A 55,643-nucleotide genomic window follows, 5' to 3' on the forward strand; every position below is an offset into this window, starting at 1 on the left:
AGCAGCCTGACGGCTGCTTTTTTGTGTCCGCAATTTATCAGCATCAAAACACTCCTGCCCGTAGCCGTGTTTAACCGCAATCAAGCCTCTATACCCTGTAGTCATCCACAGTTATATCTGCCACTTTTTGAAAGTAAGCACGAATGCTAGCGCTTTATCAACAAAATGCAGCTTGCCAGTTGATAAAAAGTGTTCTAGTTTAACTGCTTAGCTGTATAAAAAACGACAAAACAAGAATAGCTCCCCGACAAAACAAGCCAGCTCGTTTTGCCGGTTTGATATCTGGAACTCATTTTACACAAAGTTATAAGTAACAATTGCTTATATAGATTTGTACCGAATATATAAAATGAGCTTTCGAGCTGGCGCATGAATATAATGTTAGGTGCTGCTCATGGCTCAGTGGATACCCGTTGCAGGCATCGCGTGCCTATCGGCACTGCTCGCTGGTTGCCCCAGCCCTGACTATCCAACTTGTAAGGCATCGCCAGTCAGTTATGCCGGCGGCAAGTGCAGCGCCTACTACTACCAAACGGACTATGGATCTGGTGGCGTGACTACTCAAGCCATGACGGACTGCTTAGTTGACTCGCAGCGCTTGGGCGGGAACGTCGTTGCATTTCATACTGTAGAACATGGCATTGGGCTCCGTTGGCTGGATGCGAACACTCTGGAGGTTGCGGTGCCAGATGGCATTACGCTTGAAAGCCAGCGGACCAAAGCCATTTATCTCGGCTATCCGCTGACCTACAAGTATCGTAGTCTGCAGCCAGGGGAGCCCGAGTTCTCGGGGTGCAGTCCCCGGCGTTCCAAGGGCAGCACCTAACAATTCATTCAAGCCGACGCCGCTTCGCGGCGCGGCTTAATTCAGGCGTTAGCTAACCTAAAAATGAGAAATGTATGAATACTGAAAAATTACTAAAAACAATGCTTGTATCAAATATTGTTATCGCCATCATTGCTCTTAGCTCTGCCTATTTTGCGTATCAAGCTATGGAAAATGCTGATTGGGCATACTCTGAAGCATCGCGCGCATCATCATATGCATCTGACGCAGCAGATACAGCTTCAGACATCAAACGTTGGGGAGTTGAATGCAACTGACTTCGTTAGGCCAATTTGACATACCATCAATGTTTGAACAATCTCGCTCACTCATCTCAGGAGCAAAGATAATTATTGATAGTGAAGGTATCAATGATTCCGGGGAGACTAAGTGGCCGACGACTCCGGTCATACTGAGTTGCTCTCTCGCTATTGAGATCTGTATAAAAATTCTACTGATAAACGAAACCAGAAAGGCCGTTGTAGGACATAATATTCACGACTTATTCCAGAAAATAGGAATGGCAACCAAGGAATCTGTAACGTCACATTTTTTGACTCAAAATCCGGCCTATAGGGAGAGTGAGCTACTCCACCAATTGAGTGAGCACGAGAGTATTTTTGTTAACTGGCGCTATGCCTATGAAAGCCAGTCTGATATTTCTTGCTCCCCATCATTTTTGTTTGCTTTTGCGTATTGTTTGAACACCTATATTGAGAGTAAATTTAAATTTGAAAGGAATCAGAATGGCTGGCTTAAGTCGCCGATTAGCTAACAAGGCCATTAAATTCGCTCCCTACGTTCGCCGGACGCTCGAAAACTCGCGCCGTTTATGGCGGCGTTATCTCCGATTTGGCGTTGTGCTCTTTCTAGGATAATCTTTAAGCATGCCAACAGTATTAAGAATAGGGCCTTATCGTTTCTTTTTTTACAGTAATGAGAACGCGGAGCCCGCCCACATACATATTCAACGTGAGAAGATGCTTGCTAAGTTCTGGTTACAACCAGTAGCCCTGGCAAGCTCTACAAGGTTTGCGTCTAAAGAGTTGAGAAAACTCGAGCAACTCGTTGTCGAAAATAGAGATACGTTTTTGGAGGCTTGGAATGGCTACTTTAGCAGTTGAACATCATCCCCTTGCACAGTCAGTCAGTTTCGACTTGGACTCGCTTATTATAGAGCTCGTAGACGGACGTACCATTTCAGTTCCACTGACGTGGTTCCCTTCATTATCCCGCGCCACTGAATCTCAGCTAAAAGACTGGGAAATACTTGGTGACGGAGAGGGAATTCATTGGCCGCAGTTGGATGAGGACCTGAGCGTAAACGGTATTCTTCTCGGTAATCATGGAAGAAGATAACACATATCGGTGCTCTCTTATCTCATGCTCAATGAGGGCCTGCTGCTTTCAGCATCCTTGCTGACGGCAGGGGCACCAGATATTTATCGGTTAACCTGCAGCCTTTGGCATTGTGCTTCATCTGCACCAGCTGTCTGCTGAGCGGCTTGGATGGTTTGCTGGCTGCTCAACAAAATGCTATCAGTAGGTGCTATCTGCAATGCTTGCTCAATCAAGCTGCTTGCTTGATTGTGACAGCCAAGCTCGCTCAGTAGCACCGCATAATTGTTCAGATAGGGCACTTGTTGCTGCGCAAACGCCAAACCTTGCTCAAACCAGTTGGCAGCTTGTAAAGGCTGACTTGAAAAGTAATGATTGCCCAGTAAAAAATAGGGCAGCCAGTAATCTGGCCATTGCTTCGTTGCGCTGACAAGCGCGGCTATACCTGCCTCGGTTTGCCCGGTGTTCATTAAATCCTGACACGCTTTGGTATAAATAAATGGGTCAAGCTGCTCGCTGGTTTTGTCGGCAGGAAGCATGGCCAATAACCAATAGTTAGCGCGCCGCCAGGTGCGCTCGAAGGTCGAAAAATTAAGGTGATGCGATTCAGTGACTCCGGTATGGAGGATCACTTGTTTGGCATTCATGTCATACCCCACCACCACGGCATAATGCCACTGCGGCAGCCAGCCGATGGAGTTATTCTGTAGCACGATCACCGGAATATCCTCGGCGACCAGACTTAATAGCTGGCTCATATCAGCACGATGCTGGGTATAAGCCACCATGCCAAGCTGCCGCGTCGCCGCTGCCATTTCAATTTGTAGCGTACCTTCCAACGCTGGCGTAAAAGTGGCCGGGGCAATATCGTCCGGGCTTTTGCTCAGGCCGTGAAAGCCAGCAACTTCAGCTAAAGTTGTAGGACCACAGAAAAATTCCTGTTGCGGATAAAAGGGCACCTGGTCAATTTGGTAAGCACTGGCAATGGCTGGGGGCGTTGCCAATAATTGTTTGGTTTGAGGTGGGGTCTGGCAGGCAGTCAGAGCCAGCAGTATAAAAGCGAACAGACCAGCATACTGGCTGGTCTGTTGTAATTCTGGCTTCAAGAATTAAGAGCCGATTGGCCGGATAAAAGGATAAACGTTGGTAATACCCATCAGGTCAAGCACTGCCACAACCACCAGCACTGTGATGATGGTACCGACAACGCCACCAGCAGGCATTTCGTTAAGCTGGCTGTTAAAAGCTTCCAGCTCGGCATTGGTCATGTTGGCGATACGCAATTTGGCATCAGCCGGGCTGACACCCAGCGCAATCAGTTGAGTCTGCACCTGAGCATCGTCGACAAACGCCAGCACCTGCTGCTTGTTGAATTGATGTTGTTGGTCGGCGATAACCTGATCAGAGGTGTATATCCCTGCGGTTGCCTGACTTGCAGTAAAAATTAGCGTACCAAAAACTAGTATTGCACCGACGACACTGGACTTTATTAATTTATTCATCATGTATAGATCCTTGAACTTATTGTTTTTCGGACAAACTTTGCTTTTTGTTGAAATACCTTTGCATCATGCACGATTTACCAGGTGAACACTATCAAGAGTAGTTGGTTTAGCTGTGCTATGCAACCAAGGGTATAGAGTCACCACTTTAGTTTGCAGCAAAGCTATAGGCTACTGACTTAAAAACCAAAGATTTTCTCCACCAACAGGTAACAAAAGGCGCTGATCACCACAATTGACATTATATTGAGCGCAAAGCCTGCTTTAACCATATCAATGATCTTTAGCTTACCGGAGGCAAACACAATGGCATTGGGCGGTGTGGCGACGGGCATCATAAAGGCGCAGCTGGCGGCGAGGGCGGCTGGTACGACTAACATAGCAACACTGGTGTCGAGCGCCAATGCCACCGGGCCAAGCAAGGGTAGGAAACCTGCTGCTGTAGCTGTGTTGCTGGTGACCTCGGTTAAAAAGATAATAATGCTGGTCACCAGCACGACCAATAAAATCACCGACAAACCATCCAGACCACCGACTTGCAAAGCGATAAAATCGGCCAGCCCTGATTTTTGAATTTGGCCGGCTAAGGCCAAACCACCACCGAACAGCAATAAAATGCCCCAGGGTAACTTTTTGGTATCCTCCCAGTTCAGAATGCGCTGACCACTTTTCCAGTTAATCGGTACAATAAACAGCAGGCTGGCGGCCATTAAAGCAATGATGGTATCGTCCAACGGCCAGCCAGTTAGTTGTTGCACGGTGGAGCGGCTGATCCAACCGATGGCGGCAAACAAAAAAATCGCCAGTACGCGCTTTTCCGCTGCAGTGATCGGCCCCAGTTGCTGCAACTCGCCTTGAAACAGGCCCCGGGTATCCTGCAGGCTGACTTGATCCAGCTGAAAGGCCCAGCGTGTTAGCCAAAACCAACACAATACTAATAAAGTCATGGCGATAGGCACTCCAAGCAGCATCCACTGAGCAAAGCCAATCTGAATATCATAATTGCTTTGCAGGTAAGCGGCTAACAGGGCATTGGGTGGCGTGCCAATTAAAGTGGCAACACCGCCGATGCTGGCTGAGTAGGCGATAGCAAGCATCATCGGCTTAGCAATAGTATTCTGTTCGCTCTGATGCGACTCCTGCAAAGCGATGATGGAAAGAGCAATCGGCAGCATCATCACCGAAGTAGCGGTATTAGACATCCACATGGATAGAAAGGCGGTCACCGCCATTAAACCAGCGATTTGCTGAGCTGGCTTACTGCCGACAATCAGCATGACATGCAAGGCAATACGACGGTGCAGCTCCCAGCGCTCCATGGCAATGGACAATAAGAACCCACCGAGAAATAAGAAAATTAACGGATGGGCATAAGGGGCTGTGACGGCACCTAACGAATCCAGGCCAAGCAATGGGATGAGAATAATCGGCAGGAGTGAGGTCACCGGGATAGGCACGGCTTCACTGATCCACCATATGGCCATCCATAGGGTTAATGCTGCAATCAGCCAGGCATGGTGACTCATGCCAGCAAAGGGCACTTCTATACTGCTGAGCAGAAGAAAACTAAGGGGCCCTGCCAGCAAGGGCAGCAGATAGGATTTTAAGGCAGAAGAGGGCATAGTACTTCCAGCTGGCTTGCATACGAATGCTAAAGATTGTTCAAGTGTATGTGTATGTCGGGGTGCAAGCAATAATGTTATAGTCGAACTACATCTATGTTGATTAGGATCATTCTGCTTTATGACTTTTCCACTTCGTCAATCATTGCCTACGGTGAGTCGTCTGGTTTATGGCTGCATGCATTTAGGCGGGAGCTGGGATCAGAGCCCAATCAGTTCAGTAGCCAGGCATAAAGCCTTTGCTGCACTTGAAACTGCGCTAGAGCAAGGCATCAACTGTTTTGATCATGCCGATATCTATACCCATGGAAAGTCGGAGCAGGTGTTTGGTGATTTTTTGCGCCAGCACCAACTGGATCGGCAGCAGTTGGTGCTCCAAAGCAAATGCGGTATTCGCTTTGCAGATGGGCAGCATGTTGGGCGCTATGACTTTTCGGCTGATTATATTCGCTCCAGCGTCGAGGCATCGCTGCGCCGCTTGCAGACCGACTATCTGGATCTGCTGTTGCTGCACCGGCCGGACCCACTGATGCAACCAGAGATGGTGGCGGATGTGTTCCACCGGTTGCAGCAGGAAGGTAAAGTCAGAGCCTTTGGCGTATCCAACATGGCTTGGCCACAGTTGCAGTTATTGCAGCGTTCTGTCGCCGAACCATTGCAAGTCAATCAATTGCAAATGAGTCTGGCCGATCATCATTGGGTTGAGGAAGGCGTGTTAACTGGTATGCCAAGTGGAGCCAATGTTCACTTTGCCGCAGGTACGGTGGAGTTTTGCCAACTGCATGCGATTCAGCTGCAAGCCTGGGGGAGCCTGGCTCAGGGCTTATACAGTGGTGGTCGTGCACCAGAAACAGCAGCAGAGCAAGCAACTGCAGAGGTGGTTCAGCAGTTGGCTGCAGACTACCAGATATCGGCTGAAGCTATCGTGTTGGCATGGCTACTGCGTCATCCCGCGGCGATCCAGCCAGTGATTGGGACCTTATCGCCAGAGCGGATTAAGGCTTGTCCGCAGGCGCTCGCTGTTGAGTTAAGCCGGGAGCATTGGTATCAGTTGTATGTAGCAGCACGGGGTCAGGCGTTGCCATAAGAGCAACTCGCCTCAGCAGCTGTTGCTGCTGAGGCTGTTTCGGTTAGTCCGTGGTTTTGCTTTTACTGCTTTTGGCAGGGGGAGTGGTTTCATTATTCAATGAAATAACACGGGTTTTGCTGATTTTGTGACGGTAAATTTCTCGCAGGTATTTAATCGCTTTTTTGACATTGTCCCGGGTTAAGCGAATGTCATTGATCGAGATAAACTTATCTTTATTGTTGATCAACTCACGGTATTTTTTCTCGTACATGGGTTTAATGGCATACCAGTTGGTATCCAGAATTTTGGCTGGATTTTCAAACTCATGCAGCATGCTATCCACTAAGTCCTCATCAAAGTCTTCGTTACGGATGAAATCGAGCATGGCTTCATCCAACTGCTCATCGAAACGGTAGCCGTCTTTGGCAAAGCAGCGTTTGATGTAAGCGACAATCAACGTCAAAAAGTCATCGCTTAAACAGGGGCTTTTTACGATCAAAGTGGTGAGCGAGATATTGGCTGAAGCACCAATGACCAGCGCATAGCGTTTCAGAGTGGTATTCGGGAATAAGCTATTCAGGTGAGATTTCAGCTTATTCAGATCCATGTAGGATAACTTGTAATCTTTTGGCAGCGAAACAATCGACACCACCGATGAGCAATTCTTAAAGAAATGCAGATCTTTTAATTCTGAAGCGTTGTAGCCGTTTTTCTTGTAGTCAGCCAGAGTTTGCCGATAACGCTCTGATTCAATCGGCAACAAGCTAATGCCTTCAATTGCTTGTGTGACCTTATTAAAATGTGGCAGGTCAATAGAGCGGAAAAATAAATCATCAATGTCCAGACCGGATTGCTGCTTATCGAACAATTTCACCTTTTCTGCATTGGCTGCGCCCGCTGGGATCACGGATTCGGCATAGGCGACTGCAACAGGGCCTGCCAGACTCATAAAGAGATCGTTGGCGTCTAAACGTATGGTTTCACCAATATCAATGCCTGCCCGGCGGAAGTAGTTCTCATCATAATCAGTAGTGACAGCCTGCGCCGTTAAAATGTTGAAAATCTGCTGCGAAATGTATTGATTGGCATACTTCTCCATGGCATTGACGTCGATGTGCTGAATATCACCATCGTCGGTTTCTTCGGCATAGCGCATAATGTCATTGGAAATAAGCATCATTGCATTCCAGGGGCGGATGCGATGCATGACACTGGATTCGCTGCTGTCTTCGTTGTCAAAGTTGTAGGAAAAATCCCATTCTTCGGCTAAGTATTTGCACAGCAGCCGGCCTGCGTTGATATGCAGTGCCTCTGACATCTCAACGCCATGGTCGGAAATATTCGGCAAAATACAGATACCACTGGTGAAAATAGGCTCAAAGACAAAGGAGTGACCACGATTTTCTTCATTTTCCGGCAGGGTGCGGGTATCGAAGGTTTTGCTCATGTAGGCATATTGTTGTGCCAGGCCAAACTCAGAAGCCATGCCTGAGCCGGTACCACCGCCTGCACTGAAAATGTAAAAATACAAACGTGATTGGTTGGCTTTAATACCGCAAGAATCAATCAGGTAGGAGTGAATAAACTTCCAATCAGCATTTGAGAAACGTTGAGTATCTTTATTTAAGATGATTTTCGCCAGATACTGGCCCAAAATTGGCGCATTACCGGCACCACCGGCATGTACCTCGGATAAATCCATGATTTTCATTTTAGTGTAGTCATGCAGAAAACCACTGGTTTCGCCTTTATTGGAAAAGCGAATGCGTCCTTCAATGTCTTTATCCAGATCGCCCAGCATCACCAGCGGCTCGATCAAAAATACTGGTTTCAATGCATTGGATGGCTTTAGATGCAAGCTGCGCTTAATCCAGCGCATCGGGCGGTATTCCTGCTCCCGATTTTGCTTTTCTTCGTTATTAAATTCATTGAGATAAAAATTACGAGCGTTGTACACCAGTGATGCAACATCGAGGGCGATATTGGAGCCGCAGCGGCCGAGGCCTATTAAGCAAACCGACGGGAAGTGCTGTCGTTTAGGTGCACTGATCTCATGTTCTAAGCCACTATTCGGGAAAACCGTTTCTCGAAGTGCATCCAGATTGGCCAGAATCCGGTTTAAATCCCGCTCGGTGAAATACATGTAGCGTTCACCAGCAAAAGACGGTGATTCAGTATCAGATTGCTTATGAGCAGGAACAGAGCGAACCGCAATAACCTCATCAGTCACTGTTTCATTCGTCTCTGTTGGTTCAATGGTTGGTGTTTTCGTTGCCATACTTCATTTATCCCGCTCTGAGTGATTTTTTCGGACTATCGGTTAAAAATAGACGTATTTTCACGTGAATACAATACAAAACAGCGGCTGATTTTGTCAGTCTCACTTTGATTACACACAAAAAAAGGAGCCCGGAGGCTCCTTCATGATTTACATATTCGGGTAGTTAGGGCCTCCCGGGCCTTCTGGGGTCACCCAGGTAATATTTTGCGCCGGATCTTTAATGTCGCAGGTTTTGCAATGAATGCAATTTTGCGCATTAATTTGAAATTGTGCTTCACCTGCATCGTTCTCGATGATTTCATATACACCCGCCGGGCAGTAGCGCTGTGCAGGCTCGGCAAACTGAGGCAAGTTGTCACGGATCGGGATGCTGGCATCTTTCAGTTTCAAATGACAAGGCTGTTTTTCTTCGTGGTTGGTGTTGGACAAATAGACAGAGGATAAGCGATCAAAGCTCAGTTGATTGTCTGGTTTTGGATAGTGAATAGCAGGTGCAGCACTGGCGCTTTGCAACTGGGCATGATCCAAACTGTTGTCTTTTAATGTCCATGGCAGTTTGCCACCAAACCAGTTTTGCTCGATGGTATTGTACGCACCACCCCAGAAGGTACCAAACTTGTGCATGGCGGGGCCAAAGTTGCGCGAACAATACAATTCATTGTATAGCCAACTTTGCTCAAAGCGTTGTTGATGATCGGTCAGATCTTTGCCGCCAGCATCCTCCGCTGACAAGGCAGCAAAAATAGTCTCTGCCGCCAGCATGCCGGATTTCATGGCAGTATGGTTGCCTTTAATTTTGGCAAAGTTCAGTGTGCCTGCTTCACAGCCTGCCAGTAAGCCACCAGGGAAGCTCATTTTAGGTAAGCTGTTTAGCCCGCCTTTGGTAATGGCTCTTGCACCATAGCTGACCCGTTTGCCGCCAGCCAGGTATTGTTTGATAACCGGGTGTTGTTTGTAGCGTTGGAATTCCTCAAACGGGCTCAGGTGCGGGTTGGAATAGTTTAAATCGATAATCAACCCGACTAAGATTTGCTGGTTTTCTGCATGATACAAATAGCCACCACCCGAGGTATCTTTTGCCAGTGGCCAGCCCGCACTGTGAACGACTAAACCCGGATGATGGTGGCTGGCATCGACGTCCCAGATTTCTTTGAATCCAATGGCATAATGTTGTGGGGAACAGGCTTTATCCAGTTGGTACTGTTGCAGTAATTGCTTACCGAGGTGACCACGGCAGCCTTCTGCAAAAATAGTGTATTTGGCTCTTAACTCCATACCTGGTTCAAAGCTGCTTTTGGGGCTACCATCAACATCGAGCCCCATATCGCCGGTAATCACACCTTTAACGACATTGTCTTCAACAATCAACCCGGCCGCCGGGAAGCCCGGAAAGATCTCAACACCGAGTTGTTCGGCCTGCTCAGCCAACCAGCGACAGACATTGCCCATCGAGACAATGTAATTGCCGCTATTGTGCATGGTTTTTGGCACGGCCATCGCAGGTAGCTTTTTGGCATTTTGTTCGGACTGAAACAGATAAATATCGTCATGGACAACAGGCGTATTCAGCGGTGCGCCCATACTTTTCCAGTCGGGGAATAGCTCTTGCAACGCTCGGGGTTCAAATACGGCACCAGATAGAATGTGGGCACCGACTTCGGAGCCTTTCTCCACCACACAGACCATCAGCTCCTTGTCGGCTGCTTTTGCCTGTTGCATCAGCTTAATCGCGGCTGAAAGGCCCGCCGGTCCTGCACCGACAATAACTACGTCAAATTCCATTGCTTCTCTTTGTACGTCCACGTTTGACCTCGTTCGTTGTGGTTATGGTTCTGCAGGGAAACTAAAGAAATACCGTATTGCACGCATTGCTACCCTGATTTTTATCAAATTAACGCTGTCTCTGAAGTGCTTGCTACTCGTCTGCACGGCTAGTGGATGTTATTATTTACAGCGAATTCAGTCCAGAACTGCCTGTTAAGCCTATTGTAGGTTGACGTTAACGTCAACAGTAAGTAGATTGTCAGCATGCTTATCAAGTGAGTTTACCTTCACGTCAACCTTGCTGTAAATAGCAATGAGTTGTCTCCCTACCAATGTGAGGATGTTATGAAAATACTAGTGCCGGTAAAACGGGTCATCGACTACAACGTTAAAGTCCGGGTTAAAGCTGATCAAAGCGGTGTGGATTTAGCCAACGTTAAGATGGCACTGAACCCCTTCTGCGAAATTGCAGTGGAAGAAGCTGTGCGTTTAAAAGAAGCCGGTAAAGCCACTGAAGTAGTGGTGGTGTCTATTGGCCCCAAAGCGGTGCAGGAGCAGCTGCGTACAGCTTTAGCACTGGGCGCTGATCGCGCGATTCAGATTGATACCGAAGCTCAGCTTGACTCATTGCAGGTGGCAAAACTATTGCACAAGCTGGTTGAGCAAGAGCAGCCTCAGTTGGTGATTATTGGCAAGCAAGCGATTGATTCAGATAATAACCAAACCGGCCAGATGCTGGCTGCACTCGCCAACATGGGGCAGGGTACTTTTGCCTCCAAAGTGGAGCTGACTGACGACAATAAAGTTCAGGTCACGCGTGAAATTGATGGTGGCTTGCAAACCGTCGAGTTGTCGCTGCCGGCAGTCGTGAGTACTGATTTACGTTTAAATGAACCGCGCTATGCCTCATTACCTAATATTATGAAAGCCAAGCGGAAGCCATTGGATGTCATGGCAGCGACTGATTTTGGTGTGGCACTGGAGTCGAAAGTCACTTACTTGAACGTCGCGGCACCTGCAGGCAGAACTGGCGGTGTGGTGGTTGAGTCGGTTGAAGAACTGGTGGATAAATTAAAGAATGAAGCGAAGGTGATCCAATGACAACTTTGGTAATTGCAGAACATGCGAATCAGCAGTTAAAGCCTGAAACACACAAAACCGTGCTTGCAGCCAGCCAAATGGGCGGCGATATTCATGTGCTGGTAGCCGGTGAAGGATGCAAGGCGGTGGCGGAACAAGCAGCCAAGCTGACTGGAGTAAGCAAAGTTTTAGTGGCTGATCACGCAGCCTATGGCCATCAGTTGGCAGAGAATGTAGCTGCTCTGGTGACGGAGCTGGCGACTGATTACAGCCATGTGGTGGCCTCGGCAACCACAACGGGTAAAAACTTTTTACCACGTGTTGCTGCTTTGCTGGATGTAGCACAGATTTCCGATATTATCGCAGTACAATCGGCAGATACTTTTGTTCGCCCGATCTATGCCGGTAATGCGATTGCCACGGTGCAGTCTGCTGACACTATCAAGGTGATTACCGTGCGAAGCTCAGCCTTTGATGCCGTTACTGAAGAAGGGCAAGCCAGTATTGAATCCATCGATATTGTTAAAGATACCGGTTTATCTGCTTTTGTGCATGAAGAGCTGACGGTATCTGAACGCCCAGAGTTGACGGCTGCTAAGGTGGTTATTTCAGGTGGTCGCGGCATGCAAAATGGTGAGAACTTTAGTTTGCTGGAGGGTATCGCAGATAAGCTTGGTGCAGCGATAGGAGCATCACGTGCTGCGGTTGATGCCGGCTTTGTTCCGAATGATATGCAGGTAGGCCAAACAGGTAAAATAGTCGCTCCTGATCTGTACATAGCTGTGGGTATTTCCGGAGCTATTCAGCATCTGGCGGGGATGAAAGATTCTAAAATCATCGTGGCCATCAATAAAGATGCAGAAGCACCTATCTTCCAGGTGGCTGATTATGGCTTGGTAGCTGACCTCTTTACTGTCCTTCCTGAGCTCGAAGCTCAACTCTGATCGTCTCAGTGAACAGGTACAAGCTGCTTGTGCCTGTTCACTAAATCTGCTTCACTGCTTTTATACCCAAGTGCTACTTGGATAGATACATCCCAACTTGTTTTGGCACTTTTTTATGTCTGAATGTGCTTGAAATAGCAGGTAAATAAATTGATACATTTCTTTACAGAAGGATCGATCCATGTCGGTTATAATCCGTCACGCTGAGCTGTCAGATGCGGCAGCATTGCAAATGATTTATCAGCAACCCAGTATTTTTGCCAACACCTTGCAATTGCCTTATCAGTCGGTGAGCCACTGGCAAGCGCTGTGTCAGCCAACAGCTGGCTTTTATAACCTGATTGCGGAACTGGATGGCGAGCTAGTGGGGCAGCTGGGCTTGCAGCAGTTTCAGAATCAGCGCCGGCGCCATGTTGCTGATATTGGTATGGCGGTGTCTGAACCCTATCAAGGGCAGGGGATTGGTTCGGCTTTGTTGCGATCGGCGTTAGAAATGGCTGATAACTGGCTGAATATTCATCGATTGGAGTTGCAAGTTTATAGCAGTAATGAAGCAGCGGTGGCGTTGTATGAGCGTTTTGGCTTTGAAGTTGAAGCTGAACTGACCGATTTCGCCTTTCAGTATGGCCGGTACGTCAATGTACTGCAAATGGCACGAATTATGTCCAGCAGATGACAACGTTGAAAACGGGCTGTCTCGGTTAGGCGTCGTGCCAGGGAGAGGAATATCATGGGAATAGCGTGGCAAAAAGCAGCTGTGCTGCTTTGTTTTATCAGCCTGGCCAGTTGCGTGCAGCTGGATGAGGAACAACAACGAGCCGCTTTACTCACTGAACTGGATGGCTCTTTGGCTCAACTTCAGGTGAATTTGCGTCAGCTGGAACGTCGGATGGAACAACTGACTGAAGACAAGCAGTGTCAGCAACACAGCGAGTGCAAAGTGCTGGCTAAAGGTGTCCGCCCTTGTGGTGGTGCTGAACAATTCATTGCCTACTCGACTCTGGCTACGGATGAAGAGGTGTTATTGGATACCAGTGATAAATTTAGCCAACTTCGTCAACGCCAGCATCAGCGCCTGGGAACGGTCGGCACCTGTGAGGCGTTGATTGAGCCAGAAGCAAGCTGCCAGCAAAATAGCTGTACTGTGCTGCCACTGGAGTATGCCAGGCGTTGAGCAGGGCGTGCTCTAGAGCCGTGGATCATCTTTGAGCCGGGGGATTTTTAACCCCAGCTCCTGACCGCGTAACCGGGCATAATAGGTGCAGCCAATAAACATCGCCAGCGAGAGCAATAACTCCAGTACCGAGAGCCACAGATACAGCCCGGATGCGAGCCACAGATTGGTGAGGCTGTGGATGAAATAGATCATGACAATAAAGTTGGCCCAGGCAAAGGTGTAAGCATCTGCTTTGAGTATTCCTGCCAATGGAAACCATAACGGTAGCCACAGCATAAAAGTCAGCAAATACGGGTTGCCGAGTGTTGGCGGCGCCAACCAAAGGAACCAAGCTGGGATCAGCAGCAATAACCCAAAATAACCAATACGGCCTAACAGTAAAAACTGCCTGGTGGCGCTAGCCATCTTGATCGGTGCGGTTGCTAGCTGCTCAGGTTTGCCTGCATTCATATCACTGTTTTCCTGAAATAAGTTGTAAAGTCAGCGTGGCGATGCGTTGGCCAAAAGCCAGACAAAGTTGATGCTCATCCCGACTGATAGGCTTGTTGCCACTCATGCCACTGACATGGCTGGGCCCATAGGGTGTGCCGCCTTGCTCAGTGCTGTTTAAAGCTGATTCGCTGTAGGGGATACCGCACAACAACATGCCATGATGCAGCAAGGGCAGCATCATTCCGAGCAAGGTACTTTCATTGCCACCATGCATACTGCCCGATGAGGTAAAGACACCTGCTGGTTTATCAATTAAATCGCCCCGGATCCATTCAAAGCTGGTTTGATCCCAAAAGGCTTTTAATGGCGCGGCCATCACACCAAAACGAACCGGGCTGCCAACGATCAGTGCATCACAGCGCTTTAGATCAGCGGCTTGCACAATGGCGTGTTCAGGCTCTTCATCTTGAGATAGCGGCTGAACGCTTCGGATAATGGCTTCCGCGCCTGCCTGGCCAACCCCGATAGCTATTTTTTCTGCTAACCGGGCAACTGAACCATGTTTGGAGTAATACAGAATAAGCACGCTGGCACTCATGCCAGCAGCTCCAATACGCGCTCTGGTGGGCGGCCTACAACCGCTTTATCGCCACGGACTACGATAGGCCGTTCCATCAGTTTAGGGTATTGACTCATGGCGGCAATGAGCTGTTGGTCGCTCTTAGTTGTTTGGCTCAACTGCAAATCTTTATAGTCTTGTTCACCGGTTCTGAGAAGCTGTCGTGGGGTCATGCCCAATTTGGCCAGCAATGCTTCCAACTCAGCCGGGCTAAGTGGCTGTTTCAGGTACTCTACCACGGTGATGTCAAGTGAATGCTGCTGTAAGATTTCAAGCGCCTGACGGCTTTTTGAACAGCGTGGGTTATGATAAATGGTCAGCATGGGCGGCTCCAGACAACAAATGCGGCTATTGTAGAGAAACTTAGTTAGCAGTGCAAAATGTTAGCTGAAATACGCCCCGAGCTAGTGATTGGATTACATCCGTCTTAAACGATCAAACTCTGCCTGCAAAGAGCGACGTTTTGATTCCAGACGACGATTCTCTAGTTTTTCACTGCTACTCAGATGATTTAAAGCTTCTTGCAAGTCATCAATGGCGCGAGGGTAGTTTGCCAGTTGATAATAGAAATCTGAACGTGCTTCGTAAAAGCGTGAAAAATCTTCAAGGTTCTCATAGGCTTTAGCGATTAAATCGTAGGCCAGAATATTGTCCGGCTTGAAGTGCAGCATATCTCGCAGCAGATGAATGGCAAGCCGGTTGCCTCCTGCTTTAATGGCGGCATTGGCATAATTTAACGTGACGACCTGATTGTTTGGTCGTAAGCGATAGTGATATTCAAGCATGTCGAGCGCTTCAGAGGCACGATTCAAACCCAGTAAAATATCTGTATAAACATCAATATAATACAGGTTGTATTCATCTTTTTCGAGCAAGTCGACAATGATGGTTTCAGCCTCGCTGTATTTATTGCTGTCGAGTAAAGCAATGGCCAAGCCATACTGGTTGGCGCGGGTATTGCCACCGGTCTGACGCAAGCGGCTTTGAAAGATGCTGACTACATCCTCGTTTTTATGATGATAACGAGCCAGTACACGGGCTTTGCTTAGCGTGTAATCCTGGCTGTCAGGTACATGGCGGGTTGGATAGCGCTCAGCTCTAATGCGGGTATCACTCACACGCGCTGCCGATAAGGGGTGCGTTTGCAAAAAGGCCAGTTGTTGATTCATAAAGCGGGTACGCTCAGCCAATTTATTGAAAAAGGCAGGCACAGCATTGGGGTCAAAACCCGAATCCACCAGTATTTGCATACCGATGCGATCCGCCTCTTGCTCATTACTACGGGTAAAGTTAATCGATGCCTGCGCTTGAGCCCCCTGAGTCGCCATCATCGCGGCCATCCCTGCTTCCGGGTTGACCGTTGCCAGCACGATAGCACCCAATAAACCGGCTATGGTCAATGGAGCACGCTGGCTTTGCGCTTCGACAAAGCGAGCAATATGGCGTTGCGTGACGTGAGCAACCTCATGCGCCATCACCGATGCAAACTCGCTTTCCGAGTCAGAAATGGCGAGTGTGCCGGTATGGGATGCAATGTGGCCACCAAGTGTGGCAAAGGCGTTGATATTTCGATCGTCAACCCAGTAAAAGCGAAAGGGGAAGCGGACATCATTAGCATTGGCAACCAGTTTATTGCCCAGCGCATTAATGTACTCATCCAGTAAAGGGTCATACACCATCGGCAGGCTACCTCTGGCCTGACGCATTAATACGTCACCAATGGCTTTTTCTTTATCGGGTGTCAGTGTGGAGAAGCCGCTACCGCCAAGATCAGGCAAGTTGTTTGCCTGGCTGGCAGCACTGCCAACTAAGCAGAGCATGCATACCATCAGACGAGACAAAAACCCACTGGAGAAAAAGTTCGGTGTTGAACACTGTGCTAAACGATGCATCATTGGCTACTTCTTTATGTCCTGTTCAATGCTATGTAAACTTCAAAACGTGAACGAGCTTGATTCGATTAGGCTATCGAAACGAATTGAAGTTCAACATGAAATTAGCAATTATCTTGTCAACGATATCTGATAATCTACCATAAAATAGAAAGGGTGCTTAGCCCGATTAATAATTTTACAAAGGAGCCGGTGTCATGCTGTCTTGGCTAAAAAAGTGGTACACCCATAAATTCTCTGATCCTCAGGTGGTCGTTCTCTTTCTAATGCTGTTAATTGGCTTTCTGGCTATTTATTGGCTCGGCGGCATCCTGGCGCCTTTATTGGTTGCGATTGCATTCGCGTATCTACTGGAATGGCCAGTAGCAAGGTTGTCTCGAATGGGACTGTCACGCAGTATTAGTACCACCTTGGTGGTCATGACTTTTTTAACACTCAGTACCCTGATACTGATGTGGATTATGCCATTATTCTGGCATCAGGGAAGGACCTTACTGCGTGATATGCCTATTATGATAGAGCAGGGGCGGCAATACTTGCTGGAGCTGCCTGATGCATTCCCCGGCATGATCAGTACTGAGCAGGTCAACATTTTTATGCAATCGGTGGATGAACGTTTAATGGCGTTTGGCCGGGATATGCTATCTCTGTCTCTGGCTTCCATTGTGGACTTAGTGGCATTAATGATTTATCTGATTTTGGTGCCTTTGCTGGTCTTCTTTATGCTAAAAGATAAAAAGCTGCTGCAAGAGCGGTTTACGGCTCTTTTGCCCTCAGAGCGGAAACTGATCAGTCAAGTCTGGCATGAAATGAACCTGCAAATTATGAATTACATTCGCGGTAAAATTCTCGAAATCATTATTGTGGGTGCAGTCAGCTATGCGGTGTTTGCGATGTTTGGTTTGAACTACCCATTGCTGCTAGGCGTTTTGGTTGGCTTCTCTGTATTAATTCCTTATATAGGTGCCGCAGTAGTTACACTACCCATTGCCTTAGTGGCCTTATTTCAGTGGGGGTTTAGCGCTCAGTTTGGTTATCTGATGCTGGCTTATGGCTTGATTCAGGCACTTGATGGTAACTTGCTTGTACCACTGCTGTTTGCTGAAGCGATCGATTTACACCCGGTCTTTATCATTGTTGCGGTGTTGTTCTTTGGCGGGTTATTTGGCTTTTGGGGCATTTTCTTTGCGATTCCGTTGGCCTCACTGGTTAAAGCAACCATTACAGCCTGGTCTACACGGGTTCATCCGGCGACAGAAGTCCCTGAATAGTATCGTACCAGCTACGCATACAATGCAGCCAGCACACGGCTGGCTGCATTGAATAAACTATTCGCTGGCAGGTGTTAGCTTTAGAACTTTACCGTTGGGTTCATCCGTTATCAGATACACGGCACCATCTGGTCCCTGGCGAACATCACGGATACGCATGCCTATATCTATGCGCTCTTCATGCGTAACGGTATCACCGTCTAACACTAAACGTGCCACTAACTGATAACGCAGCGCACCAACCAGTAAGTTGCCTTGCCAGTCTGAAAACAAATCGCCGGTATAGAAGGCCATACCACTAGGCGCAATGGAAGGGGTCCACTGATGCAGTGGCTGCTCCATGCCTTCTTTATGAGTTTTACCAATCACTCCGCCACCGTACTCTTCGCCATAAGTGATGACTGGCCAGCCATAGTTTTTGCCAGCTTCAGTGATATTGACTTCGTCACCACCTTGCGGACCATGCTCATGGGTCCATAGCTGCTGCGTGACGGGGTGCAATGCGGCACCTTGTATGTTGCGGTGGCCGTAGGACCAAATCTCATCTAAGGCATCGTCGTTGCCAACATAAGGGTTGGATGCAGGGATGCGGCCATCCGGGTACAAACGGACAACCTTGCCATGATGTGTATCCAGGGTTTGTGCATCGTCACGGCGTGAGCCACGATCGCCCAACGCGATATACAGATAGCCATCGTCCGTAAACACCAGACGACTGCCAAAGTGATGGCGGCTTTCAATTTTAGGTTGAGCACTAAAAATAACCTCCAGCTGCTCCAGCTGCTGACCATTCAAGACAGCTCGAGCTACGGCAGTGCTACTGCCTCCACTGGCCGCAGGCTCATTGTAACTGAAATAGATGTGCTTACTGTCAGCAAAATCAGGTGCCAATACGACATCCAGTAAACCGCCTTGACCACTTACCAGAATATCTGGTAAGCCTTGGATAGGCTCGCTCTTTTCTCCATCGGCAGTGACATAACGCAACTGTGCTGTTCGCTCCGTCACCAGCATGCGCCCATCGGGCAAAAATGCCAGCCCCCAAGGGTGCTGCAAACCCTCAGTGATGGTGGTGACCTGAATAGCACCTTGTTCCGTTTCTATGGTCGTTGCCTGAGTATTTAGGCTAAAAATAAGAGCTGCCGTGGTGAGTACAGATTGGGTAGTACGTTGCATAATAAGTCTCCGCGTTCGATGGTTCGAATAAGTAGGGCATGCGTGCACTGTATTGACGTTAATTCGCTTGTACATAATCAAGCACGACCTCATGATGGTCTTTAGTTTTGAATTTGTCGAAGACATGGGCAATCTTACCTTGCTCATCGATCAAAAAAGAGGTGCGGTGAATGCCATCGCTGACCCGACCCATAAATTTTTTCGGTCCCCACACACCAAAGGCGTCGGCGACTGCATGATCCTCATCAGCCAGTAGGGTAAAGTTTAAATCTTGTTTGCTGGCAAAGTTTAACAGCTTTTTAGGCGTATCCGGGCTTAAACCCAACACCACCACGCCAAGCTTTTCCAGTTCGGCTTTGCTGTCACGTAAACCACAGGCTTGCACGGTACAGCCTGGTGTCGATGCACGTGGGTAAAAATAGACCAGCACTTTTTTACCCGTGAAATCGCTCAAAGCCACTTGATTGCCATGCTGATCGGCGAGAGAAAATTGAGGAGCATCTTGTCCGGCAGTGAGAGTCTTCATTGCAGTATCCTTATCAAATCATTGAAAATACAAAGTCTAATAGAGTAACGAGTGTAAACAGGCTGGGCAATGGGTACAAGCTGACCAGACAATAAAATCTGTTATCATACTGAAAAAGCCATGTGCTGGATCAGGTTGGCGCGGTCAAAGAGGAAGGGTAGATGCAAAAAGTTGCGGTGGTCACCGGTGGGTCAAACGGCATTGGCTATGCCATTGTTAAGCGGCTTGAGGCTGAAAATTATCAGGTTGTGAATCTGGATATTCAGCCATCAGATGCTGGGCATTATATTGAATGTGATGTCAGCCAGGTGTCGGCTGTGAAAGCTGCGATTGAGCAAGTGATCGCTAAGTATGGCCGTGTTGATGTATTGATATCCAATGCGGGTAAGCATCTATCGGCGACCATTGAAGACACCAGTGAAGCTATGCTTGATGAATTGCTTGCCTTGAATGTTAAAGGGGCGTTTGCCGCTGTGCAGGCCGTTTTGCCGCAAATGAAGCAACAGCAACAGGGCGCTATCGTGTTGATGGCCTCCGATCAGGCGCTGATTGCCAAGCGAAGCTCTTTCGCTTACAACCTGACCAAAGCAGCACTGGCGTCAATGGCAAAAACGACAGCACTGGATTATGCCGAATACGGTATTCGTTGCAACGCCGTATGCCCGGGTACTATCGAAACGCCACTGTATCACGCTGCTATTGAACGTTATTGCCAAAAAAGCGGCCGCAACCCAACTGAAGTGCATGCGGAAGAAGCCGCTGAACAGCCGCTTGGGCGTTTGGGGCAACCGGAGGAAGTGGCAGCGCTCGTGAGTTTTTTAGTCAGTGCTGAAGCGGCGTTTATTACCGGCAGTTTGCAACTGATCGACGGCGGTTACACGGCGCAATGAGTGAACCGATGATCGACATTATCGATCCACATCTGCATGTCTGGCAATTAACGGCTGGCCATTATCATTGGTTGCGCTCCGGTCACCCCCCCATCTGGCCAGATAAAGACTTGTTACAGCAGGATTACTTGCCTGGCGCGATACAACTACAAGAGCCGTTTCGTGTGGTTGGTGCTGTCGCCATCGAAGCAGGTTTTGATAACGCGCAGCCAGAGCGCGAGTTGGCATGGCTAAAGGCGCAGCATTGGCCTTGTGCCTGGCGTGGCGTGGCTTTTTTGGACTGTAGTGCATCTCTTGCTGAGGTTGAGCATAAGTTGGCAGCCTTGCAGCCATTTCAACCTGCCGGGGTACGGCATATTTTCGAAGGTGCTGATGAAGCTTTGCTGCATAGCCCACAGTTGGATACCATAGCGGGCTGGCTTGAGCAGCAACAATTGCTGCTCGAAATCCAGTGCGATCTGAGTAACCCTGTCAATGCCAGCCGGATCTGGCAACTGGCTGAGCGTCATCCAGGCCTGCGGCTGGTGCTGAATCACGCAGGCCTGGTTCAACCGTCCAATATTCAACGATGGCAACAGCAGCTTGGTCCACTGGCTAAGCGACCCAACATTGCGATGAAGTTATCGGGTTGGGAAATGGCGCATGCCGGGCAGCAAAGCTTTTTCGATGCCAACTGGTTACAGCAAGTGCTGGAGGTCGCGTTGCAACACCTACCTACCAAGCAACTGATGCTGGCCAGTAATTTTCCGCTGTGCTTATGGCAGGGCAGTTATCAACAACTTTGGCAGCATTACTTCGACACCTGCCAACAGCTCGGATTAAACCACCGCGATTGGCAGCAATTAAGCCAGTTCAGTGCCAGAGACTGGTATGCATTGGCATAACGTCCAGACTAGTCGCCCTCTGTATTGCCTGAACGGAGCGATTCCGCTATGGTTCCGGCACATGGTTTATGATTGAGGTTCGTATGCATTATTCCGACTTAGGCAGTAGTCAGCTCAAAGTGTCTCGCCTGTGTTTAGGCTCGATGACCTGGGGTTGCCAGAATACCCAGGCCGATGCTGATGCGCAGCTTGACTATGCATTGGAACAGGGCGTGAATTTTGTAGATACGGCAGAAATGTACGCTATTCCGCCAACCGCAGAGACTTATGGAGCGACCGAACGTATTATTGGTGATTGGCTCAGCCGAAGTGGCAAACGTCAAGATATGATCTTGGCAACGAAGATGGCGGGTAATGGTTTATCGTATATCCGTGATGGCGGTGATATGACACCAGCAACGCTGATACAAGCTGTGGATGCTTCACTGCAGCGCTTGCAAACCGATTACATCGACTTATATCAACTGCACTGGCCAAACCGGGTGTCACCACACTTCGGCAAGCACCGGGTTGGCCGTATTAGTTTTGCTGATGCCGCTGAGCAAACCGAGCAAATGCTGGCATTGTTACAAGCGCTGGATAGCTGCGTAAAAGCCGGCAAGATCCGTTTTTGTGGTTTATCCAATGAAACGCCATGGGGTATTAGCCAGTATCTCCAGCTAAGTGCTGAGTACGATTTACCCCGGATGGTGTCGATACAAAATGAGTTCAGTGTGCTGCATACCAAAGACTGGCCATATGTAATCGAGCAGTGTGTGCAGGAGCAAATAGCCTACCTGCCATGGTCACCCATAGCCGGTGGGGCGCTAAGTGGTAAATACCTGAATGGCGCACGACCGGAGGGTACCCGCTGGAGCATGCTGCAACGCAATGGTCTGTTCCGTGATACGCCTGAATCGAATAAAGCCATCGCTGCTTTTAACGAGTTAGCGAGTAGCCATGGTATATCCGCTACTGCACTGGCGCTGGCCTGGGTCAATCAGGTCGAGGGCGTGACATCAACCATTATCGGTGCCACCAGCATGGCGCAGTTAAGGCAAAACATGGAAGCATTTTCCATCAGCTTAACCCAACCGATGCAGGATGATATCGCGCAATTTTTACAGCAACATCCAGCACCGTTTTAGGCTGGATAAAACACGTTTGCTTTTAATGGAGCCGTACGTTTGGTTTTGTGAACAAAGGCGCCGAAGCGCCTTTTGGGGAGGGGAGAGTCGATTTCGTTTATTTGATGACGACACGTTGTGAGCGCATCACGACTTCGTCATTGAGCTCGATGCCAATGCCTGGCGCTTCAGAAACCTGAAAGAAACCGTTGACGGGTTGTGGATCTTGCAAGCATAACTCCCGGTTCCACGATTTTATAGCGTAGGTGTGGTGTTCGTGAATAAGGAAATTTGGAATAGCCGTTTCCAGATGCAGCGACGCTGCTGTGGCAACAGGGCCACCACAGACATGAGCCTGAATCCGAACATCAAAAATATCAGCGTAATCGCAAACTTTCTTGGTTTCGGTAAAACCACCGCACAGGCCGATATCGGGTTGCAGCACATCAATGCTTTGATCTTCCAGGTAAGGCCGTACACCCCAGCGGTTGTATAACCGCTCGCCACCAGCCAATGGTACTTTGACTTTGGCGGCAACTTTTTTATGCAGCGAATGATTTAAATAATTGACCGGTTCTTCGTAATACATGCAGTCGAATTCTTCGGCGATTTCGCCAATCTGGATAGCGCTGGTCGCGCCCGGCAGGCTGTGGCACTCAAAAATAATATCGACTTCATCACCAACGGCTTCACGAATGGCTTGCATGCGGGCACGGTACAGCTTCATCTCGGCACGGGAGATGATATTGGTACGGTCGTAATAGGTGTTGCCATCTTTATCGTACTGGATGGGATCCACTTTTACCGCATCGTAGCCTTCGGCGATGGCTTTTAACGCCGCTTCACCATATTCTTCTGGCCGGATCAGCGCTTTAAACTCTGGTCCCCAATCAAACTGAAGCTGCGAGGCATAGGTGCGCAGTTTGTCGTTCACCTTGCCGCCAAGCAGTTGATATACCGGTACTCCCAAGGCTTTGCCTTTAATGTCCCACAAGGCCGTATCGATGGCCGACATGGCGGCATACACCACCGGGCCGCCACCTAAGCCCCAGAAGCTTTCGCGTAGCATGCGCGACCACAGTTTTTCGGTTTGAAACGGATCATGGCCAATTAAAAAGGCTTCGGCCATTTCTTTGATCATTGCAGCCGCAGCGCTGTGGCCTAAATCGTAAGCCAGACCAGCTTCGCCAACGCCATGAATGCCTTCATCGGTATGAATGCGGACAAATACCGGTGTCCAGGCTGGGCGCTCTGGGCAATGAATATCAAATACTTCGACATGGGTGACTTTCATCTTACTGTCCTTTTTTCGCGCGAATCAGCTATTGATTGTGATCAGAGAGTGGCCTCAAGGCTGCTTTACTCAGCAAAGCCCGGATCAAGCCGCCAGGCTTTGCGGAGCATTGCTGGCCAAGCCTTCTGGCCGCCTGTACTGCCACTATGCACTACCTTGGCTTGCTGGTAAATACCATCTTGTACCGGTTGAGCGACTTCGATGGCCTTTTGACCACTGCCTTGGATCAAAAGCTGAATTTCACAAGCGCGTTGCAAATCAAACATGCGCATAAAGGCATCACCGACGGTTTCACCAACAGTTAAACCACCATGATTCACCAGCAGTAGATGGTTGTTCTGGCCAAGGTCGCTTTGCAGTCGAGCTTTCTCTTCATCGTTCACCGCTAATCCTTCGTACTGGTGGTACGATAATGAGGGCAGGGAAAACATCGAATACTGGCTTAAGGGCCTTAGCCCTCCGGCCAGACTAGCCACGGCAATAGTTGCAGGAGTATGCAGGTGGATCACGCAGTGTGCATCGTCGCGTACTTCATGGATGGCACTGTGAATGGTAAAACCTGCAGGGTTGATTTGAAAAGGACTGTTATCCAGGATGGTGCCTTTAAGATCAACTTTCACTAAGTTGGATGCGGTGACTTCATCAAATGTCAGGCCAAAGGCATTCACCAGGTAATGATCAGTCCCTGGCAAGCGGGCGGATAAATGGGTATAAATGGTATCGTCCCAGCCATAATGGGCCACCAGACGATAACAAGCGGCTAGATCTACTCGCAATTGCCACTCACTATCCGAAACACGGCCTTTCAACGACACTGCAGGCAAAGGGGGTATCATAGCGTAATGCTCCATCGTTAGATTTGAGCTGCGAAGTCGCCGGTCAGTTCCAGCTCTTGCAACAATAATGTCACGGCTGTTTTCACGTCCGCTACCGACTGGTCTTGCTGAAATTGCAGCGTCATACTAGCTTGCATATAGCTCTCACCGCTGGCTTTGTCTGTTTTTGTTTCTGAGCGAAGGGCGGAAATAGACACCTGATGTTTGGCCAGCAAGCTGGTGATGGCACGTAAAGTGCCGACTTTATCTGCGCCGCGATAACTCAACACATAGTGGCCCGCAACAGGGGGCAGCTCTTGCACTGAGGTGCGCTTCATCATGGTGAGCAAGTCTAACTCCAACCCTAAGGCTGGAAGCGTATGCTCGACCCGGCTAATGGCAACGGGGTCACCAGCTAACAACATGATTAAGGTGAGTTCATGGCCAAAAATAGCCATGCGGCTGTCTAAAATATTGCAATGACAATCGGTGACCAAACGAGCCAATTGACTGACTAAACCGGTACGGTCGGTGCCAATGGCGGTCACCACCAGATGTTGTGTCATGAAGAACCCTGCCAGATACGAATGATCCGCATTGTAGCATAAAGTTTTTACCTGTCATGATAGCCGTATAAGCAAAGTAACGGCTTTCTACAAGACCGAACTTGTGTTTAGCCGGTTCTGTCTTTAACATAGGCGCCCGATACAGAATAAGGGGTTGTTCGCGCATGTTGAAAGGCAGTTATGTCGCATTGATCACGCCAATGCTGGCCAACGGGGACGTCGATTATCAAAGTTTGACTCGCTTGGTTGATTACCATTTGGCAGAGGGTACCGATGGTCTGGTGGTGCTTGGTACCACCGCAGAAGCTGCGACTCTGGAATGGGTGGAACAAATAGCGGTTGTTCAGGCCGTATGTGATCAGGTGGCTGGCAAGATAACCATCATTGTTGGCAATGGCGCGAATTCAACAGCTTTGGCTGTGGAAAAAACCAAGCAACTGACTGAGTTGCCTATTGATGGTTTCTTAACCGTGACTCCTTATTACAATAAACCGATGCAAAAAGGCATGCGTTTGCATTTTGAAGCCATCGCAGCTGTCACTGATAAACCAATTCTGCTTTACAATGTACCGGGTCGTACTGGTGTTGATTTGTTGCCAGAAACGGTAGCTGAGTTGGCAGTCAGCCCAAATATTGTTGGTATTAAAGATGCGACTGGCTCGCTGGAACGTTTGCACGAGTTGCAGCAATGCTGCCCGGCAGGTTTCTCGTTGTTCAGCGGGGATGATATCAGCAGTGCTGACTTTATGCTGGCAGGAGGCCATGGTGTCATTTCCGTAACGGCGAATGTCGCTGCTGGTGCTGTGGCAGGAATGGTCCGAGCCGCATTGGCTGATGATGAAACAGGGTGCCGTCAGTATGACCAGCAGTTACAACCATTGCACCATCAATTATTTGTAGAAGCTAATCCTATTCCGGTGAAGTGGGCAGCAGCCCGAACCGGTTTGATCCAATCCGATTTTGTTCGCTTACCTTTAACGACGCTGGAACCAATTCACCAGACCGGTATCGAAGAAGCATTACGCCACGCCAAGATAGAATTTTAGGGAGTTAATCAGGTGCATTATTCGGCAACCAGTTGTATTCTTGCCAGTCTGCTGCTTAGCGGCTGTTCATTGTTTTCATCACCGGAAGTAGAAGCGCCGGTTCAATCAACCGACCGCACATTAAAAGTGCCAGCGCATCTGACGGCTCCACCTCAGCCTGCGCAGTATGATATTCCTGCTTTGGACCAAAGCAGAGTTGAACAAATTGACACCAGAGCTCCTGGCTTGGTACTGACCTTGTCGTCAAGCAGCCGGGTGGATGAGGAAGAAACCCGTGCCAGAGTCTGGTTTGATCGTAACGATTTCAGCGGTGATTTAGTGCCGTTCTTGCAGCAAACCTTGACCACCCACTTGCAAGATAACGGCATTGGCTTCACCGTCGAAGAAGGGGAAGACCAGTTGGTCTGGCTAACCGATTGGGTCTCGCGTTACCAGGAGAAAGGGTACTGGTTTTGGAAGTCGAATGAACTTCGCGAGCAAGCGCGTTACCGTATTACTATCGAACCGCGCCCACATGGTCGTAGCGCAGCGGTACTGGTAGAGATGGTAGAGCATCAGTACTTTCAGAGTGATGCAACACTGGTAGCGACCGCAGTAAAGCGTGAGGAAGCGTCTTTTTTAAATGATTTTATCGCAGCCGTCGGTGCCGATGAGTTCAGACAAGCCCAAGCATTGCGTAATCGCACTATAGAGTCGAACTTGCAGAGTGGAGTCGATGCTGAAGGCCAGCCTGCTTTGTTGTCTGATCAGAGTCTTGAAGTGGTATGGACGCAATTGGAAGATCTGTTTACTGCAGTAAATTTATCTGTATTGGACCTTAATCGAAGCGTCTCTACTTACTATGTTCGTTTTGATACGCCAAGCCGGGGCTTTTTCTCTCGCCTTTTTGGACGAAATAAAATGCCAGTGTTGCCTTTACAAAATGATGAGTATCAAGTGGTGCTTGGTCGGGTAGAACAAATGACCTCTATTAGTTTCCGCGATAAAGCAGGCAATCCACTAGCGGCAGATGTTGTTGCTGCTCTGGAGGCTCCTTTACTGGATGCTATCGAGCAAGCTCGTCTGGAACTGTAAAGCTAAGCAAATCACGAAAAATTGATTTGCGAATGGCGCAAAGGACTTTATACTTTGCGCCCTGATTTTTTTTGTTCATGCCGGAGTCGTCCATGGTCCAACAAGCAACGGTTCAGAAAACAACTGAATTATATCGTGGTAAAGCCAAAACCGTTTACCATACCTCTGATGCTGATAAATTGATTTTGCACTTTCGTAATGATACCTCGGCATTTGATGGTGAGCGTATCGAGCAATTGGCTCGCAAAGGCATGGTCAATAATAAATTTAACTTCTTTATCATGCAGGCTCTTGAGCAAGCAGGCATTCCAACACAAGTCGAAGCACTTCTGAGTGATGATGAAGTGCTGGTTAAAAAGCTGGATATGATCCCAGTTGAGTGTGTGGTCCGTAATTTTGCTGCTGGCTCGCTGGTTAAGCGGCTTGGCGTTGAGGAAGGCCAAGCGTTAACGCCGCCGACTTTTGAATTGTTTTTGAAAAATGATGCGTTGCATGATCCGATGATCAATGAGTCACATGCCGTGTCCTTTGGCTGGGCTAGCAGCGAACAACTGCAACAAATGAAAGCATTGACCTTGCGAGTGAATGAGGTGCTAAGTGCTATGTTTGATGATGCGGGCATGCTGCTGGTTGATTTTAAACTGGAGTTTGGTGTGTTTCAGGGTAACATCGTTTTGGGTGATGAGTTTTCTCCTGATGGTTGCCGTTTGTGGGATAAAGCCACGCGCAAAAAACTGGATAAAGATCGTTTTCGTCAAGGGTTAGGTGGCGTGGTCGAGGCATACGAGGAGGTCGCACAGCGGCTTGGAGTCATACTCGATTAATTGCAATGCAATCATGAAAGCCACTTCAGAGTGGCTTTATTAGTACAGAGACGGACAAACAATGACAGCATTTTACCACGTGTACAGACGATTATGGCGTAGGCTTGTAACTGCTAGCTCTGTGCTGCTTGCTGTATTCTGTGTGTCGACGGTATGGGCAACTCAGATGCCGGATCTGTATACTGCTGAAGTACCAGCTGATCAGTCACGTCAAGCCTGGCAGCGTCAAGCGTTGATGCAGGTGGTGGAGCGAATTGCTGGCGATCCTGAAGTGATGGCGCATCCGGCATTGCAGCAAGAGTTACAACGCGCGAATACCTATATTAAGCAATTTGAAGCAATCCGTAATGAGCAAGGCTCTGCGCTTCGGGTCATGGTCGATCAACAAAAACTGGAACAGTTCTTTCGACAACACCAGCTGCCCGTATGGGGAAGTAGACGACCTCAGGTTTTGGTATGGTTAGTTGAGCAGACCCCGGATGGGCGTCAGTTTATTAGCCAGTCCGATCATGAAGTGATCCGTCATATCCGCACCTTGGCAAATCAACGGGGAGTGCCGCTGATCTGGCCATTGTACGACATGGATGACTTGGTCAACCTAAGCGAAACCGATGTTTGGGCGGGGTTTTGGCAGCAAATCCGGCAAGCCAGCGCTCGCTATCAACCTGACCTTATCGCAGCTGTTATGTTGTCGTCCAGTACCGAGGCAGAGACTGAAATTCAGCAGCTGTACTGGCAGTTGGATCAACAACAACGTGTGTTGCGATTTGAGCATAGCCAGCCAGAGCAAAGTGCGGTGTTACGTGATTTTGTCTCGCAACTGGCTGATCAGTTAGCAGCCAATTACAGCGTGAGTTATGTCGACGAGAGTGTTCCGGTACAGCTGCGTATCGGTGGCGTGCAGCAGTGGTCGGACTGGGTTGTATTGCAGCGCTTACTGGAGAGCTTCCCCGGGGTGACTCAGGTTGATCTGATGCACCGTAGCGCTGAATATGTCGATACCCAACTTGTCTTATCCATTACACAGACTGGCTTTTTGCAGTTACTCGCGCTTGAGCCACAACTTCGTTTAGCAGACTCTGTGGCGCCGATGCAGTCATACAGTTTAATTGAGCAGCAACCCGATGTAGCTGAGCGATTTTATGTTCAGTTTGAACCGCGGTAAATAATGCATCCGACTCAATTCACGTTGCCTGTTACATTACCTGACGATGAGACACTGCACAGCTTTTACAGCCCGTCGTCACACCCAGCAGTAGCTCATATTGAGCAGTATTTAGTTCAACCAGCAGGGCAGTCACCCTTGTATTTGTTTGGTGCCAGTGGCTCAGGTAAGTCGCATCTACTGTATGCAGCTTGTGTGCATGCTCAAGAAATGGGATTAACCAGCCAGTTATTGGCATTGGAACATCTTCAGCAGTTAGATGCCCGGGTATTGGACGATTTAGAGCAGCTTGATTTAGTCTGCCTGGACAATATTCAATCGATTGCCGATGATGTAAACTGGCAAACAGCAGTATTCGATTTATACAACCGTATGACAGAGCAGGGGAAATGTCTGATCATTGTCGCCAATCAGGCGCCGACTCAACTTGGCTTTCAATTGGCTGATTTGGTGTCCAGATTACAAGCCTGTACCAGTTACCAACTGCGGTTACTTACGGATACGGAAAAGCAATTTTTATTGCAACAAAAAGCCCATGTTCGTGGCATGGAGTTACCAAGTGAAGTTGCTCGTTATTTGCTTAACCGGCAGCAGCGTGATATTCGAAGTTTGGTGGCGATCCTTGATCAACTCGATCAGGCATCCATTGTCCATCAACGTAAAATTACCATTCCTTTTGTCAAAACCGTATTGGCGGATGACGAGGAATGATGACTATTTGATAAGGTTTAGCTGAGGAAACCATGGATCTGAGCGCATTATTAACAGAAGCAACCCAAGCCATCCAAGCGGCAGATGATATCCCTCGTCTGGAGCAGGTACGTGTTGACTTTATGGGCAAAAAAGGCCGGATTACCGAGTTGCTCAAATCATTGGGTGGCATGGAGCCAGAGCAGCGTAAAATCGCTGGGCAACAAATTAACGAACTAAAGCAACAGGTTCAGACTGCTTTGAATGCGCAACGTGATCAACTGCAGCAAGCTCAACTGGCTGAAAAGTTGGCCGGTGAATGCATCGATGTGACCTTACCGGGCCGTCGGCTGGATGCCGGTGGCCTGCACCCGGTGACCCGGACCATTCAGCGTATCGAAAGTTTTTTTGCAGAATTAGGCTTTAGTGTTAAGCATGGGCCGGAAATTGAAGATGATTTCCATAACTTTGATGCGTTGAATATTCCTGAACATCACCCAGCCCGGGCTGATCATGATACGTTTTACTTCAACCCCAAATTGATGCTGCGCACTCAGACATCTGGGGTACAAATCCGTACCATGGAAGTGGAACCACCACCATTACGTATTATTTCGCCGGGACGAGTGTATCGCAATGATTACGATCAAACGCATACCCCGATGTTTCATCAGGTGGAAGGTTTGATGGTTGATACCGATGTTAGTTTTACAGAGCTCAAAGGCATTTTACACGACTTCCTTCAGAACTTTTTTGAACAAGAATTGCAGGTGCGCTTTCGTCCTTCTTTTTTCCCGTTTACAGAACCGTCTGCAGAAGTGGATGTCATGGGTAAAAATGGCAAATGGTTAGAAGTGCTGGGCTGCGGTATGGTGCATCCGAATGTACTGCGTTCTGTTGGTATCGACCCGGGCAAGTACAGTGGTTTTGCTTTCGGTATGGGCGTTGAGCGCCTGACTATGTTGCGTTATGGCGTGACTGATTTACGTGCATTCTTCGAGAATGATGTTCGTTTTCTAAAACAGTTCAGATAAGCAGGGTCGATTGACATGAAGTTTAGTGAAAGTTGGTTACGTGAATGGATCAATCCAGCCATCGGTTCTGAAGAGTTAGCCGATCAATTATCCATGGCGGGCTTGGAAGTTGATGGTATCACACCAGTCGCTGGCAGTTTCCATGGCGTGGTGGTGGGTGAAGTGGTTGAGTGTGGTCAACACCCCGATGCCGATAAATTGCAGGTGACCAAGGTCAATGTCGGTGACGATGAGTTACTTGATATTGTCTGTGGTGCCAAAAATTGTCGACTTGGTTTAAAAGTTGCGGTAGCCAAAGTTGGAGCCGTTCTACCGGGCGACTTTAAGATTAAGAAAGCCAAGTTACGTGGTCAGCCCTCGATGGGGATGCTGTGTTCATTATCTGAGCTGGGTATGGCTGAAGACTCTGACGGCATTTTAGAGCTGCCAGAGGCTGCTCCGGTCGGGCAAGACATTCGCCAGTTGCTGCAGCTTGACGATCGGACCATTGAAGTTGATTTAACACCGAACCGTGCCGATTGCTTGGGAATTCTGGGTTTAGCGCGTGAAGTTGCCGTATTGAACGCGATGGATTTTCAGTCAGCTGATTATCCTGCTGTGGCAGCTAGCCATCAAGAGCAAAGACAGATCACATTGGTAGCGCCTGAAGCATGTCCTCGTTATTTAGGTCGTGTGATCCGCAATATCAACCCAGATGTCAGCAGCCCGCTGTGGCTGGTCGAAAAACTGCGCCGTTGTGGGGTGCGATCGATTGATCCGGTGGTTGATGTCACCAACTTTGTCTTGTTAGAGCTGGGCCACCCGATGCATGCCTTTGATTTGGCTAAGTTGGAAGGCGATATTCAGGTTCGTTATGCTGCCGAAGCAGAGAAACTCGTGTTGTTGGATGGCGAAGAAGTGACGCTGCAAACAAATACACTGGTGATCGCTGATGCGGAAAAAGCCTTGGCCATGGCTGGAATATTTGGTGGCCTGCATAGCGGAGTCACTGAGCACAGCCGTGATATTTTCCTCGAAAGTGCCTTCTTTTCGCCTGATATTATGGCGGGTAAAGCTCGTCAGTACGGTTTACATACCGATGCGTCGCACCGCTATGAGCGTGGTGTTGATGCAAAGCTGCAACGCACAGCGATGGAGCGCGCCACGGCATTGTTGCTTGATATTGTCGGTGGTGAAGCTGGACCGGTAGTCGAGGCTGTTAGTGAGGCGCATGTACCTTCGGCACAAACCATTGAGTTAAAAGCAGCGCATTTACATCGTTTGTTGGGCATTGAGATCGATGGCGAGACTGTGCAGCGGATCCTGCAACAGTTAGGTTTGCAAGTGAGCTCTCTCCCGGATGGTTGGTCGGTAAGCACGCCATCATGGCGTTTTGATTTAGCCATTGCAGAGGATCTGATTGAAGAAGTCGCTCGCGTGTATGGCTACAATAATATTCCAAATGAGGCACCACAGGCCTCGCTGACGATGCGCCAGTTTGATGAGTCTGAGATTGCAGTCAACCGGTTGCGTCAGCTGCTGGTTGACCGGGGTTATCAGGAAGCCATTACTTACAGCTTTGTCGATCCCAAAGTGCAGGGTATTTTGCACCCGGATACCGAAGCCTTGTTGTTACCGAACCCAATTTCCAGTGATATGTCAGCGATGCGGCTAAGCACCTGGCCTGGTTTGTTGCAGACCGTGCTATACAACCAAAACCGGCAACAGTTGCAACTGCGCTTGTTTGAGTATGGTCTTAAGTTTATTCCTGATCAGCACGCTGAAAATGGCGTGCGTCAGGTACCTGTCGTGGGTGGTATTCTGGTGGGGGGCTTAGGACAAGGCCAATGGAATCAGGATGAACGACCATACGATTTCTTTGATGCAAAGGGTGATGTTGAAGCCTTGCTGACGATGACCTCTGAGGCGAGTCGTTTTGATTTTGTACCCGATGAACACGTGGCGTTGCACCCGGGACAAAGTGCTGCCATTCGCTTGGGTGAGCAGCATGTCGGTTGGCTGGGTGCCTTGCATCCAGAGGCAGAACGCAAGCTTGGTGTGAAAGGCAAATCATTTTTATTTGAACTGGAATTGGATGCCTTGGGTGGCCGACAAATTGCCCAGGCGACTGAGCTGTCGCGCTATCCAGCCAATCGCCGCGATTTAGCTTTGGTGGTTAAATCGAATGTGCGTTTTGCCGATATTCTTGCTATCATAAAAAAAGTTGGCGGAAATCAACTGGTTGACCTAAAATTATTTGACGTGTATAGCGGGCAGGGTGTTGCTGACGGATTTAAGTCGCTGGCTATCGCTCTGACCTTACAAGATAGTGCTCGAACCCTTGAAGACAAGGACATCCAGTTGGTTGTTGATCAGGTGGTATCTGCACTGAAAGATGAGTTCAACGCAACGCTGAGGGAATAATCATGGCACTGACCAAAGCTGATATAGCGGAACGTCTGTTTACCAAGTTTGGAGTGAGCAAGCGCGATGCCAAACTGATTGTGGAAGCTTTTTTTGAAGAAATCAGAGGGGCATTGGAAGCCGGTGAGCAAGTGAAGCTATCTGGTTTTGGTAATTTTGACCTTCGGGTAAAAAATCAACGACCTGGACGCAACCCCAAAACCGGGGAAGATATTCCAATTTCGGCGCGTTGTGTGGTGACTTTTCGGCCAGGACAAAAGCTCAAGTCCAGAGTTGAAGAAGGGACCAGTAAGAACCCGTAACTCATTTGCGTTGCTAAAACGCTGTTTTAAAGGAACCCACTTAGCTGTGGGTTTTTTTGTGAAAAAACACCTCTCTGTCTACTATCTGAGCAAATAAACGGATCTTTTACCACTGCACTGATCTGACTAAAGCGTTAGACTGTAAAGTATTCTATTCACGACCGTAAGAGAGTATCCATGCAGTTAGCCGTTGGCATTAGTGCTTGTTTGTTAGGGCAAAAAGTCCGCTATGATGGTGGCCATAAGGCATCTGAGTTTTGCTTAACCCAGTTGCAGCCTCATGTTCGTTACATCGCTGTTTGTCCGGAAAATGCCATTGGTATGGGTACGCCTCGTCCACCCATTCGCCTGCAAAAAAATAAACAAGATGAAATCCGTTTGGTGCAGGTGAAAGACTCAAGCCTTGATTACACTGATGCCATGCAGCAATACAGTGAGCAGGTGCTGCCGGGCATGGAGCAATTGGCTGGTTTTGTCGTCTGTGCTAAATCCCCCAGCTGTGGCATGGAGCGGGTACGTTTGTACAATGAACAAGGCCACCAATTGGGCAAAGCAGGCGTTGGTTTATTTACCCGGCAATTGATGCAGCGCTACCCATGGCTACCAGTGGAAGAGGATGGCCGCCTGCATGATGAAGCTTTACGCGAAAACTTTATTACTCGCCTTTTTGCTTGTCACGACTATCAGCAGCTACGCGGCGAAGGCTTTAGTGTAGGGAAACTGGTGGAGTTTCACAGTCGCTACAAATTTTTGGTGATGGCGCATAGCCCGATTGCCTATCGCGAACTGGGTCGTTTGGTCGCACAGGCTAAGTTATTTGATAAAGCAGAGCTGGAGATGCGCTACCTGCATGATTTTATGCAGGCATTGCAGCAATTAAGTAGCCGAAAAACGCATGCCAATGTTTTGCAGCACCTTCAAGGGTTCTTTAAGCAACAATTAAGCTCCAAAGAACGGCAAGAGCTTGCTAGCTTAATTGATCGCTATCGGCAAGGGCATTTGCCGCTGATGGCACCTTTGACCATGTTGCAACACCATCTGTCTCGTTTTGACAACAAGTATCTGGCAGCACAGACTTATTTGCAGCCATACCCTGAATCACTCGGGCTTAGAGGTTAATACAATGACTGCTTTACAAGTGGTGTGGTTACGATCTGATTTACGTTGTTATGATAATGCTGCTTTGTTTGAGGCGATGCAGCAAGGTCCTACCATAGCGCTTTTCATCGCGACCCCAAAGAGCTGGCAACAACACGATATGGCACCGGTAAAGCAACAGTTGATCCGTGGTCGTATTGAGCAGATGACTCAAGAGCTTACAACCATTGGCGTGCCATTACTTGCTGTTGAAGGTTCCGATTACGATAGTGTTCTAACGGTATTTACTCAGCTGTTATCGTTCAATATTGCTGCTGTGCATTGCGAAGTCGAATACGAGCAGCGGGAGCAACAGCGTGATGCCAAGGTGCAACAACTGCTTGGTGAGCATGGGGTGAAGTGGTGTCGTTACGACAGGCTCTGTGGCTTTGCACCAGGCAGTATATGCACCGGCGATGGCGGTATGTACAAGGTTTTTACGCCGTTTAAACGCAATTGGTTGCAGCGCTACTATCAACAGGGGATGACGGTCCTTGCCAAGCCAAAAGCACAGGCTGAGTTGATTTTACCATCGCTTGACTTACCGGTAATGCAACCCGCTGCCGAATTATCAAGCGACTGGCCAGTTGCCGAAGCGACGGTGTTAGAGCGAATGCGTGATTTCTGCCAGCACAAAGTACGGCATTACAAAGCGGAGCGTGACTTTCCTGCCATTGATGCGACGTCAATGATTTCTCCTTACCTTGCCATAGGGCTGTTATCAGTACGTCAATGCATTAAACGGCTTGAACTTGAAGCAGCCGGGCAGTTACAACAAGCTGATTCTGGTGCTGCGACCTGGCTATCTGAGCTGATTTGGCGCGATTTTTATAAACATGTGTTGGTTGCATGGCCTGATTTAATTAAACACCAACCTTTTCAGCCATACACATCGGCCATTCGCTGGTCGAGCGATGAAGCGCTTTTTTCGGCCTGGTGTGAAGGACGTACCGGTTACCCTTTGGTGGATGCAGCCATGCGGCAACTTAACCAAACAGGCTGGATGCATAATCGCCTTCGCATGGTGGTGGCCAGCTTTTTAGTGAAAGATCTGCATCTGGATTGGCGCTGGGGGGAGCGCTATTTTATGTCCCGTCTGATAGATGGCGACTTCGCCGCCAACAATGGTGGCTGGCAGTGGGCGGCTTCTACCGGCACCGATGCAGTACCTTATTTTCGAATTTTTAATCCAGTCACCCAAAGCAAACGATTTGATCCTGACGGTGATTTTATTCGTAAATTTGTGCCTGAATTGGCTAATGTCCCGGCTAAGCAGATCCACTGGCCTCATCCGGTTGCAGCAGGTTGTCATTACCCAGCCGCGATTGTTGATCACGCTATTGCTCGTCAACGTACTTTGGAGCTCTATCAGGATGCAAAATCATAAGATGGATCAATCGATGCCACCCTTGTTGCAGTTTCTGCAGTTTTACAACGGTTTGTCCAACAACAACCTGTCTGTTATTCATGAGCTTTATCATCCCGATGTGGTCTTTGTTGACCCGGTACATAAAATCGAAGGAAGTGCCGCGCTTGAACAGTATTTATCGCATGCTTATGCCAGACTGAGTCATTGCCATTTTACTGCTAAAACACATTGTCAACAGGGCGACTGTGGATTTATCAGTTGGCAGATGGAGTTTTCGCATCAGGCGATTGGTAAGGGTAAGCACATAAAAATAGATGGCTGTACTGAGCTTGCCTGGCACGCGGATGGGCGAATTGTATTTCATCGGGATTATTATGATTTGACGGACTTGGTCTACCAGCACTTACCGGTGCTGGGGTGGGCTACAGCCCAGGTCAAAAGACGGATGGCAAACGCATGATGTATTTAGTGAAGGGAAAGGTATGAAAATAGCCGTAATCGGTGGTGGAATTTCTGGCATGATGTCGTTGTATTTGTTGCAACGTCAGCACGAAGTGACTTTGTTTGAAGCTAATGATTATTTGGGGGGGCACACCGCCACGGTCGATGTGGAGGTGTCAGGCCAGCACTATGCAATTGACACCGGTTTTATCGTCTTTAATAACTGGACCTATCCATTATTTAACCGCTTTTTGGCCGAGCTTGCGGTTCCATTTCAACCTACTGAAATGAGCTTTTCGGTCAAAAACGAGCAGACAGGGCTTGAATACAATGGCAACAGCTTGCGGACCTTATTTGCTCAAAAAAGGAACCTGTTTAAACCGTCATTCTGGAAAATGTTGCTCGATATTGTTCGGTTTAATAAGGTAGCGAAGCAATTACTGGCTCAAGATCATGCAGATTTGGATTTAACAGTCGGTGATTTTTTAAACCAATACCGCTTCGGGGATGCCATTCGTGAACAGTATCTGCTTCCCATGGGCGCTGCCATTTGGTCGGCTGGCTTGAGCGATATGCCATCGTTTCCACTTCGTTTCTTTTTGCGTTTCTTTGATAACCACGGTTTGCTGAGTGTGAACCATCGGCCTCAATGGTCAGTTATTTGTGGTGGTTCACGCGAGTATGTTCGCCGCTTGCAGCAGAGAATACCTGAAGATTCTGTCCAGCTGAGCCGGGCTGTCAGCTCTGTGACCCGGCATGATGATCATGTCATTGTTACGCTGTCTGATGGCCAGAAGCAGCAGTTTGATCGTGTGGTTTTTGCTTGTCATAGTGATCAAGCGCTGGCGATGCTTGCTGATCCAACCGCTGCCGAGCAGGCAGTGCTTGGTGGTATTGCTTACCAGAATAATGAGGTAGTGCTGCACACGGATAGTCGCTTATTGCCAGTACGCCCTATTGCTTGGGCGGCCTGGAACTATAACCTGACGTCCAGCACTGCTGAAAAAGCAACCTTAACTTACAACATGAATATTTTGCAGCAGTTAACCTCAGACACCACTTTTTGTGTCACACTTAACAATACGTCAGCTATTTCTAAAGATAAAATTTTGCGCAAATTTCAGTACGCTCATCCGGTGTTTAATCGTTACACCATGCAGGCTCAACAGCGCCGGGCCGAAATCAATGGGCAGAGCAATAGTTACTTTTGTGGTGCCTACTGGTACAACGGCTTTCACGAGGATGGTGTGCGAAGTGCCGTTGATGTTGCAGCAATGCTTGGAGTTGACTTTGCAGACGCTTGATTTTACCGATCATGCCTTGTATCGAGGCCAGCTTGGTCATCAGCGTTTTCGGCCCAAGCCTCATGGCTTTGGGTACCCTCTGCATTATTTCTGGCTAAATGCGAATACGCTGACAAAGCTAGACGATACAAAATTTATGGCTTACGAGCGTTTTTCTGCTTTTAGTTATCGCAGACGCGACTACTTGAAAGGTGACGCTAACTTGCAGACCGCCGTGCAAGCTAAACTTCAGGAGCTAGGGGCTAAAGAGCCTGTTAGTTATGTATTTGTACTGACACCTATGGCCAATTGGGGCTATTACTTTAGCCCTATTACCTTGTACTATGGTTACGATCATTTGCAGCAACTACGTTATGTTTTGGCTGAGGTGAGTAATACACCGTGGAATGAGCGTCATTATTATTTGCATACTATCAAGCCTGATAGCGCCACTTATCAACACGATAAGGCCTTTCATGTGTCGCCTTTTAACCCTCTTGATATGCAATACCATTGGCAGCTGCCGCCGCCTGATGAGCAGTTGCATTGTCAGATCACTAATTACCGGCAACAGCAGCCGGTGTTTTCTGCTTGGATGAAGCTCACAAAGCAGCCACTTACTACGGCAAATTTAAAACAGATATTGATCCGGGCCCCCTGGCCCAACGTACTGGTTATGATACGAATTTACTGGCATGCGTTGAAGCTGTGGGCGAAAGGAAACCCGGTATATGCGCATTCGAAAAAAGGACCCTCTTGATGACTATGTCATTAACTGAAACATCTACCCTAGGCAACCTAAGTTGGTTTGATAAAGTTTGTCGTCGATTTGCGCTGAATTTCATAGCCCGGCTTCAGCATGGTTGTATTCGTGTGGAAGAAGGCCAGCAGAGCCTGATATTCGGTGATAGTGAGGCTGAGCTTCAAGTCACGATCCATGTCCATGACGCCCAGTTTTATCGGAAAATAGTGACTGCAGGATCGGTAGGAGGGGCTGAAGCCTATGTTGCCAATGCATGGAGTTGCGATCATTTGACACAGCTGGTACGTATTTTTGCCCGAAATTTAACCCTGCTTGATCAAATGGACTCCACCTGGGCACGTGTCAGTCGTCCATGGTTAAAGCTACTCAATTGGCGGAATAGCAACAATAAAGATCAGGCTCGTAAGAACATTTCGGCACATTATGATTTAGGCAACGATATGTATCGCTTGTTTTTAGATCAGAGCATGATGTATTCAAGTGCTGTGTATTCAGCAGAAGCCAGAACACTAGAGTTAGCACAGCAGCATAAGCTGGCTTTGCTGTGCCAGCGTCTGCAGTTATCTGCGGATGATCATCTATTGGAAATTGGGACCGGTTGGGGAGGCATGGCTATCTACGCAGCCCGGAACTATGGTTGTAGAGTCACCACCACAACTATATCTCAAGAGCAATACGATTATGCTAAAGAACAGGTTGAAGCTGCTGGCTTGCAGGACAAGATAACATTACTACTAGAGGACTATCGTGATTTAACCGGCCAATACGATAAGCTGGTATCGATAGAAATGATTGAGGCGGTAGGTGACGATTATCTGGATCGCTATTTTCAGGTTTGCTCGTCGTTGTTAAAACCTGATGGCATCATGGTATTGCAGGCTATCACCATGGTCGATCAGCGCTATAAGCAATATGTCAAAGAAGTGGATTTCATTAAACGTTATATTTTTCCGGGAGGTTGTTTACCTTCTATCCATCGTATGTCAGAAGCCATTACCGGTAAAACCGATTTGGTATTGCGGCAATTGCAGGACATCGGTTTAGATTATGCGACCACCTTGCGCGATTGGTGTGAACGTTTTTTAGATCAAAAAGAGCAGGTCTTGCAGTTGGGCTATGATCGTGAGTTCATCCGGCTGTGGCATTATTACCTGTGTTATTGCGAAGGCGGGTTTTTAGAGCGAGCGACCAGCGCCGTACATATGGTGTTAACTAAGCCTGATTTTAAAGGCCATTTATCATTAACTGATACGTTGAGAAATTAAGCATTTACCTTTTTCTTTACCGTTTTTAAGGTGTTGAACTGGTGCTAAGTGTTGTTCTTGTGTTATAAGCATAGACCTACGTCAACGAATGGCAGTTTATGGTCCAAGTTAGCATGAGTAAGCCAAGCAGCGATGAAATTTCAGAGTTAGCTAAACTAAAACAACAGCTTGCAAAGCTTGAAGATGAAAATCATGAACTGCAGATCATCAATCAGCTGGCGGTAGAGCTCCATCAGCTGAATGACCTCAAAGAAATTACTGATTATGTCGCGAACACCTTGGCGCAAGCGCTAGGCTTCGAAGATTGCGCGATCTACCTCTATGACAGTCAATTGGATAAGCTCAGACGTTTTTCTGCGGCGGGCTCCCGAAACGTGGCTGATGATCAAGGGTATAGCCAGATCAGTATGCAGCAAGGGATCGTCGGCTACTGTGCCAGTAAGCGTCAAACGGTAATGGTGAACGACACGCGTGAGCAACCGCTTTATATACTTGATATCACTTTAAGTTTGTCGGAATTGGCTGTGCCTGTGGTTGATGAGGGTGAGCTGTTAGCCGTGATTGATTCTGAACATCAGCAAGCCAATTATTTTACAGAGCGTCATCGTACTATTTTAGAGGCCATCGCGCCGATTTTGGCGGCTAAACTAAGGCGAATGCAAACACTGACTTATTTGGAAGAATCAGTCGATAAGTTAGAGTACGCAGAAAAGCTACAAAAGTCTCTGTATGAAATTGCTGCTTTTGCGTATTTTGCCGATGAATTGAATGAGTTTTATACCCATGTGCATCAGATTGTCAGCTCATTGATTTACGCGCCTAATTTTTATATTGCTCTGTATGATATTGAGAAAGAGCACCTGAATTTTCCCTACTTTGTTGATACTCGCGGCGATGAACAGCCTAATACTATCTACCCCATAGAAATTCTCAATAACAGTTTAACTGGTCTGGTGTTCCGAACGGACCGGCCCTTATTGCTTGATCGTAAAAGCTTGTTAAAAATGTATGAGGAAGGGCAATTAAAAGCCTATGGCGACCTAGCTGCATGTTGGCTTGGCGTGCCATTCCACTCGGGTGACTCTGTGCATGGTGTCGTGGTAGTGCAGAGCTATATCGAAGACATTCATTATGATCAAAGTGATTTAGAGCTATTAACCTTTGTGGCTCAGCATATTTCCAATGCCCTGGAGCGGGTATTTTCAGAACGAAAGCTGCAGCATTTAGCACTGCATGATAACTTAACCGGTTTACCTAATCGTGGGCTGTTTTTAGACAGGGTCAATCATGCATTTCAACGAATGCAGCGGTTTCCTGAACAAAAACTGGCTGTGATGTACCTTGATCTCGATAAATTTAAAGCAGTGAATGATACGCATGGCCATGCTATTGGTGATGCGTTTCTCATTGCTGTAGGTCGATTGCTTAAACTGTGCATGCGGCAAAGTGATACCCTGGCAAGGCTGGGAGGCGACGAGTTTGCTATCTTGCTGGAAGATGTGGATAAGATGGCAACCATTGAAGAAGTGGCTCGTCGTATTCTCAGTTCTTTACAAAAACCGGTGGTTGTTGGGGATTTTGCTATCTTAGCATCCACTAGCATAGGGATTAGCTTCTGTGAGCTGGATACACCTGGCTTGGTGCCTGATGAATTAATACGACGCGCTGACATTGCCATGTATCAAGCGAAAAAAGACGGCCGGGGTATTTATCGTATTTACAACGAGAGTATGCAGGCTGACGATTTACCGCAGTGGAATCTGGAACAAGATCTTAAAATAGCACTAGCAGGAGAGCAATTGCTATTAAAGTACCAACCCATCGTCAGTTTGACGGACCAGTCGATACAAGGGTTTGAAGCACTACTGCGCTGGGAGCATGAAGAGCATGGCAGCATTAGCCCCGATCAGTTTATTCCTATAGCAGAACAAAGTCGGTTGATTGTTCGTATAGACCACTACGTATTACGACAAGCGATGGCACAAGCGGCTCGCTGGTATTCCATAAATAAACACTGCTATATCAGTGTCAATGTCTGCAGTATGACGATTTCGGATCCCGACTTTGTCAGTTGGCTGCAAGTCTTGATGCAACAGTATCAGCTGCCCGCATCTTGTGTAGCTTTGGAAATCACTGAGCGTGCGCTGATTGAGAATATTGCTCAGGCCAAGAAATGCATTCAACAACTGCGTGCAATTGGCATCCGGGTGTTCCTGGATGATTTTGGTACTGGTTACTCCAGTTTAAGCTATTTAAGTGAGTTTAAACTGGACGTGTTGAAAATTGATCGCAGCTTTATCGGTCATATGCAAGATGGCATGACCGATCATCCTATTGTGAACACCATTATTGCGTTGGCGAAAACCATGCAGCTGCGAGTGGTGGCAGAAGGCATTGAGACTGAGTTGCAGCAGCAGATCCTGCAACAACTCGGCTGTGATTATGGACAGGGTTATCTTTTTGCCCGGCCGCTGATGGCCGAGGAAGCCGAAGCCTGGTTGCGCTAGCGGCTTAGATCAAGCGAATGCCATCGGCTTCAATACTAATTTTGTTGGCTTTATACAAACTGCCAATGGCTTGTTTAAATGCCTTTTTACTGGCAGCAAATTGTTGATAAATGGCTTCAGGCGAGCTTTTATCGTGCAGTGGTAGAAAACCGCCAGCTTGCTGCAGCTGAGAGAGGATCTCCGGCTCCAGGGCTTTCATTTTCTCAACCCCGGGCGGGGTTAGACTCAAATCGATTTTACCATCCGGCCGTTGCTGTAAAATATAGGCGCGCATAGATTGGCCGGGGTACAAGGTTTTAAAGACTTGATCCTTAAATATGAGCCCCCAATGCTGTTGATTAATAATGGCTTTATAACCTAAATCAGTGCGACCGGCGATGATCACATCTACCGCTTGTTTTGCTTGATACGCTGGCTCCGATTTATGCACGTATTTATCCAGTTTACTGGAGGCGATAATACGGTTGCTGTTATCAACCATACAATAGACCAAATAGCGCTTGCCTTCTTGCATCGGGATTTGCTGTTCGCTGTAGGGAACTAATAAGTCTTTGCTTAATCCCCAATCCAAAAATGCACCGACCCGATTGACGGCGACAACACGTAACGACGCAATATGACCAACCATAATGTTGGGCTTTTCTGTGGTTGCAATCAGTTGATCTTCGGAGTCCAAATACAGGAACACATCAAGCTCCATGCCGATTTCAGCGATATCTGGTGCATAGCGCTTAGGCAGTAGAATCTCCCCCCATTCCATACCATCCAGAAAGTAGCCAAAGTCGACTTTTTTCTTGATAGTAAGCCGGTTCATTTTTCCTAATGCGAGCATGATAGCGATCCTGTGTCGTTCGAATTTATGATGGAGCCAAAAGTCTATTGAAGTTACTTAGACATTGAATTGTTTAACGATTCTGTTTAGTCATTAGGCAAAGGTGTGGATGATGCCTTTGGTAAACGTTGCAAAGCGTCAACCAACATTGGCATATCGAAAGGCTCATTCAGTGGCAGCAAGGTGCCCGCTGACCAGACGCCAAAACTGTGATCTTCCCGGATGATGACCAGCTTGTCTTTATAAAAACTATAAATCTCATGCTGGCTAATGGCTATCTTAGGGATATTTCGAGGCTGCAGCAAAGAATCACCAACAAGGCTTGGTGAAGCCTGACAGCCAGCTGCTGCCAAAATAGTGGGCAGGATATCCAAATGCATGCTTGCTGAGAACTGCTGCTGTTGCCGTAATGCTGGCCAACGATACCATGCTGCAGCAGGTGCCAGAGTAAACTGGCGGTGTTGACTGGTTAATTCAAACACAATCAATGGGCTTTGATTGGCATACTGCTGCCAGTTTTGTTGGATCGCATGCTCAAAAATAATTTGGATCGGCGCTGATGGTAAATCAAAATCTGCCAGCCATGGCAATTGAATGTCTGTTAATGATTGAGCTTGTTGCAGCCCGATGCGTTGCTGACTTTGCTGCAGCCACAAAGGCGGTGTTTGCAACAAACTGTTATAGGAGTCGCTATCGGTAAATTGGCCATGCAGCAGATGAAACAAAGCTTCAGCGGGCTCTGTAGGGGCGAAATGAGGAGTTAATGTCCTTAACCCTTGCTGCGCTACCCACTGCTGCTGGCTTGCCGTGAGTGGTGAGGTAATCAGGATGGTTAAGGGCTGTATATTTTGTTCCGCATCGCAATAGGCGCTGGTTTGGACCGGCGTTAGTCGATCCAATGAATCAAGAGGCTCTAGTTGGCTGCTTTGTCGTTGCTGTCGGTCAAGCAGTTGATAGCGGGCTAAAAAGCTTTTGGCGGTGGCTGGGTAGGTCAGCGGTAACACATTATCTTGCCGAACCACATCCAGCTTTAACTGGGCGTCCGCCCAGATATGCACCACATGGCTTAAGACAAAGCAGACTACAAAAAACACCCAGATTGGCCGGCCAGCTGTGATCGCTTGCAATCGGGCCATTTTCTTCCAGCAATAGTTGCTTATGGTGAGTTGCAGTGCCAACAGTACAGCCGATGTTACGATGACAATCAAAATAAAGTTTCGGGTATTGGTGACCACCTGCAACTTCATTAATTCGATGGTCTGTAACCAAGATGTATTCCCAATATGGTAGCCAAGACTGCGGTAAACATAAGCATCAAAAATGAGCACCACCAAGGCCAATGTTGCCAACACAGCACCGAGCCCACGCACATGCTTTTGTGACGGAAACAACAAGCTGATTGGAAAAATCGTCAGGGTAAAAAATAAAAAGCAGAGAAAGGCGGTATGACCGAACCAGTTGAGCAATAAGTAGCTCCAGCCAAGTCCTGTTTGGGGCAGTGGCTCTGCTAACCAATAACTCGCAGTGATGGCTAAAGCCAATAAAATATTGAAAAAGGTAAACCAATGCCCCCAGCGTAAGAGCCGGTTGACTTTGTTTACCAGGGAAAGATTATGCTCAAGCACCATAACCGAATTATGTCGTGCTATCAGAAATGCTGTCGCTGAGCGCCAGGCAAAATTGTTGGACCAACGCTGCCCGATGCTGCACCGGAACTTGTTGATTGACAATGTGGCTGACGGTATTGCCAAGACACATCAAACTTAACTCTGTGGTGGCATTTTGCGCACGTAACTCATCCAGTAAGGTATTAACCAGATTTTCAATTTGTGTTGAGGAATACTTTGATACAATAGGCATTGAGATACCGGGGCTAGTCAGCTTATCTGGTATGAATTGTAACAGAAATCTACAAAAGTAGGAAAATATATGTCGGTCGATGTCTACCAGTTAACCATTCATTACCTCGAGCAGGACGCAGAGGGGCAGCCAAGAGCGCACCAGCGTGAAGCATTGATATCCACCAATGCACAGGTTTGTCATCTGCTGGAACAATTGCATCTGGCTTACAACGGCAAACCGGCAAAAGGGTACGCTCGCTTCAGTGATGAAAAAGAAACGACGATGCAAGCCAGTGTACAATCATGGTTAGCGCAGGAGACGGACTTTCTCAAGCTAGCGAATCTGGCGACTGATGAGTTGATCAAACAGTTGGTTCAGCATCAATTAACGGAGAGCGGTTATTTGTTGATCGCGCACTACCGCTATCTGGCGACCGATTATTTGTTATTTGCCTTACTGGGCAGTAAAGAACATTTTAGCGTCACGCCGGAGCTTGAGTTGGCTTCAGCCCGCCATTTAGATATCGCCAGAATGCAGTTAGCTGCTCGAATTGATTTAACCGAGTATCAAGCAAACCCTCAGCACCCGCATGCGATTTCGTTTATTCGTGGCCGCGCGGGCCGCAAAGTGGCTGACTTTTTTCTGGATTTTCTTGGTTGTGAAGCAGGCTCAGATGCTAAAGAGAATAGCCAGCAGGTGTTGTCATCGGTTGAGGAATACTTAACAGCAGGTGAGTTCGAGCCCGTTGAAAAGCATCAAGTGCGCCAGCAAGTGTATCAATACTGCGAAGAACAAAGTAAGCAAGGTCAAGACGTGGTGCTCAAGGAGTTATCAGAAGCCTTGGATCCGAGTGATCAAGATGGCTTTATGCGCTACTGCGCAGAGCAACAGTTGACGGTTGCAGAGCAATTTCCTGTCGATGTAAAAAGCTTAAAGCCTTTGGTCAAGTTTAGTGGTGCCGGGGCAGGGGTAAGTCTTAGTTTTGAGCAAAAGCATCTTGGTGAGCGGGTGTTGTATAATCCAGAGCAGGATACACTGACCATTCGGGGTATTCCGCCTAATCTAAAAGACCAGCTACAACGCTTTTTACGGGGCGAGTAAAATGCTTTTGTTGTGCTCTATGAACCGGAGTTAATCCTTCGGTTCTGATTTCTCTTCTGTGTCACCTGTTGGTTTCTCTGGTTGTTGCGTCGCCGGTACTTTATTTTTTAGCTCATCTGGCAGTTTGAGCTTACCCATATGCTTAATGAGCATCAGGTTGCCAATGATGAGGCCAAAGCAGATCACCAAGGCACAGAACAAGGTCCAGTTCATAACCGCATTTCATTCATTGCTGTGGCTCGCAAATGGTTAAGCTATACCGTTGGAAGATATCTGGCAAATAGTGCAGTACGATGGCTTGCTCGGCAATGGGGTGTTGTCTGATGGTGGCATCTAAATCGGCCAGTTTAAAAGTAGCCAGACATTGTTCAGCTAAAGGCCGGTAACTTAAGTGCCATGGTTCTGCAGCTACTCCGCCTCGATAATGCTGATAGGGCAGAAAAAAATCAAAGCGGCCGGCTTCTGTACGAAGCCACTCACCTGCCAGCGCAAAGACACCACCTGGCTGATACTCAGTGGGATCCAGGGTGGGTTGGTAGTTGTTGATGCGGGCGCTGGCTGCATCAAATAGATCGAGCTCGGTTCCCCAATGGTGTCTGCTGCAGCCGGGTAGGGCGCTGTACAACAGAATAGCCTCCAGCTTTTGCCAGCCCGTTAGTTGCTGTACATCGACAAGCTGTTGTTGCTGGTCATACACCGGGCGGGCGCCGGTGCACTTTTGTTGCCAGATGTGGGCTTGTTGCTGGTACGAGCGAAAAGTGGATACCGGTTGTAATTCGATGCCATCTTCAGCTGCAGCCTCAACCATGGCTTGCCAGGCGGGTACCACCGATGCGTGAAGCCTGAAACCAGACTCTAGTTCTACCAGGTGCGATGTGCTGCAGCCTGTTAACTGCTCAGTACCGAGCGGTGGCAATATCATGTCAGCGTTTGTTCCAGAATGGACTCGTACATCAATGCAAGTAAATCAAGATCAGCCACAGAAACGCACTCGTTCACTTTGTGAATGGTGGCATTGCAGGGGCCTAACTCAATAACCTGGGCTCCGGTTGGAGCAATAAAGCGCCCGTCAGAGGTCCCCCCGGTGGTTTCGAGGCGGGGGGCAAAACCCTGCACTTGCTGCACTGCATTGACGGCCGATTGCACTAAGGTCCCTTCAGCGGTCAGGAAGGGCTCACCGTTGAGGATCCAATCCAATTGATAATTGAGGGCATGCTTGTCCAAAATAGCATAGACCCGCTGTTTTAACGCATCGGCGGTTACCTCTGTACTAAAGCGAAAATTAAAGGCAACCGTCATTTCGCCGGGGATGACATTGGTGGCTCCAGTGCCAGCATGCAGATTGGATATTTGAAAGCTGGTCGCAGGAAAAAAGGCATTGCCGTTATCCCAATGCTGGGCGGCTAACTCTGTCAGTGCAGCGGCCGCTTTATGCACAGGGTTATCTGCCAGATGCGGGTAAGCCACATGGCCCTGAACACCTTTCACGGTCAGGCTGCCACTTAATGAACCGCGACGACCATTCTTTATGACATCACCGACCTGTTTGGTACTGGAGGGCTCGCCCACTATACACCAGCGAATTTTCTCGTCTCTGGCTTCCAGTGTTTCAATGACGCGCTTGGTGCCGTTAATAAAAGGGCCTTCCTCATCGCTGGTAATCAAAAAAGCGATATCCCCGGTTAATTGTGGTTTACGTGATAAAAAACGCTCTGTAGCAACAATCATAGCAGCCAGGCTGCCTTTCATATCTGCTGCACCTCGGCCAAAAAGGGTACCGTCTAGCACCGTTGGTGTAAAAGGCGGTGTATGCCATTGAGACTCAGGACCTGGCGGCACAACATCGGTATGGCCGGCAAAACAAAACAGCGGTCGACCGCTGCCTTTTCTGGCCCATAAATTTAAAGTGTCTTCAAAAAACATCGATTCAATAGTAAAGCCATACGGAGCAAGCCGTTCAGCCATTAATTGCTGACAGCCCGCATCTTCAGGAGTAATGGATGGACGTTCGATCAATTCCATCGCCAGTTTTACCACTGGGCTTAGCTCACTCATGCTAGTTGCTCCTGCAGGTGTTGGTAACTGCTTTCAGAGAAGCCGACCATGTAACCAAGGCTGGAATGAAGCAAAGGGCGCTTGATAAGCGTAGGGTACTGCATCAGCAGTTGCAGTGTTTTTGCATCATCCAGATTGGATTTCTCGCTCTCTGACAATTGGCGAAAAGTAGTACTGCGGTTATTCAGTAACTTGGTAGCACTCAGCTCTTGCAACGCGTCGTGCAATTGTGTTTCAGACAAGGGCTGTTGCCGATAATCAATAAATTCATAAGGCAAGTGTTGGTTGTCGAGCCAGCGGCGGGCTTTTTTTACGGTATCGCAGTTTGGGATGCCATAGAGTTTGATCATAATGAAGTTCCGTGAAGTTGAAAAGTAAAGCAAGGTTGACGCGAGCTGACCATCTTAGCCGGAATAACGGCCTCAGCTTGGATTGCTTTCGCCGGAAGTAGTAACAGCGTCAACGTTAAAGGAGGTGTTTGGCTTAAAAATAGGGGATCAAAGCGCAGCAGTTGTTGGCCGGCTTTGAGATCCGCACCATCACGACAAGACCAGACCAGCCCTTTGCTGTGTTGGCTAAGCAGTGCTGCTGGCAATTCGAGTATCGTCTGCAAACCAGTTGGATGTTTAAAACGTATTGAGAACGAGGGTGTATAGTGGATCGATAGGGTACCATCACAAGGGGCATATAGCGTATCTGATTGAATATGAAACCAAAACCCGGGACCTGCAAGCTGGTAGGCGTGGATGGCTTCTGTATGCTGATTCAAGGACATAACTCGTCCATCTGCCGGAGCTAGCAGCTGCATGACTATAGCTCGTTTTTCTGTCCGTGGCTTGATGTCGTCAGAATGCATTATAGGTTCGATCGAATGGTAACCATGTCTGATGCACTAGCATAGCGAAAAGTGAGACTGCTTGCATCTGTTATCACGCAAGATCCTATACCACTGGCTGTTTGTTCCATTTTTATGTGTTGTTTTTATGAACTCGAGATGAATTTTCAATGAAATGGCTTTTTTTGCTGTTTAAAATGCTGACACTCAGATAGCGAGCCTTGTAAAACAGGCATATTCTTGTCCACAGATTCTGTGGATAACCCTGTGCAGAAAAGTGTTTAAATATGCTTATTTATTGATTTTTAGTTGTATTTTCTATTGGCACAAATTTTGATAGTTTGTTTATAAGGCAATTTTCGTTTTGGTGGATGATAAATGAACATTGGGTTGTGATGATTTACTTTAGAACAACAAAGAAAGTCATTTTGTAGATAAACAATTTTTTTGCGCTGGAAACATGGGGCTGGTGCTTGATAGGCACTTTTTTATGACTGAATCGCAATCAAGTGTATTTTTACTGCTGTCGCTGAGTTTATGCTAAAGTAAAGTATTGGCAGAACGTGCTGGCCTGGAGGTAAGTATGAACCAATCGATGTATTCCACTATTCGTGCAGGGGTCAGTTATAGCCAGAATTGGCCGCTTCAGCCTGAGCTCAATAGCATGCTGCCTGAAAACCGCATGATTCGGATGACGACTTGGTCACAAAAGATACTGCCCGCCATTGCCGTTTTAAATGGTTGGATGCAGTTGCAATGGTTTGGTGTGACTCAATTACCACTCTTGGTTGCTATGACCTTATTACTGGTATCGATGCCGGTTCAAGGGTGGTATTGGTTGGGCATCCGCTCAGCAACAAAACTACCACCCAACCTGGTACATTGGTACCAGCACTTGGTTGAAAAACTACAGCAAAATGGCATCACTGTGGTCGAGCGTGAGGACAATCATAGCTTGCGGTATCGTGATTTGGGGCTGGTTTTGCAACAAGCTTACCGTCAATTGGATAAGGCCTTTATTCGCAATAGCTGGTAATGGCTCAAAGCATGGTTGCTTGAGCCATTGCAAGTTAGCACACGAACCTAAGTTGTCGCTACTTAAACCGTTGCTAGTTTGAAGCAAGACCAAACCGGTGCATGGTCCGATGGTTTTTCAATTCCGCGTAACTCATAATCAATACCTGATTCAGTCAGCTCAGCCGTCAGGGGAGGCGTGGCCATAACCACATCAATGCGCAGACCCCGGTTATCCAGAAAGCCTTTAGAGCGGTAATCAAACCAGCTAAATTGATCCGAAATATCAGGGTGTAGATGGCGGTAAGTATCTATCAGCCCCCAATCCTTTAATCGTTGCAACCAAGCTCGCTCTTCTGGCAAAAAGGAGGTTTTTCCTTCACGTAACCAGCGTTTCGCGTTGGCTTCACCAATGCCTATATCTTGATCTAGCGGGGAAATATTAATATCGCCAATAACGGCAATGAGGTCTTCGGACGTATGATTTTGTTCTAAGTATACTTGTAAGTCGTTATAAAACTTGGTTTTGGCAGGAAATTTCAGCGGGTGACTACGATTCTCTCCTTGAGGAAAGTAGCCATTAAGTAAAGTCAACTGCTTGCCATTTTCAAGGGCAAAGGTACCAATCAGCATTCGACGTTGTGCATCGGCTTCATCGCCAGGAAAGCCATACTGCATGTGAACGGCTGGTATTTTGCTTAAAATCGCCACACCATAATGGCCTTTTTGACCAAAGTAGTATGCTTTGTAGCCCATAGCTTCAACCGCTTCCAGTGGAAACTGGTCATCATGTACCTTGATTTCCTGTAAGCCGATAAAATCGGGTTGATGCTTCTGGATAAGTGCTTCGAGCTGATGCAGTCTGGCTCTTAGCCCATTAATATTAAATGATATTATTTTCATTCTGCTATGGTCTCATCTGGCTGAATACAAGTTGTAGTGATCTTACCATCGACGCCGCTTTGGGTGAATCAATACCTAATGAATCGACATCTTAAACTTAGCTAAGTGCAGGCTTGAGTCAAAAGGGAAAAATCCTTATGCTAGGCCGGATTACCTATGGATGATAGAGCTTTTGGTGCCTGACGAATTTGAAATCAATACAGGGGTTGATACCCATTCGTACCGTTTGATCCGTAGCAAGCGGCGTCGGCAGCTGGCGCTGCAAGTAAAGGCTGGTGAGTTGGTCGTTAGGGCTTCGTCTGCATGCACCTTGTTGCAAATTGAAAGCTTTATTACACAAAAATCAGATTGGATTGCTCGGCACCTGCATCAGCAACAGCAGCAGTTGCAACGCTCCAGGCGGTGCGTCTTGCAAGATGGTGTGTTGTTATTTGATCAGGCTTTTCCTATCCAGCTCCAGCGTGCATCTCGTTCTGCAGTTCAGTTTGATGGCAAGCAAGTGCTGATAGAATACAGCCGACGTATCAGCGATGAGCAATTGCCACACCGTGTGCATGCATTGGTGGATAGCTGGTACTGTCAGCAAGCGGCTGAGTGGTTTCCGAAACGTGTTGCTGAGTGGCAGCATCAGATGCAGTTATATAGTACCTCAGTCGGAGTGAAGAAATGGCGCCGTCGCTGGGGCAGTTGCTCAAACCGGGGGGCGCTGCTGTTTAATTGGCGATTGATGATGGCTCCACAGTGGGTGATTGATTATGTCATTGTCCATGAGCTGGCACATTTGCAATGGATGGATCACTCTGCATTATTCTGGCAGTTGGTTCGACAGCACTATAATCGAATTGATGAAGCAAGACAGTGGTTGCAGCAACATCAGTATGTTCTCATAACATAAACGACGGTCTTCGTTGAATTAATGTTTCATTATTCAGTCTTTCATTGGCATTGACTTACTTTGTTAGCGTATAAAAATAGAGATTAAAAATAAAAAGGTTCACCTATGACTACTGCTCAACGCCTTACCCAATTAGCGCAATTGCTTGATGTAACACGTTTGCAAGATCAGGATAATTCAGAGCAGATGGAGCTGTGGTTAGATTCTGTGCAGCAAGCTAAGCTATCACCGGCGGCGCTTTGCATTTACCCCATTTATTTGCCTTTGCTGCAGGCAAAGAAGGAGTGGCTGAATGCTCAAGCCATTGCCAAAGCTACGGTTGTTAATTTCCCTGGCGGACAGCTTGGTTCTGATGAGGTCTGCCAACAGATTGCAAAGGCACGTCAGCAAGGCGCAGATGAAATTGATTGCGTGTTGCCATATCAGGATCTGATGGCGGGCAAAATTGGCTCGGTAAAAAGTTTTTTGATTGATGTACGCCAGGCATGTGGTACGGCAGTGTTAAAAGTCATTATAGAAAGTGGCGAGTTAATTACGGCTCAGCAAGTAGCCAGAGCCACTGAGTTGACCATCGACAATGGTGCTGATTTTGTTAAATCATCAACGGGAAAAGTACCGGTAGGTTTAACTGATGAAGCTGCGCAGATTATATTAACTGTGATTGCCGGAGCTGACCGGGATGTAGGTTTTAAAGCATCGGGTGGTGTCCGCACCATTGAGCAGGGACTGTCGCTGATAGAGATGTTTCAAAGGATCACTGGACGTGAAGCCGATGCACAGCGGATGCGGATCGGTGCCAGTGGCTTGTTTCAAGAGTTAGTCCGCATGCAACAGAGCGCAGATTAACGTCTGCGCTCTGTCCGTATTTTTTCATAGCGCGACAACAGCTCTTGATAACGGACGCGATGGTGTTCAGGCAAGGGCATATTGTCTACAACACGAAACGCCTTGCGGCAGCGCTCAAAAGCATCACCAACCTTGAAATGCTGCGGTTGACTCAATAATTGCAGCAGGCTTTGAATGTAATTTAAAGCGGCGCCGGTATTCATGGGGGCTAGCTCAAGCGCTTGTTCAAATTGCTTGGCTGCTTCACTAAAAAGGCCAGCTTTGTATAAGCGGATCCCTTCTTTGTTGTACTGAGCAAAGTATTCTTTTCGGCTGACGGTGATGTCTGTTTGCCGTTGTATAATGGCGTCCAGAACCGGGTTATCCAGCGTCTCTTTGGATATTTTTTGCTTGAGGCTATCTGCCTCTTCATATTCACCAATTTGATTGAGTAACAAAACGGCATCAGCCAGGCTATGCTCTTGTCCGTGCAATAAGTCGGCGACAGTTGCAAAGGTTCGTTTTGCTTGAAACTGTTGGCCACTGAGCGACTCAAGGCGGGCCTGGCACAGTACTTCGAATAAGTCGAAGTCAATGTCTTTGATCATGGACTCATCGAGCCGGGCTCGCTGCAATGCAATCATAGTTTCCTGCTGATAGCGGTTTTTTTGCTGCGGCTCCTCTGACTCCATTGCTGCTTCAATAACGGTACGTATGTAATTTTGCAGATGAATGACATCTTGTTTCAGTGAGCGGCGAGTAATTTCATACAACTGCTTGCTGGCTTGAACTTGCCTTGGCATATCATGCACTTTGCGGGCAATTTCCATCATTAAGTATTGCCGCTTGATCGAGTGAGGGGCAATTTCAGATGCATTGAGGATGCATTGCAGGGCTTCATCTGGCTGAGCCATTGCCATGTACGCTTTCGCCTTTAAATCGAAGGCCTCGGCAAAGTAGCGATTGCTTTCCAGTGCCTCTTCACAGAGCTCCAGACAGCGCTGAAATTCACCTTGATCAAAGTAGATTTGCGCCTGCAGTACCAAGGCCCAACCGCTGCGGTGTTGCTCCAGATTCTGTGACAACACCTGTTGTGCTGCATCAAGCTTGCGATGCTTGATAAAGGTTTCAGCCAGTACGCGTTTACAAAACTGCTGATAACGACCTTCGGTACTGATTTCTTGTTGACACAACTCGATGATGGTGTCGCCTTGTTCATCATACAAGGCTTGATACAAGGCGTTCAGCTTTACTTTTTTGTGTTGGATCTTCTGAATACGACTGCGCAATACTCGTTGTGAAAAGGGTTTGATCAGGTAATCATCCGGCTCCAGTTCGACCGCACTCATCACCATAGGGACGGTATTTTCACCAGTCACAATCATAAAAATACTGCTCGGCTTCAGCAGTTTTTTCTCTCGCAAGTCTTCCAGCAATTGCTTGCCGTTTTTTCCGGTACCTAAGTGGTAATCGACAAACAGCACGTCGTAATCCATGTTGATGCACTTTGCCAGTGCTTGCTCGCCAGTGGGAGCAAAGGCAACATTAGTGGCTCCCATTGAATACAATATGCCCTTAAACATCAACTGGAAGGAGCGTTGATCGTCAACAATTAAGACGCGAAGGTTTTCAAGCGTTTTGCTTTCCATGGATACAACTGTGTTCGTTAAAACTTCATAAGGTAAGTGTCAGTAAAATGTGGGATTTTAGCAAGGAAAAACTGCAGGAAAATGGTGGAGGGGGAAGGATTCGAACCTTCGAAGGCTGAGCCGGCAGATTTACAGTCTGATCCCTTTGACCACTCGGGAACCCCTCCACTTGAGGGCTGCATAATAACAAAATTTTGTCTGATGTAAAGCAAGCACCTTTATTTATTTAGTCAGCTGCCGATAAAGCAAGCAGATGCAGTTAAATGGGTGATGTTTTGTGCTGATCCACGAATGGCAATTAGGTACTAAGTTAAGTTCAGCCTTGCAGCAGCAACAGCCAGCTGACTTTCGGATATGGTGCGCTATGCTATCAACTGCGGTAGAAGAGCAAGCTGCTTTTGTACTGCAACAACAACACAAAGTGGAACAAAAAACACCACTACGACAGTTATTCGGTTTGGCTGAAAGCCGTCCATTAGACTACCAGTCAGACGATGAAATGCATTTCAAGCAGTTAAATGAAGCGTTGCAATCGGATGGCTTTGCGCAGGCAAGACTACTGCAGCAGCTGCATCAATACCCTTGGGTCCTGCATGATAAAGCGAAGAAGCTGGATGCACGAGTTGAAGATAATTTAGATGCGCATGCCAGACGTCGATACTTGCACCAATCGATGGAAGCAGTTGATGCGGATGCGACTCAACTTTACGATGTATTGCAGCAACTGCATGGCCATAATCAAGATGCTGCTTGACCAGATGCCCGGTGCAATTGGCAGGATTTAAACTTTTTGCCGCTGCCACAGGGGCACGAATCATTGCGGCCTATCTTTTGGCCGGGAAAGTCAGTCAGACGGCCACTGGCGTAATACCACTGGCCTTGAATGAACTCGAATACAGAATACTCTTGAAAGCTGTGTAGTTGATGTCCCTGAATGAAATAGACTTTAAATTCAACAAAGCCATGCGCTGCGGTAGAGTCAAGTGGACTGGAGCTCAGGATTTGTAGCTGGGTAAAGTGAGTTTCTTTAATAAAAGGCTGCAATGCAGCTGGCGACTGTGCTTCACGCAGCGAAGGGACGCAGCTTCGTTGTAAATACTCAGCGTGCCCATAGCAAAAGGCACTGTAGCGTGAACGCATCAACTGCTCGCAGCTTTTTGCCTCCTGCAAGCCATTCAGCAAGGGTTGGCAACAATCTGCAAAAGATTGCCCCGAACCACAATAACACCGCATAGTTTCATCCTGCTCAATCCAACTGACCACAGGCTATGGTAGCGTATCGCCAGTTGATTGTCAGTGATGTGGCTGCATGCTG

60 protein-coding genes and 1 tRNA gene (1 of these 61 running past the window's edge) are annotated in these 55,643 nt (G+C 47.9%); 34 read left to right on the plus strand and 27 right to left on the minus strand.

What is annotated here, in order from left to right; all coding sequences use genetic code 11:
- The first annotated feature begins 394 nt into the window (after positions 1–394).
- From Q3O60_RS10830 to Q3O60_RS10850, 5 genes are all read left to right on the plus strand, one after another.
- Positions 395–826 carry a hypothetical protein gene (locus Q3O60_RS10830; protein WP_305893951.1) on the plus strand — a complete coding sequence of 144 codons (432 nt, stop codon included), beginning with the start codon at positions 395–397 and terminating at the stop codon, positions 824–826.
- A gap of 74 nt (positions 827–900) precedes the next feature.
- Positions 901–1,104, plus strand: coding sequence for a hypothetical protein (locus Q3O60_RS10835; RefSeq protein ID WP_305893952.1), 204 nt, complete (start codon positions 901–903; stop codon positions 1,102–1,104).
- Entirely contained in the window at positions 1,095–1,601 is a 507-nt protein-coding gene (locus Q3O60_RS10840; protein WP_305893953.1) for a hypothetical protein, read from the plus strand. Before Q3O60_RS10835 ends, Q3O60_RS10840 begins: the two co-directional genes overlap by 10 nt.
- A 112-nt stretch (positions 1,602–1,713) precedes the next feature.
- The gene (locus Q3O60_RS10845) at positions 1,714–1,950 is read left to right on the plus strand and encodes a DUF4160 domain-containing protein (protein WP_305893954.1); all 237 of its coding nucleotides are present in this window, start codon (positions 1,714–1,716) and stop codon (positions 1,948–1,950) included.
- The gene (locus Q3O60_RS10850; RefSeq protein WP_305893955.1) at positions 1,931–2,185 is read left to right on the plus strand and encodes a DUF2442 domain-containing protein; all 255 of its coding nucleotides are present in this window, start codon (positions 1,931–1,933) and stop codon (positions 2,183–2,185) included. The genes Q3O60_RS10845 and Q3O60_RS10850 overlap by 20 nt, the downstream gene beginning before the upstream one ends.
- Before the next feature lie 83 nt (positions 2,186–2,268).
- Here Q3O60_RS10850 and Q3O60_RS10855 read toward each other — a convergent pair whose 3' ends face one another.
- The 3 genes from Q3O60_RS10855 to Q3O60_RS10865 all read right to left on the minus strand — a co-directional run bounded on the left by Q3O60_RS10855 (position 2,269) and on the right by Q3O60_RS10865 (position 5,288).
- On the minus strand, positions 2,269–3,270 hold the full coding sequence (locus tag Q3O60_RS10855; RefSeq protein ID WP_305893956.1) for a PA2778 family cysteine peptidase: 1,002 nt from the start codon (positions 3,268–3,270) through the stop codon (positions 2,269–2,271).
- A 3-nt stretch (positions 3,271–3,273) separates the two neighbouring features.
- On the minus strand, positions 3,274–3,666 hold the full coding sequence (locus Q3O60_RS10860) for a PA2779 family protein (RefSeq protein ID WP_305894058.1): 393 nt from the start codon (positions 3,664–3,666) through the stop codon (positions 3,274–3,276).
- Positions 3,667–3,845: 179 nt separating this feature from the next.
- On the minus strand, positions 3,846–5,288 hold the full coding sequence (locus tag Q3O60_RS10865) for an SLC13 family permease (RefSeq protein WP_305893957.1): 1,443 nt from the start codon (positions 5,286–5,288) through the stop codon (positions 3,846–3,848).
- Between the two features lie 121 nt (positions 5,289–5,409).
- On the opposite strand from Q3O60_RS10865, the gene Q3O60_RS10870 reads away from it, so the two are divergent.
- The gene (locus Q3O60_RS10870) at positions 5,410–6,375 is read left to right on the plus strand and encodes an aldo/keto reductase (RefSeq protein ID WP_305893958.1); all 966 of its coding nucleotides are present in this window, start codon (positions 5,410–5,412) and stop codon (positions 6,373–6,375) included.
- 43 nt (positions 6,376–6,418) lie between these two features.
- Here Q3O60_RS10870 and Q3O60_RS10875 read toward each other — a convergent pair whose 3' ends face one another.
- Positions 6,419–8,635 (minus strand): hypothetical protein, encoded by a 2,217-nt coding sequence (locus Q3O60_RS10875; RefSeq protein ID WP_305893959.1) that lies wholly within the window; start codon positions 8,633–8,635, stop codon positions 6,419–6,421.
- Between the two features lie 150 nt (positions 8,636–8,785).
- The gene (locus Q3O60_RS10880) at positions 8,786–10,420 is read right to left on the minus strand and encodes an electron transfer flavoprotein-ubiquinone oxidoreductase (RefSeq protein WP_305893960.1); all 1,635 of its coding nucleotides are present in this window, start codon (positions 10,418–10,420) and stop codon (positions 8,786–8,788) included.
- Between the two features lie 327 nt (positions 10,421–10,747).
- Between Q3O60_RS10880 and Q3O60_RS10885 the strand changes: the two genes are divergently transcribed.
- The 4 genes from Q3O60_RS10885 (at position 10,748) to Q3O60_RS10900 (ending at position 13,600) form a co-directional block, all read left to right on the plus strand.
- Positions 10,748–11,503, plus strand: coding sequence for an electron transfer flavoprotein subunit beta/FixA family protein (locus tag Q3O60_RS10885; RefSeq protein ID WP_305893961.1), 756 nt, complete (start codon positions 10,748–10,750; stop codon positions 11,501–11,503).
- Entirely contained in the window at positions 11,500–12,426 is a 927-nt protein-coding gene (locus tag Q3O60_RS10890; protein WP_305893962.1) for an electron transfer flavoprotein subunit alpha/FixB family protein, read from the plus strand. Before Q3O60_RS10885 ends, Q3O60_RS10890 begins: the two co-directional genes overlap by 4 nt.
- 181 nt (positions 12,427–12,607) lie before the next feature.
- Positions 12,608–13,102 carry a GNAT family N-acetyltransferase gene (locus Q3O60_RS10895; RefSeq protein ID WP_305893963.1) on the plus strand — a complete coding sequence of 165 codons (495 nt, stop codon included), beginning with the start codon at positions 12,608–12,610 and terminating at the stop codon, positions 13,100–13,102.
- 54 nt (positions 13,103–13,156) lie between these two features.
- Positions 13,157–13,600 carry a hypothetical protein gene (locus Q3O60_RS10900; RefSeq protein WP_305893964.1) on the plus strand — a complete coding sequence of 148 codons (444 nt, stop codon included), beginning with the start codon at positions 13,157–13,159 and terminating at the stop codon, positions 13,598–13,600.
- A 12-nt stretch (positions 13,601–13,612) separates the two neighbouring features.
- Here Q3O60_RS10900 and Q3O60_RS10905 read toward each other — a convergent pair whose 3' ends face one another.
- The 4 genes from Q3O60_RS10905 to bepA form a co-directional block, all read right to left on the minus strand.
- On the minus strand, positions 13,613–14,053 hold the full coding sequence (locus Q3O60_RS10905) for a DUF2069 domain-containing protein (RefSeq protein ID WP_305893965.1): 441 nt from the start codon (positions 14,051–14,053) through the stop codon (positions 13,613–13,615).
- Between the two features lies 1 nt (position 14,054).
- The gene (gene wrbA / locus Q3O60_RS10910) at positions 14,055–14,633 is read right to left on the minus strand and encodes an NAD(P)H:quinone oxidoreductase (RefSeq protein WP_305893966.1); all 579 of its coding nucleotides are present in this window, start codon (positions 14,631–14,633) and stop codon (positions 14,055–14,057) included.
- Positions 14,630–14,977 (minus strand): arsenate reductase (glutaredoxin), encoded by a 348-nt coding sequence (arsC, locus tag Q3O60_RS10915; protein ID WP_305893967.1) that lies wholly within the window; start codon positions 14,975–14,977, stop codon positions 14,630–14,632. The genes wrbA and arsC overlap by 4 nt, the downstream gene beginning before the upstream one ends.
- A gap of 93 nt (positions 14,978–15,070) precedes the next feature.
- Positions 15,071–16,549 carry a beta-barrel assembly-enhancing protease gene (gene bepA / locus Q3O60_RS10920; protein ID WP_305893968.1) on the minus strand — a complete coding sequence of 493 codons (1,479 nt, stop codon included), beginning with the start codon at positions 16,547–16,549 and terminating at the stop codon, positions 15,071–15,073.
- A 194-nt stretch (positions 16,550–16,743) separates the two neighbouring features.
- On the opposite strand from bepA, the gene Q3O60_RS10925 reads away from it, so the two are divergent.
- Positions 16,744–17,817, plus strand: a complete 1,074-nt coding sequence (locus Q3O60_RS10925; RefSeq protein WP_305893969.1) for an AI-2E family transporter — start codon at positions 16,744–16,746, stop codon at positions 17,815–17,817.
- Positions 17,818–17,874: 57 nt separating this feature from the next.
- Here the strand turns inward: Q3O60_RS10925 and Q3O60_RS10930 are convergent, their stop codons facing one another.
- Entirely contained in the window at positions 17,875–18,993 is a 1,119-nt protein-coding gene (locus Q3O60_RS10930; protein ID WP_305893970.1) for a PQQ-dependent sugar dehydrogenase, read from the minus strand.
- Between the two features lie 58 nt (positions 18,994–19,051).
- Positions 19,052–19,519, minus strand: coding sequence for a thioredoxin-dependent thiol peroxidase (bcp, locus tag Q3O60_RS10935; protein ID WP_305893971.1), 468 nt, complete (start codon positions 19,517–19,519; stop codon positions 19,052–19,054).
- Between the two features lie 161 nt (positions 19,520–19,680).
- Between bcp and Q3O60_RS10940 the strand changes: the two genes are divergently transcribed.
- The 3 genes from Q3O60_RS10940 (at position 19,681) to Q3O60_RS10950 (ending at position 22,420) form a co-directional block, all read left to right on the plus strand.
- Complete coding sequence (locus Q3O60_RS10940; protein WP_305893972.1) at positions 19,681–20,409, plus strand: SDR family NAD(P)-dependent oxidoreductase; 729 nt, start codon at positions 19,681–19,683, stop codon at positions 20,407–20,409.
- An 8-nt stretch (positions 20,410–20,417) separates the two neighbouring features.
- Complete coding sequence (locus Q3O60_RS10945) at positions 20,418–21,293, plus strand: amidohydrolase family protein (RefSeq protein ID WP_305893973.1); 876 nt, start codon at positions 20,418–20,420, stop codon at positions 21,291–21,293.
- Between the two features lie 83 nt (positions 21,294–21,376).
- The gene (locus Q3O60_RS10950; protein ID WP_305893974.1) at positions 21,377–22,420 is read left to right on the plus strand and encodes an aldo/keto reductase; all 1,044 of its coding nucleotides are present in this window, start codon (positions 21,377–21,379) and stop codon (positions 22,418–22,420) included.
- Between the two features lie 97 nt (positions 22,421–22,517).
- On the opposite strand, the gene Q3O60_RS10955 is transcribed toward Q3O60_RS10950, so the two are convergent.
- From Q3O60_RS10955 to Q3O60_RS10965, 3 genes are all read right to left on the minus strand, one after another.
- Positions 22,518–23,693 carry a mandelate racemase/muconate lactonizing enzyme family protein gene (locus tag Q3O60_RS10955; protein WP_305893975.1) on the minus strand — a complete coding sequence of 392 codons (1,176 nt, stop codon included), beginning with the start codon at positions 23,691–23,693 and terminating at the stop codon, positions 22,518–22,520.
- 65 nt (positions 23,694–23,758) lie between these two features.
- A complete protein-coding gene (locus Q3O60_RS10960; RefSeq protein WP_369812659.1) occupies positions 23,759–24,529 on the minus strand; it encodes a class II aldolase/adducin family protein in 771 nt (256 codons plus the stop codon).
- Positions 24,530–24,546: 17 nt separating this feature from the next.
- A complete protein-coding gene (locus Q3O60_RS10965) occupies positions 24,547–25,074 on the minus strand; it encodes a glycine cleavage system transcriptional repressor (RefSeq protein ID WP_305893976.1) in 528 nt (175 codons plus the stop codon).
- Positions 25,075–25,238: 164 nt separating this feature from the next.
- Here Q3O60_RS10965 and dapA point away from each other — a divergent pair, with 164 nt between their 5' ends.
- From dapA to Q3O60_RS11040, 15 genes are all read left to right on the plus strand, one after another.
- Positions 25,239–26,120, plus strand: a complete 882-nt coding sequence (gene dapA, locus Q3O60_RS10970) for a 4-hydroxy-tetrahydrodipicolinate synthase (RefSeq protein WP_305893977.1) — start codon at positions 25,239–25,241, stop codon at positions 26,118–26,120.
- A 12-nt stretch (positions 26,121–26,132) separates the two neighbouring features.
- On the plus strand, positions 26,133–27,194 hold the full coding sequence (gene bamC, locus Q3O60_RS10975) for an NlpB/DapX family lipoprotein (RefSeq protein WP_305893978.1): 1,062 nt from the start codon (positions 26,133–26,135) through the stop codon (positions 27,192–27,194).
- Between the two features lie 92 nt (positions 27,195–27,286).
- Entirely contained in the window at positions 27,287–28,018 is a 732-nt protein-coding gene (gene purC, locus Q3O60_RS10980; RefSeq protein WP_305893979.1) for a phosphoribosylaminoimidazolesuccinocarboxamide synthase, read from the plus strand.
- 166 nt (positions 28,019–28,184) lie between these two features.
- Positions 28,185–29,183 carry a DUF8605 domain-containing protein gene (locus Q3O60_RS10985; RefSeq protein ID WP_305893980.1) on the plus strand — a complete coding sequence of 333 codons (999 nt, stop codon included), beginning with the start codon at positions 28,185–28,187 and terminating at the stop codon, positions 29,181–29,183.
- 3 nt (positions 29,184–29,186) lie between these two features.
- The gene (gene hda / locus Q3O60_RS10990; protein WP_305893981.1) at positions 29,187–29,894 is read left to right on the plus strand and encodes a DnaA regulatory inactivator Hda; all 708 of its coding nucleotides are present in this window, start codon (positions 29,187–29,189) and stop codon (positions 29,892–29,894) included.
- A 32-nt stretch (positions 29,895–29,926) separates the two neighbouring features.
- Positions 29,927–30,907, plus strand: a complete 981-nt coding sequence (pheS, locus tag Q3O60_RS10995) for a phenylalanine--tRNA ligase subunit alpha (protein ID WP_305893982.1) — start codon at positions 29,927–29,929, stop codon at positions 30,905–30,907.
- A 15-nt stretch (positions 30,908–30,922) separates the two neighbouring features.
- On the plus strand, positions 30,923–33,310 hold the full coding sequence (gene pheT, locus Q3O60_RS11000; RefSeq protein ID WP_305893983.1) for a phenylalanine--tRNA ligase subunit beta: 2,388 nt from the start codon (positions 30,923–30,925) through the stop codon (positions 33,308–33,310).
- A 2-nt stretch (positions 33,311–33,312) separates the two neighbouring features.
- On the plus strand, positions 33,313–33,612 hold the full coding sequence (gene ihfA / locus Q3O60_RS11005) for an integration host factor subunit alpha (protein ID WP_305893984.1): 300 nt from the start codon (positions 33,313–33,315) through the stop codon (positions 33,610–33,612).
- A gap of 177 nt (positions 33,613–33,789) precedes the next feature.
- A complete protein-coding gene (locus Q3O60_RS11010) occupies positions 33,790–34,731 on the plus strand; it encodes a YbgA family protein (RefSeq protein ID WP_305893985.1) in 942 nt (313 codons plus the stop codon).
- A gap of 4 nt (positions 34,732–34,735) precedes the next feature.
- Positions 34,736–36,136: a deoxyribodipyrimidine photo-lyase gene (gene phrB / locus Q3O60_RS11015; protein ID WP_305893986.1), complete on the plus strand. Its 1,401-nt coding sequence runs from the start codon at positions 34,736–34,738 to the stop codon at positions 36,134–36,136.
- Positions 36,123–36,578 carry a nuclear transport factor 2 family protein gene (locus tag Q3O60_RS11020; RefSeq protein ID WP_305893987.1) on the plus strand — a complete coding sequence of 152 codons (456 nt, stop codon included), beginning with the start codon at positions 36,123–36,125 and terminating at the stop codon, positions 36,576–36,578. Before phrB ends, Q3O60_RS11020 begins: the two co-directional genes overlap by 14 nt.
- A gap of 22 nt (positions 36,579–36,600) precedes the next feature.
- Positions 36,601–37,863 carry an NAD(P)/FAD-dependent oxidoreductase gene (locus tag Q3O60_RS11025; RefSeq protein ID WP_305893988.1) on the plus strand — a complete coding sequence of 421 codons (1,263 nt, stop codon included), beginning with the start codon at positions 36,601–36,603 and terminating at the stop codon, positions 37,861–37,863.
- Positions 37,850–38,602, plus strand: a complete 753-nt coding sequence (locus tag Q3O60_RS11030) for a DUF1365 domain-containing protein (RefSeq protein WP_305893989.1) — start codon at positions 37,850–37,852, stop codon at positions 38,600–38,602. The genes Q3O60_RS11025 and Q3O60_RS11030 overlap by 14 nt, the downstream gene beginning before the upstream one ends.
- On the plus strand, positions 38,602–39,870 hold the full coding sequence (locus Q3O60_RS11035; protein WP_305893990.1) for an SAM-dependent methyltransferase: 1,269 nt from the start codon (positions 38,602–38,604) through the stop codon (positions 39,868–39,870). The genes Q3O60_RS11030 and Q3O60_RS11035 overlap by 1 nt, the downstream gene beginning before the upstream one ends.
- A gap of 113 nt (positions 39,871–39,983) precedes the next feature.
- On the plus strand, positions 39,984–42,377 hold the full coding sequence (locus Q3O60_RS11040) for an EAL domain-containing protein (RefSeq protein WP_305893991.1): 2,394 nt from the start codon (positions 39,984–39,986) through the stop codon (positions 42,375–42,377).
- A gap of 4 nt (positions 42,378–42,381) precedes the next feature.
- On the opposite strand, the gene Q3O60_RS11045 is transcribed toward Q3O60_RS11040, so the two are convergent.
- The 3 genes from Q3O60_RS11045 to Q3O60_RS11055 form a co-directional block, all read right to left on the minus strand.
- A complete protein-coding gene (locus tag Q3O60_RS11045; RefSeq protein WP_305893992.1) occupies positions 42,382–43,209 on the minus strand; it encodes a CvfB family protein in 828 nt (275 codons plus the stop codon).
- Positions 43,210–43,295: 86 nt separating this feature from the next.
- On the minus strand, positions 43,296–44,837 hold the full coding sequence (locus Q3O60_RS11050; protein WP_305893993.1) for a DUF3413 domain-containing protein: 1,542 nt from the start codon (positions 44,835–44,837) through the stop codon (positions 43,296–43,298).
- Positions 44,838–44,844: 7 nt separating this feature from the next.
- On the minus strand, positions 44,845–45,069 hold the full coding sequence (locus Q3O60_RS11055) for a YejL family protein (protein ID WP_305893994.1): 225 nt from the start codon (positions 45,067–45,069) through the stop codon (positions 44,845–44,847).
- Between the two features lie 69 nt (positions 45,070–45,138).
- Here Q3O60_RS11055 and yejK point away from each other — a divergent pair, with 69 nt between their 5' ends.
- On the plus strand, positions 45,139–46,152 hold the full coding sequence (yejK, locus tag Q3O60_RS11060) for a nucleoid-associated protein YejK (RefSeq protein ID WP_305893995.1): 1,014 nt from the start codon (positions 45,139–45,141) through the stop codon (positions 46,150–46,152).
- A 30-nt stretch (positions 46,153–46,182) separates the two neighbouring features.
- Here the strand turns inward: yejK and Q3O60_RS11065 are convergent, their stop codons facing one another.
- From Q3O60_RS11065 to Q3O60_RS11085, 5 genes are read right to left on the minus strand one after another with little or no spacing between them, the layout of a single operon-like run.
- A complete protein-coding gene (locus Q3O60_RS11065) occupies positions 46,183–46,365 on the minus strand; it encodes a DUF2897 family protein (protein ID WP_305893996.1) in 183 nt (60 codons plus the stop codon).
- A 13-nt stretch (positions 46,366–46,378) separates the two neighbouring features.
- A complete protein-coding gene (locus Q3O60_RS11070) occupies positions 46,379–47,074 on the minus strand; it encodes a M15 family metallopeptidase (protein WP_305893997.1) in 696 nt (231 codons plus the stop codon).
- Positions 47,071–48,207: a succinyl-diaminopimelate desuccinylase gene (gene dapE, locus Q3O60_RS11075; protein WP_305893998.1), complete on the minus strand. Its 1,137-nt coding sequence runs from the start codon at positions 48,205–48,207 to the stop codon at positions 47,071–47,073. Before dapE ends, Q3O60_RS11070 begins: the two co-directional genes overlap by 4 nt.
- Entirely contained in the window at positions 48,204–48,557 is a 354-nt protein-coding gene (locus Q3O60_RS11080; RefSeq protein WP_305893999.1) for an ArsC family reductase, read from the minus strand. The genes dapE and Q3O60_RS11080 overlap by 4 nt, the downstream gene beginning before the upstream one ends.
- On the minus strand, positions 48,554–49,063 hold the full coding sequence (locus tag Q3O60_RS11085; protein WP_369812660.1) for a PTS glucose transporter subunit IIA: 510 nt from the start codon (positions 49,061–49,063) through the stop codon (positions 48,554–48,556). Before Q3O60_RS11085 ends, Q3O60_RS11080 begins: the two co-directional genes overlap by 4 nt.
- Before the next feature lie 562 nt (positions 49,064–49,625).
- Between Q3O60_RS11085 and yfbV the strand changes: the two genes are divergently transcribed.
- Positions 49,626–50,078 carry a terminus macrodomain insulation protein YfbV gene (yfbV, locus tag Q3O60_RS11090; protein WP_305894001.1) on the plus strand — a complete coding sequence of 151 codons (453 nt, stop codon included), beginning with the start codon at positions 49,626–49,628 and terminating at the stop codon, positions 50,076–50,078.
- A 62-nt stretch (positions 50,079–50,140) separates the two neighbouring features.
- Here the strand turns inward: yfbV and xthA are convergent, their stop codons facing one another.
- Complete coding sequence (xthA, locus tag Q3O60_RS11095; RefSeq protein ID WP_305894002.1) at positions 50,141–50,959, minus strand: exodeoxyribonuclease III; 819 nt, start codon at positions 50,957–50,959, stop codon at positions 50,141–50,143.
- Positions 50,960–51,119: 160 nt separating this feature from the next.
- On the opposite strand from xthA, the gene Q3O60_RS11100 reads away from it, so the two are divergent.
- Together Q3O60_RS11100 and deoC are read left to right on the plus strand one after the other, a co-directional pair.
- The gene (locus Q3O60_RS11100) at positions 51,120–51,854 is read left to right on the plus strand and encodes a M48 family metallopeptidase (protein ID WP_305894003.1); all 735 of its coding nucleotides are present in this window, start codon (positions 51,120–51,122) and stop codon (positions 51,852–51,854) included.
- A 105-nt stretch (positions 51,855–51,959) separates the two neighbouring features.
- Positions 51,960–52,700 carry a deoxyribose-phosphate aldolase gene (gene deoC / locus Q3O60_RS11105; RefSeq protein ID WP_305894004.1) on the plus strand — a complete coding sequence of 247 codons (741 nt, stop codon included), beginning with the start codon at positions 51,960–51,962 and terminating at the stop codon, positions 52,698–52,700.
- Here the strand turns inward: deoC and Q3O60_RS11110 are convergent.
- Together Q3O60_RS11110 and Q3O60_RS11115 are read right to left on the minus strand one after the other, a co-directional pair.
- The gene (locus tag Q3O60_RS11110) at positions 52,697–54,328 is read right to left on the minus strand and encodes a response regulator (RefSeq protein WP_305894005.1); all 1,632 of its coding nucleotides are present in this window, start codon (positions 54,326–54,328) and stop codon (positions 52,697–52,699) included. The genes deoC and Q3O60_RS11110 overlap by 4 nt on opposite strands.
- A gap of 82 nt (positions 54,329–54,410) precedes the next feature.
- Positions 54,411–54,495, minus strand: a tRNA-Tyr gene (locus Q3O60_RS11115).
- A gap of 110 nt (positions 54,496–54,605) precedes the next feature.
- Between Q3O60_RS11115 and Q3O60_RS11120 the strand changes: the two genes are divergently transcribed.
- Positions 54,606–55,082 carry a VC2046/SO_2500 family protein gene (locus tag Q3O60_RS11120; RefSeq protein WP_305894006.1) on the plus strand — a complete coding sequence of 159 codons (477 nt, stop codon included), beginning with the start codon at positions 54,606–54,608 and terminating at the stop codon, positions 55,080–55,082.
- Here Q3O60_RS11120 and Q3O60_RS11125 read toward each other — a convergent pair.
- On the minus strand, positions 55,067–55,561 hold the full coding sequence (locus Q3O60_RS11125) for a YchJ family protein (RefSeq protein WP_305894007.1): 495 nt from the start codon (positions 55,559–55,561) through the stop codon (positions 55,067–55,069). The genes Q3O60_RS11120 and Q3O60_RS11125 overlap by 16 nt on opposite strands.
- Before the next feature lie 60 nt (positions 55,562–55,621).
- On the minus strand, positions 55,622–55,643 hold the 3' end of the coding sequence (locus Q3O60_RS11130) for a hypothetical protein (protein ID WP_305894008.1). It continues 410 nt past the right edge of the window; the window shows 22 of its 432 coding nt (coding positions 411–432); the start codon falls outside the window, past its right edge — the gene reads right to left on this strand; the stop codon is at positions 55,622–55,624.

It is taken from the genome of Alkalimonas collagenimarina (assembly GCF_030717845.1).
GTDB classification, from domain to species: Bacteria; Pseudomonadota; Gammaproteobacteria; order Enterobacterales; family Alteromonadaceae; genus Alkalimonas; species Alkalimonas collagenimarina.

Bases quoted from the DNA above. Each gene is read 5' to 3' on its own strand.
- yfbV (WP_305894001.1), top strand. From the start codon at position 49,626: ATGAACCAATCGATGTATTCCACTATTCGTGCAGGGGTCAGTTATAGC.
- Q3O60_RS10940 (WP_305893972.1), top strand. From the start codon at position 19,681: ATGCAAAAAGTTGCGGTGGTCACCGGTGGGTCAAACGGCATTGGCTAT.
- Q3O60_RS10840 (WP_305893953.1), top strand. From the start codon at position 1,095: ATGCAACTGACTTCGTTAGGCCAATTTGACATACCATCAATGTTTGAA.
- Q3O60_RS10905 (WP_305893965.1), bottom strand. From the start codon at position 14,053: ATGAATGCAGGCAAACCTGAGCAGCTAGCAACCGCACCGATCAAGATG.
- yejK (WP_305893995.1), top strand. From the start codon at position 45,139: ATGTCGGTCGATGTCTACCAGTTAACCATTCATTACCTCGAGCAGGAC.
- phrB (WP_305893986.1), top strand. From the start codon at position 34,736: ATGACTGCTTTACAAGTGGTGTGGTTACGATCTGATTTACGTTGTTAT.
- Q3O60_RS11065 (WP_305893996.1), bottom strand. From the start codon at position 46,365: ATGAACTGGACCTTGTTCTGTGCCTTGGTGATCTGCTTTGGCCTCATC.
- Q3O60_RS11125 (WP_305894007.1), bottom strand. From the start codon at position 55,561: ATGCGGTGTTATTGTGGTTCGGGGCAATCTTTTGCAGATTGTTGCCAA.
- Q3O60_RS10880 (WP_305893960.1), bottom strand. From the start codon at position 10,420: ATGGAATTTGACGTAGTTATTGTCGGTGCAGGACCGGCGGGCCTTTCA.
- Q3O60_RS10865 (WP_305893957.1), bottom strand. From the start codon at position 5,288: ATGCCCTCTTCTGCCTTAAAATCCTATCTGCTGCCCTTGCTGGCAGGG.
- bcp (WP_305893971.1), bottom strand. From the start codon at position 19,519: ATGAAGACTCTCACTGCCGGACAAGATGCTCCTCAATTTTCTCTCGCC.
- Q3O60_RS10985 (WP_305893980.1), top strand. From the start codon at position 28,185: ATGCCGGATCTGTATACTGCTGAAGTACCAGCTGATCAGTCACGTCAA.
- bepA (WP_305893968.1), bottom strand. From the start codon at position 16,549: ATGATGCATCGTTTAGCACAGTGTTCAACACCGAACTTTTTCTCCAGT.
- Q3O60_RS10955 (WP_305893975.1), bottom strand. From the start codon at position 23,693: ATGAAAGTCACCCATGTCGAAGTATTTGATATTCATTGCCCAGAGCGC.
- Q3O60_RS10965 (WP_305893976.1), bottom strand. From the start codon at position 25,074: ATGACACAACATCTGGTGGTGACCGCCATTGGCACCGACCGTACCGGT.
- Q3O60_RS10860 (WP_305894058.1), bottom strand. From the start codon at position 3,666: ATGAATAAATTAATAAAGTCCAGTGTCGTCGGTGCAATACTAGTTTTT.
- Q3O60_RS11040 (WP_305893991.1), top strand. From the start codon at position 39,984: ATGAGTAAGCCAAGCAGCGATGAAATTTCAGAGTTAGCTAAACTAAAA.
- purC (WP_305893979.1), top strand. From the start codon at position 27,287: ATGGTCCAACAAGCAACGGTTCAGAAAACAACTGAATTATATCGTGGT.
- Q3O60_RS10895 (WP_305893963.1), top strand. From the start codon at position 12,608: ATGTCGGTTATAATCCGTCACGCTGAGCTGTCAGATGCGGCAGCATTG.
- Q3O60_RS10830 (WP_305893951.1), top strand. From the start codon at position 395: ATGGCTCAGTGGATACCCGTTGCAGGCATCGCGTGCCTATCGGCACTG.
- dapA (WP_305893977.1), top strand. From the start codon at position 25,239: ATGTTGAAAGGCAGTTATGTCGCATTGATCACGCCAATGCTGGCCAAC.
- Q3O60_RS10875 (WP_305893959.1), bottom strand. From the start codon at position 8,635: ATGGCAACGAAAACACCAACCATTGAACCAACAGAGACGAATGAAACA.
- Q3O60_RS11050 (WP_305893993.1), bottom strand. From the start codon at position 44,837: ATGGTGCTTGAGCATAATCTTTCCCTGGTAAACAAAGTCAACCGGCTC.
- Q3O60_RS11020 (WP_305893987.1), top strand. From the start codon at position 36,123: ATGCAAAATCATAAGATGGATCAATCGATGCCACCCTTGTTGCAGTTT.
- deoC (WP_305894004.1), top strand. From the start codon at position 51,960: ATGACTACTGCTCAACGCCTTACCCAATTAGCGCAATTGCTTGATGTA.
- Q3O60_RS11055 (WP_305893994.1), bottom strand. From the start codon at position 45,069: ATGCCTATTGTATCAAAGTATTCCTCAACACAAATTGAAAATCTGGTT.
- Q3O60_RS10930 (WP_305893970.1), bottom strand. From the start codon at position 18,993: ATGCAACGTACTACCCAATCTGTACTCACCACGGCAGCTCTTATTTTT.
- Q3O60_RS10885 (WP_305893961.1), top strand. From the start codon at position 10,748: ATGAAAATACTAGTGCCGGTAAAACGGGTCATCGACTACAACGTTAAA.
- Q3O60_RS10890 (WP_305893962.1), top strand. From the start codon at position 11,500: ATGACAACTTTGGTAATTGCAGAACATGCGAATCAGCAGTTAAAGCCT.
- dapE (WP_305893998.1), bottom strand. From the start codon at position 48,207: ATGAGTGAGCTAAGCCCAGTGGTAAAACTGGCGATGGAATTGATCGAA.
- Q3O60_RS11080 (WP_305893999.1), bottom strand. From the start codon at position 48,557: ATGATCAAACTCTATGGCATCCCAAACTGCGATACCGTAAAAAAAGCC.
- hda (WP_305893981.1), top strand. From the start codon at position 29,187: ATGCATCCGACTCAATTCACGTTGCCTGTTACATTACCTGACGATGAG.
- Q3O60_RS10960 (WP_369812659.1), bottom strand. From the start codon at position 24,529: ATGATACCCCCTTTGCCTGCAGTGTCGTTGAAAGGCCGTGTTTCGGAT.
- pheT (WP_305893983.1), top strand. From the start codon at position 30,923: ATGAAGTTTAGTGAAAGTTGGTTACGTGAATGGATCAATCCAGCCATC.
- Q3O60_RS11025 (WP_305893988.1), top strand. From the start codon at position 36,601: ATGAAAATAGCCGTAATCGGTGGTGGAATTTCTGGCATGATGTCGTTG.
- Q3O60_RS11010 (WP_305893985.1), top strand. From the start codon at position 33,790: ATGCAGTTAGCCGTTGGCATTAGTGCTTGTTTGTTAGGGCAAAAAGTC.
- Q3O60_RS10870 (WP_305893958.1), top strand. From the start codon at position 5,410: ATGACTTTTCCACTTCGTCAATCATTGCCTACGGTGAGTCGTCTGGTT.
- arsC (WP_305893967.1), bottom strand. From the start codon at position 14,977: ATGCTGACCATTTATCATAACCCACGCTGTTCAAAAAGCCGTCAGGCG.
- Q3O60_RS11070 (WP_305893997.1), bottom strand. From the start codon at position 47,074: ATGATATTGCCACCGCTCGGTACTGAGCAGTTAACAGGCTGCAGCACA.
- Q3O60_RS10900 (WP_305893964.1), top strand. From the start codon at position 13,157: ATGGGAATAGCGTGGCAAAAAGCAGCTGTGCTGCTTTGTTTTATCAGC.
- ihfA (WP_305893984.1), top strand. From the start codon at position 33,313: ATGGCACTGACCAAAGCTGATATAGCGGAACGTCTGTTTACCAAGTTT.
- pheS (WP_305893982.1), top strand. From the start codon at position 29,927: ATGGATCTGAGCGCATTATTAACAGAAGCAACCCAAGCCATCCAAGCG.
- Q3O60_RS10945 (WP_305893973.1), top strand. From the start codon at position 20,418: ATGATCGACATTATCGATCCACATCTGCATGTCTGGCAATTAACGGCT.
- Q3O60_RS10950 (WP_305893974.1), top strand. From the start codon at position 21,377: ATGCATTATTCCGACTTAGGCAGTAGTCAGCTCAAAGTGTCTCGCCTG.
- Q3O60_RS10850 (WP_305893955.1), top strand. From the start codon at position 1,931: ATGGCTACTTTAGCAGTTGAACATCATCCCCTTGCACAGTCAGTCAGT.
- Q3O60_RS11110 (WP_305894005.1), bottom strand. From the start codon at position 54,328: ATGGAAAGCAAAACGCTTGAAAACCTTCGCGTCTTAATTGTTGACGAT.
- xthA (WP_305894002.1), bottom strand. From the start codon at position 50,959: ATGAAAATAATATCATTTAATATTAATGGGCTAAGAGCCAGACTGCAT.
- Q3O60_RS11045 (WP_305893992.1), bottom strand. From the start codon at position 43,209: ATGCTCGCATTAGGAAAAATGAACCGGCTTACTATCAAGAAAAAAGTC.
- Q3O60_RS10835 (WP_305893952.1), top strand. From the start codon at position 901: ATGAATACTGAAAAATTACTAAAAACAATGCTTGTATCAAATATTGTT.
- Q3O60_RS11100 (WP_305894003.1), top strand. From the start codon at position 51,120: ATGATAGAGCTTTTGGTGCCTGACGAATTTGAAATCAATACAGGGGTT.
- Q3O60_RS10925 (WP_305893969.1), top strand. From the start codon at position 16,744: ATGCTGTCTTGGCTAAAAAAGTGGTACACCCATAAATTCTCTGATCCT.
- Q3O60_RS10845 (WP_305893954.1), top strand. From the start codon at position 1,714: ATGCCAACAGTATTAAGAATAGGGCCTTATCGTTTCTTTTTTTACAGT.
- wrbA (WP_305893966.1), bottom strand. From the start codon at position 14,633: ATGAGTGCCAGCGTGCTTATTCTGTATTACTCCAAACATGGTTCAGTT.
- Q3O60_RS11085 (WP_369812660.1), bottom strand. From the start codon at position 49,063: ATGCATTCTGACGACATCAAGCCACGGACAGAAAAACGAGCTATAGTC.
- Q3O60_RS11035 (WP_305893990.1), top strand. From the start codon at position 38,602: ATGACTATGTCATTAACTGAAACATCTACCCTAGGCAACCTAAGTTGG.